The organism is Streptomyces sp. NPDC002825, from assembly GCF_040295385.1.
Lineage (GTDB): Bacteria > Actinomycetota > Actinomycetes > Streptomycetales > Streptomycetaceae > Streptomyces.
Window position 1 is genome coordinate 56,360 of sequence record NZ_JBEOVH010000007.1, and the last position, 57,671, is coordinate 114,030.

The window sequence follows — 57,671 nt, forward strand, 5'->3', positions numbered from 1 at the left end:
CGCCGCGCGCGGGACGCGCACGCTCACGTGGTAGTCGCGGGACTCGTCGCCCCAGGAGCCCGTCGGGTAGTCCCCGGCGCGCGGCCCGGCTTCGGTGCGCCGCCCGGTCAGGTCCTCGACGGCCGGCGCCACCTGCTTCACGAACATGATCTCGACCCCGACCGGGGTCCACAGCCGCAGGGCGACGTCCGCGACGCCCTTGCCCATCGCGTGCTCCATCATCGCCGTGAAGTCGGCGGCGAGTCCGGCCGGGTCGGCGACGATGTCGGCGGTGCCGAGGAGCGCCGAGGCGATCCCGGTGACCTCCTTGACCTCCCAGTCGGTGCCGACCCCGCGCGCGTCGCAGGTGAACCGGCCCGCGCAGGCGTCGAGCGCGTCCCGCAGCTCCGCCGGCGACTCGTGCTCGTTGCGGCCGTCGGTGAGCAGGATGCCGTGCCGGATGGTGAGGTCGGCGGAGGAGAGGAGCCGGTCCGCGAGCCGCAGCCAGGTGCCGATCGCCGTTCCGCCGCTCGCGGAGAGCCGGCGCAGCGCCTCCTTGGCCTCGGCGCGGGTCCGGGCGTCGGCGACGGCGAGGCCGCCGTTCGCCGGGTAGACCTCCTTCGCCACGTGCGTCCCGGCGACGACGGCGAAGCGGGTGCCGTCGCGCAGGGTGTCGACGGCGGCGGCGGTCGCCTCGCGCGCGCCGCGCATCTTGGTGGCGGGGTAGTCCATCGAACCGGAGCAGTCGAGCATGATCACGACACCGGTCGCGGCCGGGTCTCCGCCCGTGAACCCGCCGCCGGTGCCGCCGCCGGTCGAGGTGACGGTGACGATCGCGCTGACGTCCCTGCCGCCCTCCGGCAGGAACTCGTTCTGGTAGACGTCCACCGAGAACTGGGGCGCGGTCGGCTTGGAGAAGTTCGCCATGTGTTTCGGCTCCTCGGGCAACAGCGGTGAAGGGGACGGGGATCGGCGACCGCTCTCAGGCGGACCCTGCCCCTTGTGGTCCGACGGTGAACGGGACGAGGGCGACCGTGATGTTGTCGTGGCCTCCGCCGTCCAGGGCGTGGCCGACGAGGACCTGGGCGCTGTGCAGCGGGCGGTCCGCGGCGTCGGCCGGGACGACCCGGGCCATGTCCTCGGCGGCCTCCGCGTAGTTCCACAGGCCGTCCGTGCAGACCACCACCACGCCGGAACGGTCCGGTTTGAACGCGGCCGTGTGCGGGTCGAGTTCGTACGAGTCGGCGCCGAGCCAGCCGGTGATCGCGTGGGCGCGCTCGTCCGCGTACGCCTCGGCCTCGCTCATCAGGCCCGCCGCGACCATCTGCGCGGCCCACGAGTCGTCCTCGGTGAGCCGGGCGGGCGGGGCGCTGCGGTCGTCCGGCACCCAGTAGGCGCGGCTGTCGCCGACCCAGCCCACGACGAGCAGACCCGCCGCGACGACCGAGCCGACGATCGTGCAGGCCGGGGCGTTGCGGTGGCGGTGCGGATCGTGCTCCGAGCCGCCCTGACCGGGCTCCTCCGCAAGGGAGTTGACGGCCTCGGCAGCGGCCACGATCGCCTCGTGCATCGCCTGCTGCGGGTGCGTGCCCCGGGGGAGCGCGGCGAGCAGCGAGGCGCCGGCCGCCTCCGCGGCGGCGGCGGAGGCCTCGTCGGGGCGGGTCGCGGAGGAGACGCCGTCGCAGACGATCGCGAGGGTGGCGGGGGAGCCGTCGGGCAGGGTGGTCGCCGAGACGGCGAAGGCGTCCTCGTTGCGGTGGTGGCGCAGCCCTCGGTCGCTGACGGCGGCGACGCCGGCCAGCTCCCGCTCCATGTGGTCGCGCTCGCGCGGCTGGGCGTGCCCGCAGTTCTCGCAGTACCCGTCGGTGTCCACCCGCCCGGCGCGGCAGGCCACGCAGAGGGCGGCGGCGGGAGCGGCGGGCGCGGCGGCCGGAGTCGCGGCGGCGGCGACCGCCGGGGCCGGGTCCGCTCGTACGGCGGCACGGGGGTCGGGCGCGGCCAGCTCGAAGTCTCCGTCGGGCGTGGGGGATCCGAGGGAGGGGGAGACGGGCTGGGGCGCGGGCGCCGGGGTCCCCGAGGGTGCCGGAGCTCCACCGGGCGCGGCGGTACCGGGCGCGGGAGAGCCCGTCACGGGAGTGCCCGTCACGGGCCCGTCCGTGCGGACCTCCATCGTCGGCAGGTCGTGGCCGCCGGAGTCGGTGCCCGGCAGGTCACCCGGGTGCTGGGTCATGGTCGAGAGCGAACCGGGCTCGCGGGGAGGGGCGTCCGGCCAGGTCACGGGGGTGACGATCGCCACGGTCGGGCGGTCCGGTTCGGCCTCGGCGGCCGGCGCGGCCGACAGGTCGTAGCCGCACGCCCCGCAGAACCGGTCACCCGAGTCCAGCGGCTCCGCGCAGCCCGGGCAGGCGGCGAGTCCGTGCGACGGCTTCGGCTTCTGGGACATCTTCACACCCACGTCCGGGGGCGGAAGCGGTTGGCCCGCTCCACCAGTTCGATCCTCTCCTCGCCCTGCTGGGCGAGCCGGGCCAGCACCCGGTACGAGCGTTCGAGGCCGAAGCGCAGTCCGCGCTCGTCCAGTTCACTGCCGAGCAGCAGCGTGCCGCCGCCCGGTGCCGCACCGGGACTCCCGGAGAGTACCCAGTCGAGGGCCGTGCCGAGGACCTCCGTCGACAGGCGCTCGCGGCGCACCGCGTCCAGACCGAAGCCCTGGAGCGCGGAGACCTGCGCCGCGGCCGCCGTCAGATCGGCGCCGAGCGGCTCGTGCGCCGGGCGCCGCCGCAGCCGGGCCCGCACGGCCGCGACCCGCGCCGCCGTGTAGTGGATCGACGCCTCCGGTACGGACTCCAGGGCCTGTACGGCTCCGGTGCGGTCGCCCGCCGCGAGCCGCACCCTGGCGAGCCCGAAGGCGGCGCTGACGAAGCTGGGGTCCGTCGCCCACACCAGGCGGTAGTACTCGGCGGCGTTGTCCAGCTGGCCGAGGACCTCGGCGCAGATCCCGAGGGCCAGCTTGGGCGCGGGCTCGCCGGGGAAGGCGTCGTACACCGCGTCGAAGGAGAGGGCCGCGTGCTCGTGGTCGCCGGTCACCAGGGAGGCGACGCCCCGGTACCAGACGACCCGCCAGTCGTCCGGGTCCCGCTCCTCCAGACCGGCGAGGGTCCGCGCGGCGGCGGGCAGGTCGCCCAGCTCCAGCTGGGCCCGCAGGGTGCGCAGGCGCAGTTCGGCGGAGGGCGCGGGCGCGCCCTGGAGCGCCCCGAGGAGCTCGGCGGGGGCGGCGGCCGCGAGACCGGCGAGGAAACCGGCGTTCGGGTCGCCCGTGTCGACGCGCGGCACGGGCAGCGCGAGCGCGGTGGCGGGCGCGTCGAGCGGCGCGAGCAGCTCCGCGAGCCCGGCGCCGGGGAGCACGGACGCCCCGACGGCCGGCCCGGACGGCGCGGGCACCCCGGCGGGCAGCACCTGCTGCGGCACCGTCCCGGCCGGGACCTGCCCCGGCACCGCACCCGCCGGCAGTGCGCCCGCTGCCGGCGCTCCTCGCTGCTTGCGGCCCCGGCGGGCCCCCAACAGGGAGACGTCCTCCGTCAGTTCGGCGAACAGCGCGGTGTCCGTGACCCGCACCTCCGTGCCGAACAGCGTCGACAGCGCCGGTCGCGGCCGGCCCGACTGGAGCGCCACGACCTCCCGCAGCACGCCCGTCAGCTGCTCCGCCATCTCCTGGGCGGAGGCGAACCGGCGGGCCGGGTCCGGGTCGGTGGCGCGGACGAGGAAGCGGTAGTACGACTCGTACGTCCGGAAGACCTCGATGTGCTCCGGGTCGGGCAGCGAGTCCACGAAGACGTTCGTGTAGCCCTGGAAGTCGAAGGTCATCACGGCGAGCGTGCGCGCCACCGTGTACAGGTCGCTGGCCACCGAGGGGCCGACCTCGGCCACCTCCGGCGCCTGGTAGCCGACCGTGCCGTAGATCGCGGACTCGTCGTCGTCCATCCGCCGGACCGCGCCCATGTCGATGAGCTTCAGCTGGTCCTCGGTCTGGATGGCGTTGTCGACCTTGAAGTCGCAGTACAGCAGGTTGCGGCTGTGGAGGTGGCCGAGCGCCTCCAGGGCCTCGATGCCGTACGCGCAGGCCTGCTCGACGGGCAGCGGATCGCGCCGGCCGTCGGGGGTGCGCCGGTCGTTGGCGATCTCCTTGAGCGACTTGCCGCCGACGTACTCCATGACGATGTAGCCGTCCATGGAGCCGGTGCGCGGGTCGAGGTGCTCGACGAAGTTGTAGATGCGGACGATGTTGGAGTGCTCGATCTCGGCGAGGAAGCGCCGCTCGGAGATCGCGGCGGCCATGGCGTCCTGGTCGCCGGTGTCGAGGAGGCCCTTGAGGACCACCCACCGGTCGGAGACCGCCCGGTCGACGGCGAGGTAGATCCAGCCGAGCCCGCCGTGCGCGAGACAGCCCGCGACCTCGTACTGGCCGTGGACGATGTCCCCGGCGCGCAGCTTCGGCACGAAGGAGTACGGGTGCCCGCACTTGGTGCAGAAGCCCTCCGTACGGCCCGGCCGGTCGCCGCGCGCGCGGCCCACCGGGGCCCCGCAGTCCGAACGCGAGCAGAAACGCTTCCGCTCCGGGACCTCGGCGTTCTCCATCACCGCCGCCCGCGGGTCCGGGCGCGGCACCTCGGGGATCGTCACCAGACCCGCGCCCAGCCGGTTCCGGGCGGACTGCCCGGTCGACGAGCCCGAGCTGCGCACCGACACCGAACGGCCCGTCGAGCCACCGGAGAGCGAACGCGACAGCCGCCCGGAGACCGACCGGCGCGAGGTGGAGGACCGGGACGAGGTGCGGGAAGAGGTGCTGCTCCGCGAGGAGGCGGAGTCGCGGCCCCCGACGCCCGTCCCCTTCCCCGGCACGGCCATCCCGGTCGGCGTCGACCCGATCAGGCCCCCGGGCGCGACGACCGGCGCGAGCCCGCAGGTGTCGCAGTACAGCTCGCCGCCTCCCATGTCCTCGTACGAGCCCTCGCACGAAGGACGCTGACAGCTCCCCACGCCCGTCTCCCCGTTCACCACTGTCGTCCTTCCGTGTCTCCCGTGTATCTCGCGTCCCTCGTGTCCCGCGGACCGGACAGGACGTCCGCCACCGCCTGCTGATAGCGCAGCACCGCCTGCTCCGCGACCCGCAGATCGCAGGGCGCGCTCCACAGCATCCGGCGCGCCGCGTCGTACCGCTCGACCAGCAGCGGATCCTCCGCGCCGCCGAGCCGCGCCACCTTCGCCTTGTACGCGTCGAGCCGGCCGCGCAGCTCCGCCCGGACCGCGAGCGGCGCGGTGACCGCAGTCAAGGACTCGCGGGCCCGCAGCAGTTCGTCCTCCGCCTCCCGCTCCAGGGACTCCAGGAGCGGGGAGAGCCGGTGCCACTGGGCGTGCCTGCGGTACTCGGCGGCCGCCGCGAGCCGCTCCTGCAGCACGATCGGCGGCCCGCTGACCGCCGGCACCTCGGAGGCGGCGATCTTCGCGAGGACCTCACCGCGCGCCGACCGCGCCTCGGCGAGGGTCCGGTCCGCCCGCGAGAGCACGTCCCGCAGTCGCAGCAGCCGGTCCTCGGAGTCCTGCCGGACCGCGAGGACCGCCTCGATCTCCCGCCGGATGTCCTCCAGGGCCAGGGCCGCCCGGTCGTACCGCTCGGTGTCGGGACGGCCGCCGCCCGGTGCCGAACTCCCCGCCGCCGGCCGCCAGAACGCCAGCGGATCGGTCACCACCTGGGAGCGCAGCGCGGTCAGCTCGGCCGTGATCGCCTCCAGCTCGTCGCCCGCCGGGTGCTCCCCGGGCCGCACGCCGACCGAGTGCGCCAGCGAACGCGTCCGGCCCAGCTCGGCGGCGAGCAGGTCTATCCGGGCCGGCAGCGCCGACCAGACCGCGTCGGCGGTGACGACCAGGTCGAGCGAGGAGGCGTACAGCTCGTTCATCCGCCGGACGAGCCCCTCCAGGCTGAACCGCTCGGTGAGCAGCGCGCCCTCGGCGGCCCCGCCCGGCACCAGCACCGTGTCGCCGCGCAGCCGGCCGGTCAGCTCCACGAGCTCCTCACGGCCGGGCCAGCGCCGCCGCGCGCGCAGCTCACGGGCCTCCCGCAGGGCGCCGGTGTACACGTCGAAGCAGGTCCAGAGCAGGGTGATGGTCCGCTCGGCCGCCGCCCACCGCTCCCGGGTCGTGCCGGTCAGCTCGGCCCCTTCGAGCAGCCTGCGGCCCGCGTGGTCCTGGAGCGCGAGGAGCGAGTCCTCGATCGCCTTGTGCTCGGCGCCGAGCCGCGCCAGCGCACGGTCCACCTCGTCCCGGTCCATCACCGGCCCGGGGGGTCCCGTGACGCCCATCGGTCACCTCTTCCGCTTCGTGTACAGGGTTGGTCCTTCGGGGGCGCGCACCGGGCTACTTGTACAGCGGGGCGGGCGGCCCCGATATCCCGGGCAGGTCCTTCGCCAGCCACTCCTGGTACGCCTGCTGCCAGGGGCCCTGCCGGTAGCCCACCAGGACCTGGTTGACCCGGCGCACCAGGTCGTCGTTGCCGAGCTTGGCCGCCACCCCGTAGTACTCCTTCGTGAACGGCTTGCCCTTGAGCTCGACCGCCGGGTCCTGCGCGGCCTGGCCGGCCGCGAGGGCGTTGTCGGTGACGACGGCGTCGACCTCGCCCATCTGGAGCCTGGCCAGGCAGTCCAGCTGGTTGGGGACGGTCAGCAGGTCCTTGTCGTCCTTGGTGCCGTCGGCCTCGTCCTTGAAGACGGCGCCGAAGGAGTTCTCCTCCAGGGCGTCGTAGGCCGTGGAGCCCTCGGCGGTGCAGACCCGCTTGCCGCGCAGCGAGGAGTCGTAGCCGGTGATGCCCTTGTCGAGCTTGGGCGCCAGGACCTGCTGTCCGGCCTGGAAGTAGGCGGTGGAGAAGGCGACCTGGCCGATGCGCTTGCAGTTGATCGTCATGGTGCGCACGACGAGGTCGACCTTGCCGCTGTTCAGCGCGGCGATCCGCTGGTTGGTGGGGATCGTCCGGAAGATGATCGCCTGCGGGTCGCCGAGGACGTCCTTGGCGATGGCCCGGGCCAGGTCGATGTCGAAGCCCTCCAGGACGCCCTTCTCCGGGTTCCGGTAGCCCCAGCGGTAGCTGGACTGGTCGACGCCGACGATCAGCTTGCCGCGCTCCTTGATCGCCCGGATCGAAGGGCCGTCCGCCGAGGAGGGCGTGAGGGAGGCCTCGGGGTGCTCGCAGGTGTCGGCCTTGACCTGGACGCCGGTGCCCACGCCGGGGCCCGTCGTCCGGGGCGCGGCCGCCGCGTCGCTCCCGTCGTGGGCGAGGGGCAGCAGGGTGAGCGAGGCGGTCAGCCCGCAGGCCACGGCCATCGCCGCGACCCCGCCCCAGCCCCGCAGCCGCCCGGCGGCCCGCCGCGCGCGTGATCCGGGCCCGCCGGCCGCGGCCCGCCGCGTCCTCGGGTCCACGCCGCCGGCCGTCGCCCGCGTCGTCAGCGGGTCCGTGCCGTTCGTCGTCCGCCGCGTGAGCGGGTTCCGCCGCGCCAGCGGGTCCGTGCCGTTCGGCATCCCGCCCCCTCTCACCGGTACTCCGACAGTCTGCGGTTGATGCCGAGCACGGCGCCCGCCGCACCCAGGATCCCGAGGGCCGCCGCGCCGAGGGGCAGCGCCGTCAGCGCGTCCCTGGCGTCCCCGGCGGAGCGGGTGAACTCGGTCTGCTCGTGCGCGAGGGCCCGCTCCAGGGCCGCGTCGACCTGGTCGAAGGACTGCCCGGTGGAGTCCTTCGACCCGACGACGCGGACGAGGGCGCCCTCGTAGTCGCCGGCCTCGTCCTTCGCGCGGGCGTCCTTGTGGCGCTCCCGCCAGTCGGCCGCGCGCGCGGCCGAGTCGTCGACCGGGCCGCGCCCCGCGTCGTCGTCGGCGAGCTCCCGCGCCTCGGCGAGCGCCGTCGTCAGGGCGCTCATGCTCGCCGTGTAGTCCGCCTCGTACTTGTCGTTCTTCCCGTCCTCGGTGAGGACGGCGCCCCGGGCGACCAGCGTCAGGTTCTCGTTGGCGCGGGCCGTGAGCGAGCTGATCCGGGCGGTGTTGAGGACCTGGAGGGACTCCTGCCCGTGCGCCCGCGCGCTGTTCAGCTCGGTCCGCGTCACGGTGTGCGCGGCGAGCAGCCAGAGCAGGACGGCCACGGTGGCGGCGCTGGCGGCGAGCAGCCCGTGGTTGAAGACCCGGTTGGTCCGCACGTAGTTGCGGCGCTGGGCCCACAGGAGGACCCCGAGCGCGAGCAGGCCGATCGCGAGCGACAGGAACGGCCAGGCGCGGGCCGAGTCGTCGTCCCGGTGCAGGCGCGCCGTCTCCGCGGCGTACAGCCGCTCGGCGGCCGGCAGCAGCGCGCTGGACATCTGCTGGTTGGCGTACCGCAGATAGGCCCCGCCGAGCGGCAGGCCCTGCCGGTTGGCGGCCCGGGCGCGCTCGATCAGACCGGTGTAGCGCGGGAGCTGTTCGTTGAGGGTGGCTATCTCGCGGGCCGACGCGGACGAGCCGTCCGTGTTCGCCGCGGCCTTGACGAGCAGCCGGGACGCGGTGGTGATGTCCCGGGTGTACCGCGCGCGGGACTCCGCCGGCTCCAGGGTGCCCGCCAGGAATCCGCTGGCGGCGGTGGTGTCGGCGTCCGCGAGGGAGCGGTAGATGGCGGCCGCGTCGGCGCTCAGCGGCTGGCTGCGGCTGACGACGTCGTCGGCGGCGGAGGACCGGTCGGTGACCTCGAGGGCGGTGACGGCCCCGAACGCGACGACGAGCAGCGCCAGTACGGCCCCGAGGATCTGGAGCCGGCCGGGCTCGGTCGTCGCGGCCTCGCGCAGCCGCTCCCGGCCCACGGCCCAGGCGCCGCGCCCCGCGGGCGGGCCTGCGGGCACGGGCGACGGCTGCGCGGGCACGGTGCCCGGGCGCGCGGGCGCCTGAGCCGTGGCCCGCGCCGCCGAGGCGGCGGGCGCGTTCGGCGGGTGTGTCACTTGACCTCCCCCTCGGTCGCTGACGTCGGCCCGTCCGGCCGGGTCCCGGTGGGACCGGTTCCGGTGGAGGACCACCCGGCCAGCAGTATGGCCTCAGGGGGCCGTCCGCACACCGGGATTGACTGGATCTTGTCGCCTATGGTGCCGCATGCCTCCCACGCATCAGCGGGCGAACCCCTCACTCTGAATACGTCCCCCGGCCGGAATCGGTTCCGAATCGGCCATCGCTCGAACAGGTGAACATGCGTGCGGGGCGTCCCGTCGCACGCGACGGGACGCCCCGCATACCGGATCCCGGGCCCTCAGCCCTCGTACCGCTCCCGCAGCCGGGCCGCGGCCTCCGCACCCGCCGCCACCGCGTCCAGGGCGAGCAGCCCCGCCCCGAGGACCGGCGGCGCGGTCACGAAGCCGATCACCGCCTTCGGCGCCCGCGCCGCCAGGAGTTCGCGGATCCGTGCCTCCAGCCGCGGGTGGCGGGCGGCGAGCACGCTGCCGCCCAGCAGCACCGGGGCCTCCTCGCGGTCGAGCCCGAGCCGCCGGAGGGCGACCGCCGCCATGGCGACGACCTCGTCGGCGAGCCGGTCCACGAGCGACTCCGCCATCGGATCGCCCTGGGAGGCGACACGGAACAGCACCGGCGTCAGTTCGAGCCGCCGCCCCATCGGGATCCGGCCCAGGTGCAGGGCCTCGATCAGCGCGGACATCGAGTCCAGACCGAAGTGCGCGGGCAGTGCGTGGGCGAGGGCGGTGGGCAGGCCCCGCCCGTCCTCCGCGCGCGCCGCGCACCACAGCGCCTCGTCGGCGAGTCCGCCGCCCCCGCCCCAGTCCCCGGAGATCTTCCCGATCGCCGGGAAGCGCGCGGTCCGCCCGTCCGGGGTCATCCCGACGCAGTTGATCCCCGCCCCGCACACCACGGCCACGCCCCGCGGCTCGTCGACCCCGGCCCGCAGGATGGCGAAGGTGTCGTTGTGCACCCGGACGGAGCGGCTCAGGTTCCGCGCGTACAAAGCCTTTTCGAGATTCAGCTCCTCCACGGGCAGGTCGGCGTTGGCGAGACAGGCCGCGACATGGGCGAACCCGGGGGAGAGCCCGGCACCGCCGGCCTCCTCCCACGCCCTCCCGACGATCTCCATGAGTCCGTCGACCGCCGTCTCCACCCCCACCACCGGCGGCTGGAACCCGCCGCCGCGCGCCGACCCCAGGACGTTCCCGCCCTGGGAGAGCACCGCGACGTCGGTCTTGCTGTTCCCCGCGTCGATCGCGAGGAGCACCCCGTTCAATCCCCCGTTCATGCCCACGCGAGGTGCTCCCGGTTGTGCGCGATCAGCCGGTCGGTGAGCCCGTCGGCGTACGCGTACTGCCCGACCAGCGGGTGGGCGAGCAGCGCCTTGAACACCCGGTCGCGGCCCCCGCGCAGCGCCGCCTCCAGGGCCAGGTCCTCGTAGGCCGTGACGTTCGCGATCAGCCCGGCGTACAGCGGGTCCACCGGGGCGACCGGCAGCGGCGTGGCGCCGTGCGCGCCGACCGCCGCCTGCGTCTCGATGACGGCGTCGTCCGGCAGGAACGGCAGCGTGCCGTTGTTGTACGTGTTCACCACCTGGTACGGCGAGCCGCCACCGCCCAGCAGCGAGGCCGCCAGGTCCACGGCCGCCTCCGAGTAGAAGGCGCCGCCGCGCTTGGCGAGCAGGTCCGGCTTCTCGTCGAGCGCCGGGTCCCCGTACATCTCCAGGAGCTCCCGCTCCATCGCCGCGACCTCCGCGGCCCGCGAGGGCTTCGTGCCGAGCTCCCGCACCACCTCGTCGTGCGCGTAGAAGTACCGCAGGTAGTACGAGGGGACGACCCCGAGCCGGTCCAGGACCGGGCGCGGCAGGCGCAGGTCCCCGGCGATCGCGTCGCCGTGCCCGGCGAGCAGCCGGGGCAGCACGTCCTCGCCCTCGGGGCCCCCGATCCGTACCGCCCGCTCCCAGGTCAGGTGGTTGAGGCCGACGTGGTCGAGGTGGACCTCGGACGGGGTGACGTCGAGGAGCTTCGCGAACTTCCGCTGGAAGCCGATGGCGACGTTGCACAGGCCGACGGCCTTGTGCCCGGCCTGGAGCAGCGCGCGCGTGACGATGCCGACGGGGTTGGTGAAGTCGATGATCCAGGCGTCCGGGTTGGTGCGCCGGACGCGCTCGGCGATGTCCAGGACGACCGGGACCGTGCGCAGCGCCTTGGCGAGGCCGCCGGCGCCGGTGGTCTCCTGGCCGACGCAGCCGCACTCCAGCGGCCAGGTCTCGTCCTGCTCGCGGGCGGCCTGCCCGCCGACCCGCAGCTGGAGCAGGACGGCGTCGGCGCCCTCGACCCCGGCGTCGAGGTCGGTGGTGGTGACGACCTTCCCGTCGTGGTCCTGCTTGGCGAAGATGCGCCGGGCCAGCCCGCCGACGAGCTCCAGGCGCTCGGCGGCCGGGTCGACGAGGACGAGTTCGGTGATGGGCAGGGTGTCGCGCAGCCGCGCGAATCCGTCGATCAGTTCGGGGGTGTAGGTGGACCCGCCCCCCACGACAGTGAGCTTCATGACTCAGCCCTTCACTCCGGTCAGGGTGACTCCCTCGACGAACGCCTTCTGCGCGAAGAAGAACACGAGGATCACGGGGGCCATGACCAGCACGGTCGCGGCCATGGTCAGATTCCAGTCGGTGTGGTGCGCGCCCTTGAAGGACTCCAGGCCGTAACTGAGCGTCCAGGCGGCCGGGTTCTCGGAGGCGTAGATCTGCGGCCCGAAGTAGTCGTTCCAGCAGTAGAAGAACTGGAAGAGGGCCACGGCGGCGATGCCGGGCTTCGCCATCGGGAGCACGACCCGTATCAGGGTGCGGAATTCGCCGCAGCCGTCGATCCGCGCGGCCTCGACGTACTCGTTCGGGATGGTCAGCAGGAACTGGCGCAGCAGGAAGACGGCGAAGGCGTCGCCGAAGGCCATCGGGATGATCAGCGGCCACAGCGTGCCGGAGAGGTCCATCTGCTTGGCCCAGAACAGGTACATCGGGATGATCACGACCTGCGGCGGCAGCATCATCATCGAGATGACGAGCAGCAGCGACAGGTGCCGGCCGCGGAAGCGGAACTTCGCGAGCGCGTACGCCACGGGGATCGAGGACACCACGACGAGGACGGTGCCGAGCCCCGCGTACAGCAGGGAGTTCTTCCACCAGGTGAGGAAGCCGTCCGTCTGCAGGACCCTGAGGTAGTTGTCCCAGTGCCAGGAGTTCGGCGTCAGGTCCCGGGTGAGCGCCTGCTCGTCGCTCATCAGCGAGGTCAGGAGGACGAAGACGAAGGGGAGGACGAAGAACAGGGCGGCGGCGACGCCGAGCGCGTGCACGGCGATCCAGTGCAGCAGCGCCTTGCGGCGGGCCCGCCGGGCGGCGGGGCTCGCCACGGTCGGGCCGGGGGCGGTTGCGGTCGTCATGGTTCAGTCACCCGAGCCGATCAGGCCGCCGCGCCTGCGCATGAGCAGGGCGGTGAAGGCCATGGAGAGTGCGAAGAGCACCAGCGCCACGACGCAGGCGGCGCCGTAGTTGAACTGGCTGAAGCCGAGGCTGTAGACGAGCTGCGGCAGGGTGAGCGTGGAGTCGTCCGGGTAGCCGGGGACGAAGGTCACGCCGGAGCCGCCCATCACGCCCGACGCGACCTTGGAGGCCACGATCGGCTGCGTGTAGTACTGCATCGCGCCGATGATCCCGGTGACGACCGCGAAGAGCACGATCGGCGAGATGTTCGGCAGGGTGATGTAGCGGAAGCGCTGCCACGGGGACGCGCCGTCGAGTTCGGCGGCCTCGTACTGCTCCTTCGGTACGTCGAGCAGGGCGGCCATGAAGATGACCATGAGGTCGCCGACGCTCCAGACGGCGAGGACCGTGAGGGCCGGCTTGGACCAGTCCGCGTCGTTGAACCAGGAGGGGCCGGGGATCCCGACCGCCTCCAGGAGCGAGTTGACGGGCCCGGTGCCGGGGTTGAGCAGGAAGACGAAGGCGAGCGTGGCCGCGACCGGCGGGGCCAGGTACGGCAGGTAGAAGAGGGTGCGGAAGAGGCCCGCGCCCGTCTTGATCCTGGTGATGAGCAGGCCGATGCCGAGGCCGAAGAGCACCCGGCAGGAGACCATCACGACGGCCAGCCAGAGGGTGTTCTGCAGGGCCGGCCAGAACTGCGGGAACTCCGAGAAGACGTACGACCAGTTGTCCAGGCCCCGCCAGGCCGGCGGGTTGAGGCCGTCGTAGCGCATGAAGGAGAAGTACAGGGTGGAGACCAGCGGGTAGGCGAAGAAGACGCCGAAGCCGATCAGCCAGGGCGACATGAACGCCAGGGTGCGCAGCGCGTTGCGCCGGCGCTTGTGCCGCAGCGTGTTGCGTCCTCCGGGAGAGGAGGCGGCCGGGGCGGCCGCCTCCTTCGCGGGCAGGGTGTCCGTGCTCATGGGTGGGTTCCGGCCGTCACTTCGCCGCTGCGATGTCGCGGTCGATCTGGGCCGCGGTGTCCGCGAGGCCCTTCTTCAGGTCCGTGACCTGGCCCTTCTCGTACTGCTGGGCGAACTTCTGGAGGGTGTCCTGGTAGGCGGAGCCGTTGACCGCGCCGTCCGAGGTGGTGGAGGCGGGGTGCCGGGCGATGTCCAGGAAGGTCTTGAAGCGGTCGTCGAACTTCAGGTCCGGGGACTCCAGGGCCTCGAAGGTGGAGGGGACGTTGCCGATGGCGTTGGCGAAGTCCACCACCGCCGCGGTGTCCGTGGTCATGTACTTGACCAGCTCCCAGGCCGCGTTCTGCTTCTTGCTCTGCGGGGCGATGCCCATGATCGTGCCGGAGAGGTAGCCCTTGCCGTACTCGCCGATCTCGTCGTCGGCGACGGGCAGCGGGGCGACGCCGACCTCGAAGCCGACCTTGGCGTCCTTGATGAAGTTCAGCCGCCACTCGCCGTCCAGCTGCATGGCGACCTGACCGGTCTGGAAGGGGTGCTTGGCGCCCCACTCGTCGCCGAACGCGGTGCGGTACTTGTCGAGCTTCTCGAAGCCGCCCAGGGCGTCCACCAGGGACTTCTGGTACGTCATCATCTCGGCGAACGCCGGGTCCTTCGCGACCGTCGACTTGCCGTCCGCGTCGAAGTAACCGCCGTGCTTCCACTGCGACATGTAGTGGGAGACGACGGTCTCGTAGCCGAGGTAGTTCGGCATGAAGCCGACCTGCTCGTACGAGTCGCCCTTGGCCTTCGTCAGCTTCTTGGCGGCCTCGGTGAACTGGGACCAGGTCTTCGGCGGCGCCTCGGGGTCGAGGCCGGCCTTCCTGAACGCGTCCTTGTTGTAGTAGAGCCCGTACGCGTCGGAGAGCAGCGGCAGGGAGCAGCGCTTGCCCTCGAACTGGGTGTAGTCCTGGAGGACCTTCGGGAAGGTCTTGTCCAGGTCCAGCTTGTCCTTCTCGATGAAGGGCTTGAGGTCCGCGAGGGCGCCCGAGGCGCAGAACTTGCCGACGTTGGACGTGGTGAACGAGGAGACGACGTCGGGGCCGTTCGACCCGCCCGCGCGCAGTGCCTGGCCCAGCTTGTCGTCGTTGATGTTGCCGACGACCTTCACCTTGATGTTCGGGTGGGCCTTCTCGAAGCGGGCGACGTTGTCCTCGATCGCCTTGACCTCGGAGGGCGCCGACCAGCCGTGCCAGAAGGTGATGGTGGTCTCGGCCTTGGGGTCGTCGGTGGCCGTGTTGTTCGCGGAGCCCGTACAGGCGGAGGCGAACAGGGCTATGGAGGCGGTGGCGGCGAGCGCGGCGGCGGCTCTGCGGGGACGTACGGGCATGACGGGGTCTCCCTGGGCGGGTCGAGGGGTTCGGCGAGGGGCGGGGACGGTCAGCGCGAGGTGTCGAAGACCTCGTCGCGCGTGGTGGAGAGGGCGCTTTCGAGGGCCCCGCGCAGGACGGGGCTGCGGCGCACGGCGGAGAGGACGAGCCGTGGCCGGGAGGGGGCGAGGTCGGCGAGTTCGGACTGCACGCGCGCGCGGAGGGGTTCGCCGCCGGTGACGAGGGCGTCTCCGGAGAGCACGATCAGTTCGGGGTCGAGGACGGTCACGAGGGAGGCGAGTCCGACGGCGAGGCGCTCGGCGTACCGGTCGAGCAGCTCTGCGTACCGGGGGTCCTCGGCGTGCGCCTCGGCGGCGTGCGCGAGGAGTCCGGCGACCACCGGGACGTACGGGTGGTCGGGGGTCTCGATGCCGGCCTCGCGGGCGAGTCGCGGCACGGCCTGGATGCCCGCGAGCTCCTGGAAGCCGCCGGAGTTGGCCTTGGTGACCTGCCGCACGAGCGGGGTGCCGGGCACGGGCAGGAAGCCGAGCTCGCCGGCGCCGCCGGTGAAGCCGCGGTGCAGCCGCCCGCCGAGGACGAGGGCGGCGCCGAGGCCCCCCTCGTTCCACAGCACGGCGAAGTCGGAGTGGCCCCGGGCGGCGCCCAGGCGCTGTTCGGCGACGGCGACGAGGTTGACGTCGTTCTCGTACTCGAACGGCATCGGGAGGGCGGCGGCCAGCTCCTCCAGGAGGGTGGGGGAGTGCCAGCCCGGCAGGTGGGAGGCGTACCGCAGGCGTCCGGTGGCCGGGTCGAAGGCACCGGGGGTGCCGATGACCAGGCGCCGTACGTCCTCGCGGGTGACCCCGGCCGCCTCGACCGCCCCGTCGAGGGCGTCGGTGACCTGGCGGACGACGCCGGAGGCGGAGCGGCCGGGGGTGCGGAGCTCGAACTCGCCGATGATCTCGCCGGTGATGTCGGCGACGGCGGCGTGGATGCGGTGCTGGTCGACGTCGAGCCCGGCGGCGTAGGCGGCCCGGGCGTTGACCGCGTACAGCTGGGCGTTGGGCCCGGGCAGGCCCTCGGTGGTGCCGGTGGCGACGACGAGCCCGGCCGCTTCGAGCCGGGCCAGCAGCTGGGAGGCGGTCGGCTTGGACAGTCCGGTGAGCTTGCCGATCCGGGTCCGCGAGAGCGGGCCGTGCTCCAGGAGGAGGTCCAGGGCGGCGCGGTCGTTCATGGCCCGCAGGACACGCGGGGTACCGGGGGTTCCCGGAGTCGTACCGGCCATGGAACTCGCACCTGCCCTGGTTCGGTGGCTGCAGTACCCGTGAGAGGCACTGTTAGGAAAGTTTCCTATTGGGTTGGGAGGAAGGTAAGGCGGCCGTCACGAGGGCGTCAATACCCGGGAACACGACACGCCCCCGAAGGCAACCAAAGCGTTACCCGCGGGGGCGTGAGGAGGAACGGCGCGCCTACTTCGAGAGGTCGGGCCTCGGCAGGGGGGTGGCCGCCGCCGACTGCGGCGAGGTCGTCGAGGCGAACGCGGAGGGGGCCGCCATGCCGGCCGTCGGGTCGGGCGACGCCTCCTCGGCCTGCGGGGGAATCCCGCCCACGATCCGGATGCCGGCCTCGTCCAGACCCCGCTTGATGCGCCAGCGCAGCTCGCGCTCCACGCCCAGCTTCTTGCCCGGCATCGTCTTCACCGAGACCCGGACCGTCATCGAGTCGAGGAGCACCTCGCTCAGGCCGAGCACCTCGACCGGGCCCCAGAGGCGCTCGTTCCAGGGCTCCTCCTTCGCCATGGCGTCGCCCGCCTCGGCGATCACGGCCCGCACCTTCTCCAGGTCCTCCGTCGGCCGGACGGTGACGTCCACACCGGCCGTCGCCCAGCCCTGGCTGAGGTTCCCTATCCGCTTGATCTCGCCGTTGCGCACGTACCAGATCTCGCCGTCCACCCCGCGCAGCTTGGTCACCCGCAGACCCACCTCGACGACCTCGCCGGAGGCCACGCCCGCGTCGACCGAGTCACCGACGCCGTACTGGTCCTCCAGGATCATGAAGACCCCGGACAGGAAGTCCGTCACCAGGTTCCGCGCGCCGAAACCGATCGCCACACCGGCCACACCGGCCGAGGCGAGCAGCGGCGCCAGGTCGATCTTGAAGGCGCCCAGGATCATCAGCCCGGCCGTGCCCAGGATCAGGAAGGACGTCACGGAGCGGAGCACCGAGCCGATGGCCTCGGAGCGCTGCCGCCGCCGCTCGGCGTTGACCAGCAGACCCCCGAGGGCGGTCCCCTCCACCGCCTGGGCGGAGCGGTTCATCCGGTCGATCAGCTTGGTCAGCGCCCGGCGGACGGCCCAGCGCAGCACCAGCGCCACGACCAGGATCAGCAGGATGCGCAGACCCGTGTTCAGCCAGGTGGACCAGTTCTCCTCGACCCAGCTCGCGGCGTTCGTCGCCTTCTCCGCGGCCTCGTCCAGAGTCACCGGCATCGGTTCGGGTTCGGTGGCAGCCGCAAGGGCGGACCAGGACACGGGACAACCTCCAGGCATCGCGTACGCAGGCCATCCACACTAACGGGGCGTCGGATGTGCTCCCGTTGCGCTGTTCGAGGGAGAGACGGAGCTCACCTGGGCACATACCGGGGAGAGATGCCGATGTGGTCGAGAACACCCCGGGGCCGTCACCCCGATCCCGATACGTGGTGGCGCCGCGACCAGGCATAAGGAGAGACTGAGAGCAGTTCGTCCCGGCGCGAGCCACGCGCCGCCGGCGTCATAGGAGGCATCCGTGCCGCATGTCCTGGTCCTCAACGCGTCGTACGAGCCGCTCGGCGTCGTACCGCTCCGCCGCGCACTCGTCCTCGTACTGGAGAACAAGGCTCTCTGTCTCGAGGAGTCCGGCGCCTTCCTGCACAGCGAGACCCAAGTCCTCCCCGCCCCCAGTGTGGTGCGACTGAAGCGCTTCGTGCGGGTCCCCTACCGGGGGCCCGTTCCCTTGACCCGCAGAGCGCTCTTCGCGCGCGACGGCGGGCGCTGCGCGTACTGCGGGGCCGTCGCGACCAGCGTCGACCACGTCATCCCGCGCAGCCGCGGGGGCACCCACGCCTGGGAGAACGTGGTGGCGGCCTGCCGCCGCTGCAACCACGTCAAGGCAGACCGGCACCTGCGCGAGCTGGGCTGGCGGCTGCGGCACCAACCCGCCCCGCCGACCGGCCTGGCCTGGCGGATCATCGGGACCGGACACCGGGACCCCCGCTGGCTGCCCTACCTGGAGCCGTACGGCGCCCAGGACGTCATGGCCCGGATCGACTCCGTCGCAGACACCCCCGTGAGGGCGCTGACGACGGGTTGAGCCGGGCCTTTCGCGTACGCGGGGGCTTCCGGTACGGAGAGCGGTTCATCCCTCAGGGGGTGGGCCGCTCCTCCGGCGTGCCCGCCTCCGGCTCCGTCCGTGCCGGGGCGGCCACCGCATAGGTCTCCAGCGACCAGAGCGAGTAGCCGAAGCGGGTCGCCCGCGTCTCCCCCTGGACCCGCAGGAAACGGGTGTCCGCCGCGTCCATCCGGACCGACTCCCGGCCGCCCCTGCCGTCCGCGACCGTCGCCGCCGTCCGCCAGATCCGCCCGTCGGCGGAGACCTGCACCCGGTAGCGGGAGGCGTACGCGTCCTGCCAGTGCAGCACCACCTGCCCTATCCGGGCCGGCTCGGGCAGCTCCACCTGCAACCAGGCGCCGTCCTCCGCCGGCGACGACCAGCGGGTCGCCGGATCGCCGTCCACCGCCGAGGCGGCCGGGAAGTCCGGGGTCTCGTCGCCCGAGGAGGAGGCCGTAGCCGTCCGCGCCAGGTCCGGGCCCGCCGTCCGGGGGAACGCCCGCACCGTCAGGACCCGCTCCTCGCCCGCGAAGGACACCGGCACCCGGTACGAACCGGCCGGCACGCCCGCCGCCACCGAGACCTCGAGGGGCACGCTGGTGCGGGCCCCGCGCTCCACCACGGCCTGCTTCGGCAGCCGCACCGCGATGCCCTTCGGGGCCTTCGCCGTCAGCTCCCCGCGCACCTCGGCCGCGCGCCGCCCCGTCAACTCCACGTCCACCCGCTGCGCCGGGCCGCCGATCTCCGCGTCCGTCTCGGTCCGTGCGAGTTCGAGACCGGCGCGCGGCCCGTCCGCGAACCACGGCACGAGCGAGCGCACCTCGGGCGCCGGACCGTCGCCGCTCCACACGACCCGCAGCGCGTCCGCCCTCAGCCCCTTCAGCTCGGTCTGCGTCCACCCGGACGCCGACAGCGGGCCGAGCGGCCGCCAGCCCTCGCCGGGGACGTACGCCTCCACGCGCGCGTCCCCCTCGCCACCGGCCTCACCCGGCTCGGTCATGACCGTGAGGGCCTCCACGGGCCGCGCCCGGTCGAGCCGCACGGTGTACGAGCCGGGGGCGCGGTCCGCCCGTGCCGCGGGGGTCCGGTCGGCACCCGTCCAGGCCGCCGACTCCTTCACCGCGCGCGTGAGGAACGGGTCGAGGACGCCCGGGCCGACCGTCACCCGGCTCGCCTCCAGGGTCTTCCGCTGCCGCTCCAGGTCCAGCTGCGCCCGCCAGGCCGCCGCGCCGTCGCCGCGCGTCTGGGCGAGCAGCATGTCGACGGCCGTCTCGCCCGCCCGCCCGTACCGGGAGAGCTGCTCCAGCCAGGGGCCCGTCTCGTCGTCGAGGGTGCCGTCGGCGGCGGCCGTGAGCCGCTCGGGGGCCCGGCGCATCACGGTGAACGCGGCCCGCAGCTCCTGCGCCGCCTTCTCCCTGGCGGCGGCGCCGCCCGGGCCGGTGCTCGTGCGGGAGGCCCAGAAGGCCGTCAGGAGCGGCTTCAGATAGGCCGATTCGCCCGCCGGGGCGAGGATCGACGAGGAGCCGTTCCCGGCGAGCGCGCGCAGTGCCTCGCGGGCGGCAGGGTCCGGGCCCGCGAGGTCGTCCACGGCCGCCTGCCAGGACTCCTCGGGCCGGTAGCCGCGGGGGTTCCAGGCGTAGTCGGCGGTCGTGAAGAGCGGGACGCGGGAGGCCGCGGCCTGCTCCATGGCGTGCGCGAGGAACGCGGCGGAACCGGCGGCCACGGCCGGCTCCCGCCCGGTGGCGGGCCCGAGGAACAGCCGGTCCTGCGCGTAGTCGTTGACCGGGTAGTTGTCCATGGTGACCAGCGGGTGGTCGCCCAGCGCCTCGCGCACGCCCGCCAGTTCGCCGCCGGTGATGGTGCGCGGCACGACGCCGACGCCCGTCCACGCCACCCGCACGTCCGTGTCGAGCTCCGCGGCGAGCTTCGTGCGGTACGCGGTCGCGCCGTCCTGGTAGTACTCCGTCGGCATCACCGTCAGCGGCTCGGCGTCCGGATGCCGCTCGGCCAGCCGCGCGGCGACGGCGTTCGCCACGCGCGCGTGGGCGGTGGCCGCCGCCTCCGGTCCGCGCCCGAAGGCGTCGGCGTCCTTGTCGCAGTGCCACTCGTCGTAGGACGAGTCCTGGAACTGGAGCTGGAAGGAGCGCACCCCCAGCTCCCACATCGCGTCCAGCTTCCGCGTCAGGGCCGTCACGTCGCCGGCCGAGGCCAGGCACATGGACTGGGCGGGCGCCACCGCCCAGCCGAGCGTCACGTGGTTGCGGCGGGCCCGCTCGGCGAGCGCCCGGAACTCCTCCTGCTGCGCGGCCGGGTAGGGCTCCCGCCACTGCGCCTGGCGGTACGGGTCGTCCCCGGGCGCGTACAGATAGCGGTTCTGTTTGGTCCGGCCCAGGAAGTCCAGCTGGGAGAGCCGCTGCTCCAGGGTCCAGGGACGGCCGTAGAAGCCCTCGGTGATGCCGCGCTCGACGGTGCCGGGCCAGTCGCGGACGACGACGCCGGGGACCTCCCGGCCGGTGCCGACGAGCTGACGCAGCGTCTGGACCGCGTGGAACAGGCCGTCCTCGCCGACCCCGTCCAGGACGACGGTGTCCCGCCCCTGGAAGCGGCCCGTCGCGAGCCGGTAGCCGCCGCGCGGCAGATCGAGGCGCTCGGGCACCCGCAGGGCGGCCAGTGCCTCCTCCGCGCCCTCGCCGGAGGGCCCGGCGACCCGCAGGACGGGGCCCCGGCCCGGCAGGCCGCTGTGCACGGTCCGCACCCCGGCGGCCCGCAGCAGCTCGCGCAGGGCGGCGAGGGCGTACGGATCGGCGTCCGCGTCCGCGAGCAGCGTCACCTCGTCCCCGAGGCGTACGGCGGACCCGGCGGCGGCCAGGGACTGGGGACGCGGCCAGACGGCGGGCACGCGCGCGGGGGAGGGGTTCGAGGTGTTCGCCGACGGCGCGGCGGGGGCGGTGGGGGACGGGGCGGGCGGTCCCGCGGGAAGCGTCGGCGCGAAGGTCCTCGGGGTCGTGGGAGCCGCCGGCGTCGCCTGTGCCGAGCCCGGCACCGCGCCGCCGAGGAGACCTCCGATGACGGCGGCGGCGACGGCCGTCGCGGTGCGCTTCCTGCGCCCGAGGTGCACGCGGGTCTCCCTTCGGCAGGCCCTGAGCCGATCTGCCGGTTGGTCACGAGTGGGTCACGAGCCCACCACCCGTCGCACGGAGGTGTCAATGCGCGTGGCCGATGTGTCGGGTTTGCCCGGCGAGCCGTCGGCGAGGTGACGTCACTTCGCCACGATCCGCCGGTAAAACGAGGTGCGCTGGGTAGGGCTCTGTCGGTACCCAGGTTCACCTGTCGAGACGAATCGGGAGATCCCCGTGACCACGACCGCCCGTCAGCCCGGACGGATACACGTCCCCCAGCAGTCGGCGCCGGCCGGCGAGCCGCTGACCAGCGAGCCGCCGCTGCCCGACGCGTCGCCCCTCACCAGTGAGCCGCCGCTGGCCGTCGCGGCCCCCCTGACCAGCGAACCCACCGCCCCCGGCAGCGCGGGCGGCCCGGAGTCCCCCGGAGTGTGAAGTGACCCTGGCCCGTCTCGCCGCCCGTCACGGCGTCGCCACCGCCCACAGCCCCTCGGAAGGCGTCACCGTGCCCGTGCCGGACGCCACCGTCGTGGCCGTCCTCGCCGCCCTGGGCGTCGACGCGGGCACCCCGGAGGCGGTCGCCGCCGCTCTGGACGCTGCCGAACGGGCCGACCGGGAGCGCCTGCTGCCCCCGACCCTGGTCCACCACCACGGCGACGGACCGGCCCGCCCGCCGGAGGACCTCCCGCCCGGCACCCGGCTGCGGGTCACCACCGAGGACGGTGCCGTCGTCACCGGCCGGGACTGGTCCGGGCTTCCGCTCGGCGTCCACACGGTCGAGGCGCAGGCACCCGACGGACGCGCGGCCACCGGCACCCTGATCGTGAGCCCCGCGCGCGTGCCCGGGCCCGGGCGGCGCGCCTACGGACTGCTCGTCCAGCTGTACTCGCTGCTCTCCACCCGCTCCTGGGGCATGGGTGACCTCGGCGACCTGCGGGAGCTCGCCGCCTGGGCCGGCCGCACGCACGCCGCCGGGTTCGTCCAGGTCAACCCGCTCCACGCGGGCGTGCCCGGGGCGCCCAGCGACCCCTCCCCGTACCGCCCGTCCTCGCGCCGCTTCCCGGACCCCGTCCATCTGCGGATCGAGGAGATCCCCGAGTACGCCCTGGTGGGCCCCGGTCGCCGCGAGGAGCTCGACCGGATCCTCGCCGACGCCGCCGAGCTGCGCGAACGGGTCCTCGGCAAGGGCGCCCTGATCGACCGGGACGCCGTGTGGGAGCTCAAGCGCCGGGCCCTGGAGCTGGTGCTCGGCACGGTGGAGCCCGGGCCGGGCCGCCGCGCCGACTTCCAGGACTTCCTCGCCGAGCGGGGCCGCGCCCTGGAGGACCACGCGACCTACCAGGCCCTCGCCGAGCGGCACGGCCACCACTGGCGGAGCTGGCCCGAGGAGCTGCGCACCCCCCGGGCGGCGGAGACCGCCGTACGTGCCGACCCCGCCCTGGCCGCCCGGGTCGACTTCCACTGCCGGCTCGCCTGGCTGACGGACCGGCAGCTCGCCGACGCCGCCCGCGCCGCCCGCGAGGCCGGCATGGAGATCGGGATCGTCCACGACCTGGCGGTCGGCGTCCACCCCGAGGGCTCGGACGCCTGGGCCCAGCAGGAGGCCTTCGCGGCCGGCATGTCGGTCGGCGCCCCGCCCGACGCCTTCAACTCCCGCGGCCAGGACTGGGGCCTGCCGCCCTGGCGGCCCGACGCCCTCGCCGCCGCCGGCTACGCCCCGTACCGCGGACTCCTGCGCGAACTCCTGCGCCACGCGGGCGCGCTGCGGATCGACCATGTGATGGGCCTGTTCCGGCTGTGGTGGGTGCCGGAGGGCCGCGAGCCCACCGAGGGCACCTACGTCCGGTACGACGCGGAGGCGATGCTCGCGGTCCTCGTCCTGGAGGCCCACCGCGCGGGCGCCCTCGTCATCGGCGAGGACCTCGGCACGGTCGAGCCGGGCGTACGGGAGGAGCTGGCCCGGCGCGGGGTGTTCGGCACCTCCGTGCTCTGGTTCGAGCGGGACTGGGCGGGCACCGGCCGCCCGCTGCCGGCCGGGCAGTGGCGTACGGACTGCGTGGCCACCGCCACCACCCACGACCTGCCCTCCACCGCAGCCCGGCTCTCCGGCGAGCACGTCGGCCTGCGGCACCGGCTCGGACTGCTCGCCGGCGACCTGGAGCGCGAGCGGGCGGCGGACACGGCGGAGACCGCCGAGTGGCTGGACGCGTTCGAACGGACGGGGCTGCTCCCGGAGGGGCCCGGCGACGAGGAGGCCGAGGTCAGGGCCGTCCACCGGTTCCTGCTCGCCACCCCGGCCCGGATGGTCGGCGTGTGGCTGCCGGACACGGTGGGGGACCGCAGACCGCAGAACCTGCCCGGCACCTGGGACGAGTACCCCAACTGGCGACTGCCGCTCGCCGGCCCGGACGGGCAGCCGCTCACCCTGGAGGAGCTCGCCGCCTCGCCCCGGGCGCACGCCCTGCTGCGCGAGCTGCACGCGCGTACGGCGGCGGAGAACGCCCGTACGGCACCCCCGGGCGCGCGGCCCGTTTAGGTGTTCGCTACTTTTGGGCTGTGGACAAGAAGAACGCTCTGCGCGCCGGCTCGCTCGCGGCCGGTACGACGCTGATGATGCTGCTCATGTCGTCCCCCGCGCTCGCGCTCACCCGCGACGACGGCGACGACCCGGCCCCCAAGCTGAGTGTCGTCGAGACCCTCGGCCTGTACGTGGCGGCGCCGCTGGTGCTGTTCCTGGTGATCGCCGGTCTGGTGATGGTGCTCGACAAGTCCAAGAAGGCGTAACCGCCTCAGAGGTCTTCGCCGAGGGCGCCGCACGGTACGAGGTACCGCGCGGCGCCCTCGCGCGCGTGGAGGCCTTTTACGCGGGGGCGCCCGGAGTGACCCCGAGGCCCTTTACGCGGGGGCGCCCGGAGTGACCCCGAGGCCCCTTGCGCCAGGGCGCCCTCGCGCGCGTGGCGGCTCTTCACCGATGGCGCCCTCGGCCGACCGAGGCCCTCATACAGTCGTCGCGAGCAGCTTCCTCAGCAGCCCGGCCAGCTGGTCCGCCTCCTCCGGGGTGAGCGCGGCCTCCAGGGCGGCCCGCTGCTCCCCGAGACCGGCCCCGACGGCCTGGTCCACCAGATCCCTGCCGCGCTCGGTGAGGGTGACCCGCAGCCCGCGCCGGTCGTTCGGGTCGGGGCTGCGGGTGAGCAGCCCGGCCTTCTCCAGCTTGTCCAGCCGGCCGGTCATGCCGCCGGTGGTGATCATCAGCGTGGCGGTCAGCTCGCGCGGCGAGAGCGTGTACGGCGCTCCTGACCTGCGCAGCGTCGCCAGGACGTCGAACTCCCCGAGCGCCATGCCGTAGGGCGCGTACGCCTTGTCCACCTTGCCGCGCATGGCGTTGGACAGCCGGTAGATACGGCCGAAGACGGCCATCGGCACCGTGTCCAGGTCGGGGCGGACGGCCGCCCACTGGTCGGTGATGTCGTCGACGGCGTCGTGGTCGGGGTTCTGCGTCTTCATGTCCTCAGTGTTCCCTTCTCCGCTCCTCGATCGCAAGCAAGTCACTTACGGGAGAGTCACTTACGAGAAAGTCTCTTACAGAAAAGCCTCTTGCAGAAAAGTAGCTTAGTGGTAAGTTACTCATCACGAAGTCAGTCCGGCGCCGCCGCTCCGGGCACTCCACCGCAGGGGGAACCGACATGTCCCGCAAGGCAGCAGTCACCGCGCTCACCGCCCTCGCCCCGATCTCCTGGGGCTCCACCTACTTCGTCACCACCGAGTTCCTGCCGCCCGACCGGCCGCTCCTCACCGGCCTCCTGCGGGCCCTGCCCGCCGGCCTCCTGCTCCTCGCGATCACCCGCAGGCTCCCGCAGGGCGCCTGGTGGTGGAAGTCCGCGGTCCTCGGAGCCCTCAACATCGGCGCCTTCTTCCCGCTGCTCTTCCTCGCCGCCTACCGGCTGCCCGGCGGAGTCGCCGCGGTCGTCGGCTCGGTCGGTCCGCTCTTCGTCGTCGGCCTCGCGGCCCTCTTCCTCGGCGAGAAGCCCACGGTGAAGACCCTGCTCACCGCGGTCGCCGCCGCCTTCGGCGTCAGTCTCGTGGTCCTCAAGGCGGGAGCCGCCTTCGACCTGATCGGCGTCCTCGCCGGACTGCTCTCCTCGCTCTCGATGTCCGCGGGCATCGTCTTCACCAAGCGCTGGGGCCGCCCCGAGGGTGTCGGCGCCCTCGCGCTCACCGGCTGGCAGCTCACCGCCGGCGGCCTGGTCATCGCGCCCCTCGCCTTCCTGATCGAGGGCGCCCCGCCGGCCCTGACCGGCACCAACCTGGCCGGCTACGCCTACCTCGCCTTCGGCAACACCGCCATCTCCTACTTCCTCTGGTTCCGCGGCATCGAGCGGCTGAGCGCCTCCTCGGCCACCCTCCTCGGCCCGCTCTCCCCGATCACCGCCGCCGTCATCGGCTGGGTGGCGCTCGGCCAGGCCCTCGGCGCGGTGCAGGTGCTCGGCATGGTGATCGCCTTCGGCGCCACCCTGGCCGGTCAGCTGAACCCCCGTACGGCCAAGAAGACCGCCCCCGAGGACGGATCGTTCAGCACAGCTGAAAGGAACGGTCAGGAAGTTTCGATGGACCTGGAGGTTTCCGGGGTGCGACGGTAAGGCGCATGAGCCTGATCGCCGCCCGCAACCCGACCGACACCGCCGACAGCACCACCCCCGCGACCGACAGCACCACCGCAGCCACCGAGAGGCCGGCGCCCGCCAGGGGCGCCGGCCTCGGCGTGCTCCTCGCCCTTCTCGCCACCGTCGTCTGGTCCGGCAGCTTCGTCGTCGCCCGCGCCCTCCACGACACCGTCCCCCCGGTGCAGGCCGCCTTCTGGCGCTGGATCGTCGCCCTCGTCGCCGTCGCCCCGCTCGCCGCCCGCGAGACCTGGCGGCAGCGGCACCTGATCCGCCGCCACCTCCGCTTCCTCGCGCTCGCCTCGCTGCTCGGCATCACCGTCTACAACACCCTGGTCAACCAGGCCGGCACCGCCACCTCCGCCGGCAACATGGGCATGATCATGGCCGCCTCCCCGGTCCTCATGGCCCTCTTCGCCCGGCTCGGCGGCAACCGTCTCGGCCCGCGCCGCACCACCGGCATGCTCATCGCCTGCGCCGGCGTCCTGCTCCTCGTCAGCAAGGGCTCGCTCACCCCCGACTTCGCCACCGGCGACCTGTGGGTCATGGCCGCGGCCGTCTGCTTCGCCTCCTACAGCGCCCTGCTCAAGCGCCGCCCCGCCGAACTCGGCGGCCTCGCCTTCCTCTTCACCACCTTCGCCCTCGGCGCCCTCATGCTGCTCCCGGCGTACGGGATCAGCCTCGCCGTCCAGGGCGGCTTCGAGCCCACCACCGGTACCGTCGGCCCCCTCGTCTACGTCGGCGTCCTCTCCTCCGCCGTCGCCTTCTTCGCCTGGAACAAGGCCGTCTCCCTGATCGGCGCCGCCCGCGCCGGGATCGTGTACTACCTCCAGCCCGTGTGCGTCGCGCTCCTCTCGTACGCCCTCCTCGGCGAACGGCTCGGCCTCCTCGGCGGCGCGAGCATGGTCCTCATCCTCGGCGGGGTCGCGCTGAGCTCGGCCCGGTGAGCCGGGGCCCGATAAGTTGCGCCCCATGACCGAGTGGGACATCAAGAAGCTCCAGATCCTCCGCACCCTCCGCGACCGCGGCACCGTCACCGCGACCGCGGAGGCGCTGCTCATGACCCCCTCGGCCGTCTCGCAGCAGCTCACCAACCTCGCCAAACAGCTCGGCGTGCGGCTCCTGGAGGCCCAGGGCCGCCGCGTCCGCCTCACCGATGCCGCCCATCTGGTGCTGCGCCACGCCGAGGTGGTCTTCGCCCAGCTGGAGCGCGCCGACGCCGAACTCGACGGCTATCTGCGGGGCGAGGCCGGCCAGGTGCGGGTGGCGGCCTTCTCGACCTCCGTGCCCGCGCTCGTCGTACCCGCCGTACGGCAGCTGCGGACCGCCCACCCCGGGCTCGACGTCCGGATCCGGGAGGCCGAGGCGGCGGAGGCGTACGAGCTGCTCACCGCCGGCGAGGTCGACCTCGCGCTCTCGCTCGCCGCGCACGCGCCCTCCGCGCGCGACCCCAAGTACAGCAGGGTGCCGCTGCTCGCCGACCCGCTCGACGTCGCCCTGCCCGCCGGCCATCCGCTCGCCGACGCGCCCGGTCTGCGGCTCGCCGACCTCGCCGCCGAGCCCTGGATCTACGGCGGCTCGGGGCCCTGGTCCGAGATCACCACCGCCGCCTGCGAGGCCGCCGGCTTCGTGCCCGAGCAGGCCCACAGCGCCTCGGGCTGGACCGCGATCCTCGCCATGGTCGAGGCCGGGATGGGAATCGCGCTGGTACCCCGGATGGCCTTCGCGGACCGCCGGGGCGGCACCGGCGTCGTCATGCGCGTCCTCTCCGCCGACCAGCCGCGCCGCCATGTCGTCGCGGCGGTACGGAGCGGGGCGGAGGAGGGCCCGGCGGTGGCCCGGGTGCTGGCCGCGCTGCGGCAGGCGGCGGCGGCCCGCGAAACGGTTCAGCAGAACTGACCCGCGGTCGGTCGTTCCGCAGGACCGGCCCCCGGTCGTTCCGTGGAACAGCCCCCACAACCATTCAGCAGAACTGAACAGCATCGTCGAAAACATTCGATGGACCGAGGCGGTCGGACGGGGAGAAGCTCCTTCCATGAGCAGCCTCGACGCGAACCAGGACCCGCACGCCAACGACGCCGCCCCCTACTCCGGCGGGGACCCGTACGCCGACTACCGCACCGGTGACTTCCCCTTCACCGAGCTCGTCGACCTCGCCGACCGCCGCCTGGGCGCCGGGGTCGTCGCCGCCAACGACGAGTTCTTCGCCGAGCGGGAGAACCTCCTCGTCCGTGAGCGCGCCGTCTTCGACCCGGAGCACTTCGGCCACAAGGGCAAGATCATGGACGGCTGGGAGACCCGCCGCCGCCGTGGCGCCGACGCCGAGAACGTCTTCCCCGCCCCCGAGGACCACGACTGGGCGATCGTCCGCCTCGGCGCACCCGGTGTGATCCGCGGGATCGTCGTCGACACCGCCCACTTCCGCGGCAACTACCCGCAGAAGGTCAGCATCCAGGCCACCGCCGTCGAGGGCACGCCCGGCCCCGCCGAGCTGCTGGACGCGAAGTGGGAGGAGCTCGTCCCGCCGACCCCGGTCCGCGGCCACGCCGCCAACGGCTTCGAGATCGCCGTCGAGCGCCGCTTCACCCACGTACGGATCTGCCAGCACCCCGACGGCGGCGTCGCCCGGCTCCGCGTCCACGGCGAGGTCGTGCCGGACCCCGAGTGGCTGGAGCTCCTCGGCACGCTCGACCTGATCGCCGTGCTCAACGGCGGCTCGTACGAGGACGCCTCGGACAAGTTCTACTCCTCGCCGACCCAGATCATCCTGCCCGGCACCTCCCGCAAGATGGACGACGGCTGGGAGAACCGCCGCCGCCGGGTCCGCGACACCAACGACTGGGTGCGCTTCAAGCTCGTCGCCCAGGGCGCCGTCCGCGCCGTCGAGATCGACACGGCCTACCTCAAGGGCAACTCGGCCGGCTGGATCGCGCTCCAGGGCCGCAACGGCGAGTCGGGCGAGTGGTTCGAGATCATCCCGCGCACCCGCCTCCAGCCCGACACCCTGCACCGCTTCAAGCTCCCCGCGCAGGCCGTCGTCACCCACGTCCGCCTCGACGCCTTCCCCGACGGCGGCGTCGCCCGGATGCGGCTCCACGGCACGCTGACGGAGCAGGGCGCGGCCGACCTGCGCGCCCGGTACGCCCGCCTGGGCGGCTGACACGCTTCCGCCCGGCGGCGCGGCCGCGCGCCGACGCCCGCCCGCCGGGCGGACTCCAAGCCCCGCCTCCGGCAGGGCTCCCAGCACCGCCGCCGCGCGGACTCCGAGCCCCGCCTCCGCGCGGACTCCGAGCCCCCGCCTCCGGCTGGGCTCCCAGCACCGCCTCCGCGCGGACTCCGAGCCCCGCCTCCGGCCGGGCTCCCAGCACGGCGGAGGGGCGCCCCCACGGGGGAGGGCGCCCCTTCGCCGGTTCAGGCGGGTACTACTTCGCGGCCGCCGCGTCCGCCGCCCGCGCCTTCAGCGCGCGCTCGACGCCCGCGCGGCACTCCGTCACCAGACGGCGCAGCGCCGGGACCGGGTCGTGCTCCGCGATCCACGCGTCCGTCGCGTCCAGGGTCTCCTGCGAGACCTGGAGCGTCGGGTAGAGACCGACCACGATCTGCTGGACGATCTCGTGGCTGCGGGTCTCCGAGATGCCCTTGATCGACGCGAAGTACTTCGCGGTGAACGGGGCGAGCAGCTCGCGCTGGTCGGCCTGGACGAAGCCGCCGATCACCGCCTCCTGCACGGCGTTCGCCAGCTTGTCGTCCTCGACGACCGAGGTCCAGGCCTCCGCCTTCGCCGCCTCCGTCGGACGGGCCGCGCGCGCGGTGGCCGCGTGACGCTCGCCCGCCGCCGTACGGTCGCGCTCCAGCTCGGCGGCGATCTCCGCCTCGTCGAAGCGGCCGGTGGCCGCGAGGCGCTGCACGAACGCCCAGCGCAGCTCGGTGTCGACGGCCAGGCCCTCGATGACCTCGGAACCGTCGAGCAGCCCGGCGAGCACGTCGAGCTCGGCGGACTCGCGGGCCGTCGCCGCGAACGCACGCGCCCACGCCAGCTGGTGGTCGCTGCCGCCCGCGGCCGCGCGCAGCTGCTCCTGGGCGAAGGCACCCCAGCGCGCCAGGCCCGTCGCGCGCCACTCCGGCGCCGCGTACAGGTCGAGAGCGGCCTTCACCTGGCCCTGCAGCGACTGCACCACACCGATGTCCGACTCCTTGGCGATGCCCGAGAGCACCAGGTCCAGGTAGTCGCGGGTGGCCAGCTCGCCGTCGCGGGTCATGTCCCAGGCGGAGGCCCAGCACAGGGCCCGCGGCAGGGACTCGGCGAAGTCGCCCAGGTGCGCCGTGACGTTCTTCAGGGACACCTCGTCGAGGCGGACCTTCGCGTACGACAGGTCGTCGTCGTTGAGGAGGACGACCGCCGGGCGGGCCTTGCCGGCCAGCTGCGGGACCGGCGTCAGCTCGGCCGCCGCGATGTCCAGCTCCAGGCGCTCGGTGCGGACCAGCTTGCCGGCCGCGTCCAGGTCGTAGAGGCCGATCGCGATGCGGTGCGGGCGCAGCACGGCCTCGCCCTTGGCGCCGGCGGGCAGCGCCGGGGCCTCCTGGCGGACGGCGAAGGCGGTGATGACGCCGTTCTCGTCGGTCTCGACCTCCGGGCGGAGGATGTTGATGCCGGCGGTCTCCAGCCACGCCTTCGACCAGGTCTTCAGGTCGCGGCCCGAGGTCTCCTCCAGCGCGCCGAGGAGGTCGGACAGACGGGTGTTGCCGAAGGCGTGCGCCTGGAAGTAGGCCTGCACGCCCTTGAAGAACTCGTCCTGGCCGACGTACGCCACGAGCTGCTTCAGGACCGAGGCGCCCTTGGCGTACGTGATGCCGTCGAAGTTGACGAGCACGTCCTCCAGGTCGTTGATGTCGGCCATGATCGGGTGCGTCGACGGCAGCTGGTCCTGGCGGTAGGCCCAGGTCTTCTCCGCGTTGGCGAAGGTGGTCCAGGCGTTCGGCCAGCGGGTGCCGGACACCGAGGCCTGGCAGGCGACCGAGGTGTAGGTGGCGAACGACTCGTTCAGCCACAGGTCGTTCCACCACTCCATGGTGACGAGGTCGCCGAACCACATGTGGGCGAGCTCGTGGAGGATGGTCTCGGCGCGCCGCTCGTACGCCGCGTCCGTCACCTTCGAGCGGAAGACGTACTGGTCGCGGATGGTGACCGCGCCCGCGTTCTCCATCGCGCCCGCGTTGAACTCCGGCACGAACAGCTGGTCGTACTTGGCGAACGGGTAGTCGTACGCGAACTTCTCCTGGAACCAGTCGAAGCCCTGGCGGGTCACGTCGAAGATGTGGTCCGCGTCGAGGAACTCGGCCAGCGAGGGACGGCAGTAGATGCCGAGCGGGACGACCTGCCCGTCCTTGCCCTCGTACGTCGAGTGCACCGAGTGGTACGGGCCGACGATGAGGGCCGTGATGTAGGTGGAGATGCGCGGGGTCGGCTCGAAGCGCCATACAGTCGAGTCGGGGCTCTCGGGCTTCGGCGTCGGCGAGTTCGAGATCACCGACCAGCCGCTCGGCGCCTTCACGGTGAACTGGAAGGTCGCCTTCAGGTCGGGCTGCTCGAACGAGGCGAAGACCCGCCGCGCGTCCGGCACCTCGAACTGGGTGTACAGGTAGGCCTGGTCGTCGACCGGGTCGACGAAGCGGTGCAGGCCCTCACCCGTGTTGGTGTACGCGCAGTCGGCGACGACCTTCAGCTCGTTGCGGCCCTCGGCCAGGCCGGCCAGCGCGATCCGCGAGTCGCGGAAGACGGCGGCGACGTCCAGCGCGCGGCCGTTGAGCACGACCTCGTGGACGGCGGGGGCGACGAGGTCGATGAAGGTCTCGGCGCCGGCCTCGGCGGAATCGAAGCGGACGGTGGTGACGGACCGGTAGGTACCGCCCTCCTGCGCACCCGTGAGGTCGAGTTCGATCTCGTACGCGTCCACGGTCAGCAGCGCCGCCCGCTGCTGAGCCTCTTCACGGGTCAGGTTTGTCCCAGGCACCCGGCAACTCCTCGGTTTCGTGACGTTTGGGCCATCCTTCCACGGGCCGGCTCAGCGACGCACGGAACATTTCCACGGTCCGTCACCGCTGATCCGCAGCAGCCCCGGCCCCGGCACCGGAGCGCTCACCCGGACCTCCCCGATCTCGTTGACCAGCAGCTCCTGCTCCTCGTCGTCGTAGAGCGGGTCGAGCGGCGGGGTGTGCTGGTGGACGGTGACGTTGGACTCCCCGTGGTGCGTGAAGTCGAGCACCCCGGCCGGCCCCTCGTAGACCACCAGATCGTGTGCCATCCCCTCCACGTGGCTGTCGAAGCGGCGCGCGTGGGACAGCGGAAGCACCCGCAGGGTCCACGGGGTGTCCGCCTCCACCCGCAGGGTCAGCGGGCGGGCGCGCGGGACGAGCGCGACGGTACGCGCGCGTACGTCGTCCTCGTACGCCGTGAGGAGGAAGGCCTCGGCCCGCCCGTACGCGTCGCAGGCCTCGATCGTCGTGGACAGCGAGTGGTACGACTCGATCTCCAGGAGCACCCAGCGCCCCGCCGGAAGACCCGGATCGCAGTGCACGGTCTCCTTGCCGCGCCCCTGGTACACGCAGGGCCGGAACGAGCCGCCGTACGGATCGGCCACCGGCACGGGCGGGGCGGCCGGCGCCGGGGGCGGCGGCGGGGGCACGTAGCCGGGGCCCGGGATCGGCGGCGGCGGGGACTCCACCACGATGCCGAAGTCCGTCGCGAGCCCGGCGAGCCCCGAGGCGTACCCCTGGCCGGCCGCCCGGAACCGCCAGCCGCCGTCCCGCCGGTAGAACTCCCCGAAGACGAAGGCCGTCTCCGTCGTCGCGTCCCCGACCGCGCGGTACGCCACCGGGTTCCCGGCCCCGTCAGTGACCCGCACGTCGAGCCCCGGCACCTGCCCGAAGACGCCCCCGTCGGCGGAGGCGGCGATCACCAGACGCCCGACATCGGGCTCCACGCGCGCGAGGTCCAGCCACAGCCAGTCCGCGGCCGGGCTCCCCGGCGCCCCCGGGGCCGACCTCCCCAGGTGCCGCACGGCCCCCGAGGGATGCTCGGCATGGTTGTAGAAGACCAGATCGGCGTCGCCCCGCACCCGCTGCCCGGCCCCGAGGAGCAGGGCGGAGACGTCCACGTCGGGCACCCCGTGCCCGGTGCGCCAGCTGACCGCGACATGAAGGGCCTGCGGGGGCACCGCGACGTCGGCCCCCTCGGGTATCTGGGTCATGGGGGAACTCTGGCACGGCCGGGCACGCCGGAGGGGCGGCTCCCCGCAACGGGAAGCCGCCCCTCTCGGATGTCCGCTAGCCCTTGAGCTCGGCGGCGACGAGCTCCGCGATCTGCACGGCGTTCAGCGCCGCGCCCTTGCGCAGGTTGTCGTTGGAGAGGAACAGCGCGAGGCCGTTCTCGACGGTCTCGTCCACGCGGATGCGGCCCACGTACGAGGCGTCCTTGCCGGCCGCCTGGAGCGGGGTCGGGATCTCGGAGAGCTCGACGCCCTCGGCGTCCTTGAGGAGCTCGTAGGCGCGCTCGACGCTGATCGGACGCTCGAAGCGGGCGTTGACCTGGAGGGAGTGGCCGGAGAAGACCGGGACGCGCACGCAGGTGCCGGAGACCTTGAGGCCGGGGATCTCCAGGATCTTGCGGGACTCGTTGCGGAGCTTCTGCTCCTCGTCGGTCTCGTGCGTGCCGTCGTCGACCAGGTTGCCGGCGAGCGGGATGACGTTGAAGGCGATGTTGCGCCGGTAGACGCCGGGCTCCGGGAAGGCCACGGCCTCGCCGTCGTGGGTCAGCTCGGTGGCGCGGTCGGCGACGGCCTTGACCTGGCCGTCCAGCTCGGCGACGCCGGCCACGCCCGAGCCGGAGACGGCCTGGTAGGTGGTGGCGATCAGCGCGGTGAGGCCGGCCTCCTGGTGGAGCGGCTTGAGGACCGGCATGGCGGCCATGGTGGTGCAGTTCGGGTTGGCGATGATGCCCTTGGGGCGGTCCTTGACCGCGTGCGGGTTGACCTCGGAGACGACGAGGGGGACCTCGGGGTCGCGGCGCCAGGCGGAGGAGTTGTCGATCACGACGGCGCCCTGGGAGGCGACCTTCTCGGCGAGGGCCTTGGAGGTGGCGCCGCCGGCGGAGAAGAGCACGATGTCGAGGCCGGTGTAGTCGGCGGTGGAGGCGTCCTCGACCGTGACGCCGTCGACGACGGTGCCGGCGGACCGGGCCGAGGCGAAGAGCCGCAGCTCGTCGACCGGGAAGTTGCGCTCCGCGAGGATCTTGCGCATGACCGTGCCGACCTGACCGGTGGCTCCGACGATTCCGACCTTCACGGGGACTCCTCCGTACGTATGTGCAGGGTGCTGCCGGTCCATGATGCGTATGTCCCCGGCCGCCTTGTCCAATCCATTGTCCAAGGGGCGGGACGCGTCGCGGACGACGATCTTCCGGACCCTTCCGGACTCTACGGACGCGAAAGGGGCGGACACCGGTTTCGGTGCCCGCCCCCTCAGTGCTGCGGTGTTACGGGGTGACCGCGCCGATCAGGACGCTGCCGGTGCCCGCGACGGTGCCGCGGGCGTTGAGGAGCTGGACCTCGCCGAAGAACTGACGTCCCTCGGGGGCCGCGCCGGCGACCAGGACCTCGGCCGCCACCGGGGCGGCGGCGCCGTTGGCCAGGGTGACCGGCTTCGACTCGTCGACCTTCACGGTGCCGAGCGCGGACGAGTAGTACACGTCCTTGTAGTCGTACGTGGTGCCGCCGGCGGCCTGGACCGAGTAGCCGTCGATGACGACGGTGTACGTGCCCGCGGCCGGCTTGACCAGGGAGACGGACTCCTCCGAGTCGCCGTCCGCCGACTGGCCGACCGTCGCGCCGTTCAGCGTGACGGTGAGGTCGAGGTCGGCGGCCTTGTCGGAGGTGTTGCCGATGGCGATGTCGAGCCGCTCGACGCCCTCACCGATGGTGATGGTCTTCGTCTGCTGCTCGTGGTGCTGGATGGTCGGCGTCTCGCTCTTCTGCGAGCCGAGCGAGCCGCCCTTGAGGGTGCCCGTGATGCCCGCGAAGCGGTTGGTGACCTGCCACTGGACGGCGGCCGGGGTGCCGATCTTCGCCTCGGCGACCGTCTGGACGGCCGGGTCGAAGTCGGCGCCGAGGGCGGTGACGTTCAGGGTGTACGGGTTGTCCAGGTCCGGCGACGTGCGGCGGGACTCGACCTCGATCTCCCAGACGCCCGGCGTCGGGTTCGCGTAGGACCGCAGGTCCGGGCGGCACTGGTTGGCCGGGTTGTAGTGCGGGTAGCACTGCGTCGAGGCGGTGTCCTCGATGGCGACGCCGTACGGGTGGATCGAGATGAACCGGGTCTGGCTCTTCTCCTTCAGACCGCTCAGCGCGACCTCCAGCGTCTTGGCGCCCTGGGGCACGGTGACGAAGTAGGACTTGTTGCTGTTGCGCTGCACCGAGCCGGTGGCGGAGAAGTTGTAGCCCGGGGCGACCAGGTCGTTCGAGACGACCGAGGTGGCCATGATCTGCTTGTCGACGCCCTCGGTGAACAGGTCGTCGGCCTGCAGGATGACGCTGTGCGCGCCCGCGGTGGTCGGGCGGGCCTGGAGCTTGACGGTGACCGGCTTGTTCAGCGGCAGCGCGACGAAGTCCTCGCCGAGGATGCGGAACGTGCCGTCGTTGTACTTCAGGCTCAGCTCGTGCCAGACCGGCCGGTCCGGGCCGTTCGTGCGCGTGATGGTGACGTCGTAGACGCGCTTCTGGCCGACCTTGAGGCCGCCCTCGCGGTCGTACACGCCGGTGCCGGTGTGCGGGGCCGGGAAGATCGCGGTGTCGACCGGGGCCTCGACCTTGTAGTCGTGGGCGGTGGCGCCGAACAGGATCGAGTCCCAGGCGTCCTCGATGTCGATGAGGCCCGAGCCCTGCTCGTGGGCCGCGACACCGGGGATGCGCTTCGCGGTCGAGGTGAGCGCGGTGCGCAGGGTGAGCGGGGAGAGCTTGATGCCCCTCTGCTTCGCGGCCGAGATCAGCAGCGCGCTCGCGCCCGCCGCCTGCGGCGAGGACATCGAGGTGCCGTTGAGCATGCCGTAGCCGGCGGGCAGCGTGTAGCCGGCCTCGGCGACGCCGGCGCCCGGCTGCCACGTCGGGATGGTGTTCACGGCCGAGCCGGGGGCGGTGATGGTCGGGGTGAAGCCGCCGTCCTCACGCGGGCCGCGCGAGGAGAAGTTGAACATGGCGTACTTCTTCTCGACGGCCGAGCCGTAGTTGGCGGCCCAGGTCGACTGGGAGATGGCCGCGCCGACCGAGAGGACCTTGTCGGCCAGGCCGGGGTCGCCGATCGTGTTGATGCCGGGGCCCTCGTTGCCGGCCGAGATGACCAGCTGGACGCCGTAGGTGTCGATGAGCCGCGTGTAGAGGCGCGAGCGGACGTTGTCGCCGTCGTTCTGCTGCGGCAGGCCGCCGATCGACATGTTGACGATGTCGACGCCGCGGTTGACGACGAGGTCGGTCATGCCCTCGGTGAGGGCGGTGTTGGTGCAGCCGCCGGACCAGGTGCACGCGCGCGAGGAGACGATCTTCGCGCCGGGGGCGGCGCCGTTCATCTTCCCGCCGAAGAGGCTGTTCGCGGCGGTGATGCCGGCGACGTGGGTGCCGTGCGAGGACTCGACGAGACCGATGTTGACGAAGTCGGCCTTCTTGCCGATGTAGTCGTCGCCCCAGGCGTCGAGCGCGACGTCCTTGCGGATCTCGACGACGAACGGGGTGCGCTCGGCGACCTCGGTGGCGGGGTTGTCGGTACCGAAGTAGCCGATCTGGTACCCGTCCTTGTACGGCTTCATCGGCGCGTTGTCCGTGAAGTCGTTGTTCTGGTCGGTGTCCACGCGGACGGTTCCGGCGGCCGGGTCGTACAGCATGCCGAAGATGTCGGTGGTGTCGCCGTCCCGGTTGATGTCGCCCTTGGGGTCGCCGCCGGCGGTGAAGCGCTCCTGGAAGCGGCTGAACTGGTACGAGCCCTCCGGGGCCTTCCAGCTCTGCGAGGAGGCGGTGAAGACCGGGCCGGCGACCGGGGTGATCTGGGCGCGCCAGGTGTTGTCGCCCTCGGTGATCGGGTCGGTGGCGGTGACCCAGTCGACGATCTTGCGCTCGCCGGTGCTGGTCTTCTGCAGGGCCGGGTGGCCGAGGTCGACGCCCGAGTCCAGGATGCCGATGGTCACGCCGCGGCCGTCGGCCTTCGGGTGCTCCTTGACGAAGTCGACCGCGCCCGTCTCGTACGAGGGGTTGTACGGGTTCTTCGCCGGGGTGTCCTTGCCCGGGGCCGGGTAGGTCGTCGTGACGGTGGTGCCGTCGACGGCACCCGTCGCGGTGTCCGCGGCCGGCGTCGGGTCGTCCAGCGCGATCTCCGCCTGGAGGTCGACGGACTGGACGGAGGAGAGGTTCGTGGCGGCCTTGATGGCGGCGGCGGCCTTGGCGGTCGGCAGGGTCGCGCGGACGTAGCCGAGGGCGTCCTGCTGCTTGCCGACGGAGGCGCCGGCGACGGCGTCCAGCTGCGCGGCGACCTGCTCGGTGGCGCCGGGGGCGGTGGCGACGAGGACGGTGACGTTCTTCTCGCCGCTCGCCTGGGCCTCGGTGAGCCGCTGGGCGTCGATGGCGCCGAGCTTGTCGGCCGGGTCCGAGGACTTGACCGGGGGAGTGGTCGCCGGGGCCTCGGTGGCGAGCACGGGCGCCGCACCGGCCGCGACGAGGGCCGCGACGAGTCCGGTGGCGGCCGCGATGCGGGCCGCGCGTCTGGGCCCGTGCGTCGAGCTTCCGGGTATGGAGCTCCGAGTTTCGGGGGTGGTCATTTACATCCCTGTTTGTGAAAGGAGGGTGTCCGGATTCTGATGCCGGATGACCGCTCAGCCTTTCGCAAGAGACAGGGGTTTGTGGAGAGTTGCCCGGGGCCGGATTGCCGCCGCGGCACAAACCCGCCAGCGCGGCGGACGCGCCACGCGGGACGAACGCGAGTGAACCGGGGCGAGTTGCCGCTCGGTGCGGCTCAACTCTCCTTGGTGCGCGCGTAGTGGCGGGAGGCCTTGGCGCGGTTGCCGCAGACCGCCATCGAGCACCAGCGGCGGGTGCCGTTCCGTGAGGTGTCGAAGAAGTGCAGGATGCAGGCGTCGTGGGCGCAGGCCCGGATCCGGTCGGGCGCGGTGCGCAGCAGGTCGAGGTAGTCGCGGGCGGCGGTCCAGCCGGGCCCCCAGGCGGGATCGGCGAACTCGGCCTCCTCGCCGGGGCCCTCGGTGGTCAGCGTGGCGCGGATGCGGCCGTGCCCGAGGACGGCGTCCACGCGCGCGGTGGCGTCGGGGTCGCCGGGGCGGTCGACGAGCGCGGCGAGCGCGTCCCGGGCGGCGAGGGTGTGCCGCAGGGTGGTCGCGTCGGCGGTGAAGCGCCGCTCCAGACCGTTGGCGGCGAGCCAGACCCCGAGCCCGTCGACGTCCGTGAGCAGGTCCTGGCGGACGCCTTCGTCGTTCCAGCGGGTGTTCAGCAGGTCCAGGGAGACGGGCTCGCCGGTGAGCGGCCGGGGGTCGGTGGCGGTCATGGGCGGGCACCCTCCTCGATGGACTAACCCCTCAAGAGTACGTGACCGGTTGACTCTGGCTTCCACTAACCCCTAAAGTCGAAGTAGAAGGTTAGTCCGAGGGGCTGTCCTGTCCTCCGAAGGGAACTGTCATGTCTGCGATCGGCACGCTCGCCACCCACCACGTCGGCCTCAACGTCACCGACCTGACGCGCTCGCTCGCCTTCTACGGCGACGTCCTCGGCTTCGAGGTCCTCGGCGAGGGCGCGGAGAAGGACAGCCGCTACGCCTTCCTCGGCCAGGACGGCCGCCTGGTCCTCACGCTCTGGCAGCAGGCCGAGGGCGCCTACGACTCCGGCCGGCCGGGCCTGCACCACCTGGCCTTCGAGGCGGAGTCCATCGAACACGTCCGCGCCGCGGAGGCCGCGCTCACGGCGCGCGGCGCCTCCTTCGCGTACGAGGGCGTCGTCGCCCACCGCGAGGGCGCGGCCTCGGGCGGCATCTTCTTCCACGACCCGGACGGCACCCGCCTGGAAATCTCGGTCCCGAAGGGCGCGGAAGAGTCCCCGGCCCCCTCGGACTCGGCCCCGACCTGCGGCTTCTTCTAGCCGCACCCCGGTTGTGGGCAATCGTTCCGCAGGGACGGGCGGGCACAACCACGAACGCGCCGGCCGCGCCGAGGCCCCGCACACGCACCCACCGACCCCGCACTCACGGAGGCCCCCGTGAACACCGCCTACAGCCCCGGCTCCCTGGCCATCCAGGCACGCGAGGGCGTGCAAGACCTCGCCGCCCACGTGGGCCGCTCCATCACCAACGGCATCCGCCCCGTCGCCGCCGCCTTCCTGGAAGCCCAGCCCATGCTGATGCTCGGCACCGCGGACGCCGAGGCCCGCGTCTGGGCGACCCTGCTCACCGGCGCACCCGGCTTCGTCCGGGCCACCGGACCCCACACGATCTCGGTGGCCGCGCCCCTCCCCGCCGGCACGCCCGACGACGCCAAGGTCGGCACCCTCGCCCTCGACCCCCGCACCCGCCGCCGGATGCGCCTCAACGGCACGGCGAGGACCAGTGGCCGCGGCTTCACGGTCGAGGCCGACCAGGTCTTCTCGAACTGCCCGAAGTACCTCCAGAAGCGCGAGTGGTACGGCTCCGAGCCCACCGGGCCGGAGGTCGCGGCCGCACGGCACGGGGAGGTGCTCACCCCCGACCAGGTGCGCCTGGTCCGCGCGGCCGACACCTTCTTCGTCGCCACGGCCGCCCCCGACGGCCTCGACACCAGCCACCGGGGCGGCAACCCCGGCTTCGTCCGGGTCGACACGCCCGGGGAACTGAGCTGGCGCGACTACCCGGGCAACTCGATGTTCCTGACGCTCGGCAACCTGGAGGAGGACGGCCGGGCGGGGCTGCTCTTCCTCGACTGGGAGACGGGCCTGACCCTCCAGCTCAGCGGCCTCGCGCACACCGAGTACGGCCCCGAGGGCCGCGTCACCCGCTTCCGCGTGGACCGCACGACCGAAACGCCGTCGGGCAGCCCCCTGCGCTGGTCGCCCCCGGAGTACTCCCCGGCCAACCCTCCCCTCTGGAGCCCTCGTTGACGACCACCGCGACCACCACCGCCACCGCGCCCACCGCCCCTGCCCGCCCCGCCGCGCCTCCCCGTCCGCGCCCCCGGATCGTGCTGGCCTCCACCGCGGCGAGCGTCACCGCCCTCCTGCTCCTGGTCGCGGTCGGCACCGTCCTCCACCAGCCCCTCCTCATCCCGCCCCTCGCCGCCAGCATGGCGCTCGTGGCCGGCGCCCCCGACCTGCCGCTCTCCCAGCCGCGCTCGGTCGTCGGCGGCCAGCTGCTCTCCGCCCTCACCGGCTTCGCGGTCCTGGCCCTGGCGGGACCGGGCCCGTGGGGCGCCGCCGTGGCGGGCGGACTCGCCCTCGGCGTGATGATGCTCGCCCGTACCCCGCACTCGCCCGCCGCGGCGACGGCCGTCATCGTCGCCCTCCAGGCCCCGCCCTTCTGGTCGTTTCTCGGCCTTCTCGCCCTCGCCTCCCTCCTCCTGGTCGCCGTCGGGCTCGGGGCGGCCCGTGCCATGGGGCGGACGTACCCCGCGTACTGGCTCTAACCTCGGCTCATGAAGCAGCAGTTGAGGGTGGCGGCCTACGCCGTGTGTGTCCGTGACGACGAGATACTCCTCGCCCGCTGGGTCGCGAAGGACGGTGCCAAGCGCTGGACGCTGCCGGGCGGAGGCATGGACCACGGCGAGGACCCCGTCCACACCGTGGTCCGTGAGGTCGAGGAGGAGACCGGGTACCTCACAGAACCCACCGCCCTCCTCGGAGTCGACTCCATCCGCCGTGCCTGGCGGCACAAGATCGGAGGGCACGGCGACTGGCACGGCCTGAGGATCATCTACGAGGCCCAGGTCACCGGCGGTGTCCTGCGCAACGAGACCGACGGGTCCACGGACCTGGCCGCCTGGCATCCGCTCGACGCCGTAGCCTCCCTCGCGCGCGTCGAACTCGTCGACATCGGCCTCGACCTGTGGAGGGAGCGGCCCCCGGTGGGCCGCTCCCGCCTCACCGGCCGGGCGAACCTCTAGAAGCGGCTGAAAAGGGCTCAACCTCAAGATCGCTCTCAACCCGTCCCCGGAACACGCAGTCACCTCCCCCGACCGCAGTTCGACGATCAGGGGAGCCCCGCATGTCAGCCGCACGCACCACCCGTACCGTCCTCGCCGCCGCCCTCGTGGCAGGCATCGCCGCCACCACCCTTGCCGCGCCGGCGCTCGCGGCTCCCGCGAAGCCGGACCACGCCGCCACCCGGCAGGCCCTCGACGCGGCCGTCGCCGACGGGGTCCCCGGCGCCGTGGCCCAGGCCCGCGACGGGCACGACCGCTGGACCGGGACCGCGGGGGAGCGGAAGGGCAACGACCGCTACCGCGTCGGCTCCATCACCAAGACCTTCACCGCCACCGTCCTCCTCCAGCTCCAGGCGGAGGGCCGCATCGATCTCGACGACCCGGTCGAGAAGTGGCTCCCCGGCGTCGTCCGGGGCAACGGCCACGACGGCAGCAGGATCACCGTCCGCCAGCTGCTCAACCACACCAGCGGCATCTACAGCTACACCGAGGACCCCGCCTTCCAGGAGAGGGTCTTCGGTCCCGGCTTCCTGGAGCACCGCTACGACACGTGGACCCCGCGGCAGCTCGTCGACGTCGCCATGGCCCACAAGCCCGACTTCGAGCCGGGCGCCTCCTGGAACTACTCCAACACCAACTTCGTCCTCGCCGGCATGGTGATCGAGAAGGTCACCGGCCGTCCGTACGGCAAGGCCGTCGAGAACCGGATCATCAAGCCGCTCAAGCTGCGCGCCACCACCGTCCCCGGGACCCGCTCGGTCATGCCGGAGCCCAGCAGCCCGGCGTACTCCAAGCTCTCCCGGGACGAGAACGCCCCCGTCCACGAGGTCTCCGACCTCAACCCGAGCATCGCGGGCGCGGCGGGCGAGATCATCTCCGACTCCCGCGACCTGCAGACCTTCTACTCGGCCCTGCTCAAGGGCCGCCTCCTCACGAAGGAGGGTCTGAACGAGATGACGACCACGGTGCAGATCTCCCCCGAGTACCCGAACCTGACCTACGGCCTCGGGCTCATGAAGCAGAAGCTGAGCTGCGGAGAGGAGGTCTGGGGCCACGGCGGCGGCATCCACGGCTCCACCTCGCTGGCCCAGGTGACCCGCGACGGCGAGCACTCCCTCGCCGGCAACTTCAACGCCGACTGGACCGGCGACACCGACAAGGTCGTCGAGGCCGAGTTCTGCGGCACCGTCCCGAAGAAGTAGCGCTCACCGCGGCAGGACGACGACGTACGCGGCGGGCTGCCGGTCCGGCGCGGCCATCAGGGCCGTACGGACCACGGTGGCCTGCTGGTCCATCGCCTCGCGCAGCTTGCGCGGCGTGAGGTGGACGACCGTGATGCCGAGCCGCTCCAGGTGCTCCCGCTTGCGGGTGTACTCGGTCCACAGCTCGTCGTCGTCCTGCCGGGGCGCCCGGGTGTCCAGCTCCACGGCGACCGCCTGGTCCGGCCAGTAGGCGTCCACCCCGCCCAGGTGCGGACCGCCCGGCAGCCGCAGGTCCACGTTCCACAGCGGGTCCGGCAGCGCGAACTCCCGCACCATCTCGTACAGCCGCTGCTCGGACAGTGCGCGCCCCTCGACGAGCAGCGCGTCCACGGCGTCCACCACGTGCGGCCGGGACAGCAGCCGGGCACGGCTCAACTCCCTGACCACGACGCTCGGTTCGCAGTGCCCGCCGCGCACGGCCTCGGTGAGCAGCCGGCGTACCGTCTCCGCGTCCGTGAGGCCCGCGACCGCGTCGGCGACGGCACGGGCGACGGGGGCGACGGGCAGGCCCGTGAGCTCCACCGGCTCCGGGGACTCGGGGGCGCGCACGACCCGCACCCAGCCGGTCGAGCGCAGCCGCCGGGTGCGCGGCACGAGCACGTCGATCCGGTCCAGGGCGGTGAGCGGGGGAGCGGCGGAGAAGCGGTGCAGGGTCAGCGCGGCGAGCCCGGTGATCATCGCGTCCGGGCCCTGCGCGGGGACGGCCCCGGTCCTGCGGGCGTAGAGGAGGGCGGCGCGCAGCCGGTCCTCGCTGGTGGGCGGCCCGGGCTGGAGCAGGAAGACACCGGGGAGGAGCTGCTGCCAGCCGCCGGGCCGGCACTGCGCGGCGACCTCGGCGGCGGGGATGCCCTGCGCCCTCAACTGGTCGGCGGACGCGAGGCGTTGTGCCCGACCGGTGCGGGAGGAGAGGGGGAGGGGGCGGGGGGTGATGGGGGTGTTGTGGTTCATGCCGGGGGTCTTCCGCTCCCGAAGGCTCCCCTAACCCCTGTTACACGCTCGTCGACATTTAGGGACAACCTCGCCCTAAAGTACGCACGTTCGAGTGCCGATGGGGGCGGCGCCAGGGGTGCGGCACCTGCGACGGACACCGCACCCCCAGGCGTCACCGCCTATGCCGTACGGCCATCGCACTCCTGCGCCCGCAGCGCCCGCGCCAGGTCGTCCCGCGCCTCGAGCACCAGGCGACGCAGCGCCGGTGCGGCGCCGGCGTGCTCCGAGAGCCAGGCGTCCGTCGCGGCCAGCGTCTCCGGGCGGTCCTGGAGCCCGGGGAACAGGCCCCGGACCACGTCGATGCCGATCTGGATCGACCGCTCGCCCCACAGCCGCTCGATCGCCGCGAAGTACTTCTCCGCGTACGGCGCGATCAGCTCGCGCTGCGAGGGCTGCACGAAGCCCGCGATGGTCGCCTCGACCAGGGCGTTCGACAGGGTGTCGGACTCGACGACCTGCGCCCACGCCTGCGCCTTGACCGCCTCCGAGGGCCGCGAGGCGAGCAGCCGGGTCTGGTGACGCTTGCCCGTCGCCGTGTCGTCCAGGGCCAGTTCCTCGCCGATCCGGGCCTCGTCCGCGCGGCCGTGCGAGGCCAGCGGGGAGAGCAGCGCCCAGCGCAGCTCCTGGTCGACGTCGAGGCCGTCGATCTTCGCCGTGCCGTCGAGCAGCCCCTCCAGGAGCTGGAAGTCGGCCTCGGCGGAGGCGGTCGCCGCGAAGAACCGCGCCCAGGTCAGCTGGTGCTCGCTGCCCGGCTCGGCCGCCCGCAGCTCGCGCAGGCCGCCCGAGGCGAGCAGCCGCCCGCCCTCCTCGCGCCACCCGGGCGCCGCGTAGAGGGTGACGGCCGACTTCGTCCAGCCGTGCACCATCTGCAGGACGCCGATGTCGGTCTCGCGGCCCGCGAAGGCGAGCGCGACGGCGACGAAGTCCCGGGCGGGCATGAGTCCGTCGCGGGTCAGGTTCCACAGCGCCGACCAGCACAGGGCGCGGGCCAGCGGGTCGGTGATGTCGCCGAGGTGCGCCCGCAGGGTCTCGAGCGAGCCCTCGTCGAAGCGGATCTTGCAGTAGGTGAGGTCGTCGTCGTTGACGAGGACCAGGTCGGGCCTCTCCTCGCCGGCGAGCTCGGCGACGACGCTCCGGGCGCCGGTGATGTCGGCCTCGGCCCGCGCGTACCGCACGAGCTCCCCGCCGGAGAGCCGGTAGAGACCGACGGCGGCGCGGTGGGGACGGAGCTCGTCGCCCTCCTGGAGGACGGCGAGCTCGGTGATCCGGCCCTCCGCGTCGTAGGTGACGGCCGGGGTCAGGCTGTTGACGCCGGAGGTCTGGAGCCAGGACTTCGCCCAGGCCTTCATGTCACGGCCGGAGGTCTCCTCCAGGATCGCGAGGAGGTCGGCCAGGCGCGTGTTCCCGTAGGCGTGGCGCTTGAAGTAGCGGCGCGCGCCCTCCAGGAACGCGTCCCGCCCGGCGTACGCGACGAGCTGCTTGAGGACCGAGGCGCCCTTGGCGTAGGTGATGCCGTCGAAGTTGAGCTTGGCGTCCTCCAGGTCACGGATGTCGGCCGTGATCGGGTGCGTGGACGGCAGCTGGTCGGCGCGGTACGCCCAGGCCTTGCGGTTGTTGGCGAAGGTCACCCAGCTGTTGGTGAAGCGGGTGGCCTCGGCGTTCGCGAAGGAGCCCATGAAGTCCGCGAAGGACTCCTTCAGCCACAGGTCGTCCCACCACACCATGGTCACCAGGTCGCCGAACCACATGTGCGCCATCTCGTGCAGGATGACGTTGGCCCGGCTCTCGTACGCGGCCTGGGTGACCTTGCCCCGGTAGATGTACTCCTCGCGGAAGGTCACCATGCCCGGGTTCTCCATCGCGCCGAGGTTGTACTCGGGGACGAAGGCCTGGTCGTACTTCCCGAAGGGGTACGGGTAGTCGAAGTTGTCGTGGAAGAAGTCGAAGCCCTGCTTGGTGATCAGGAAGACGTCGTCGGCGTCGAAGTGCTTCGCGAGCGACTTCCGGCACATCGCGCCGAGCGGGATCTCCAGCTCGCCGCGAGTGTAGCTGTCGGTCACGTAGTGGTACGGGCCGGCCACGACGCACGTGATGTACGTGGAGATCGGCGCCGTCTCCGCGAACCGCCAGACGCCCTCGGCGTCCTTGTCGCCCGCGCCGTTCGACCAGACCGTCCAGCCCTCCGGCGCGGTCACGGAGAAGCGGTACGGGGCCTTGAGGTCGGGCTGCTCGAAGTTGGCGTAGACCCGGCGGGCGTCGGCCGGCTCGTACTGCGTGTAGAGGTAGACCTCGCCGTCCTCCGGGTCGACGAAGCGGTGCATGCCCTCGCCGGTCCGGCTGTAGGCGCACTGGGCGTCCACGACGAGCGTGTTCTCGTCGGCCAGGTCGTCGAGCGTGATCCGCGCGCCGTCGAAGACCACCGCCGGGTCGAGCGAGCGGCCGTTGAGCGTGACCTCGTTCACCGAGGGGGCGATCAGGTCGACGAACGTGCTCGTGCCCTCACCGGTGCGGCGGAACCGGATCGTGGTCCGCGAGCGGAAGGTCCGCACCGGCTCGTCGGACTCGCCGACCGCCGACCGCAGGTCGAGCACGACCTCGTACCCGTCGACGGACAGCAGCGCGGCCCGCTCGTGGGCCTCGTCGCGGGACAGATTCTCACCGGGCACGGTCACTCCTTCGTGGCGCGTTCGAAACAGCACCGATCCTCCCACGAGAGGCCGGACCACGGACTTTCCCCCTCCAGCCGGAGTCCACCGGCGTTCCAGCCGGGGCGGCGAACCTCTTGTGACATGGCGATAGACGCGCAGGATTTCCGGAGGTTCTTCGGCTCGTTCCCGACCGCGGTCTCGGTCGTGACCACGGTGGACGGCCACGGTGCGCCGAGGGGCTTCACGTGCAGCGCCGTCACCGAGGTCTCCATGGAGCCGCCTCTGCTGCTGATCTGCGTGGGAAAGGGCTCGCAGACGCTCCCGGCGCTCCACTCGCACGGCGCCTTCGTGGTCCATGTCCTCGCGGAGGGCGGCGAGGAGCTGGCGACGACCTTCGCGAGCCGGTCGCGGGAGAAGTTCGCGGGCCGGGAGTGGCGGCCGTCCACGGCCGCGGCGGGCGCCCCCGTGCTGGCGGAAGGGGTGCTCGGGCACGCGGAGTGCACGGTGACCCGGGCGGTGGACGCGGGCGATCACTGGATCTTCCTCGGCCGGGTCGAGGCGGCGGAGCTGCGGCAGAACCGGGCACTGCTCTACCACCGCGGGTCGTTCGGCTTCTGGGAGCCCGCCGCCGAGTACGCCCGCTCGGCCGGCTGACGGCCCCCGTCGACGGCGAGAAGGCGGCCCTTCCGGGCCGCCTTCTCGCCTTTCCCGCCCGGCACCGTCAGGCGTGGCAGACGGGAAGCCCGCCGTGGAACTCGATCATCTCGGCGAACAGCGGACCGATGTCCATCGCCGCACCCGGCGCGGCCCCCTTCTCCTCCGCGTAGGCGCGGTGCAGGTTGGGGACGAGCCGCTCGCTGTCGAGGAGCTCCGCGTACGGCCCCAGGTCGGTCGACCTGGCCACGTCGAGCGGGGACACGCCGGCGGCGACGCCCTCCCGCGCGAGCCGCTGGAGCCGGCGCAGGTACCCCATGGTGAAGTCGAGGACCTCCGGCCCGCTCACCGGACCGTGTCCCGGGACCACGGTGTGCGCGCCGAGAGCGCGCAGCCGCTCCAGCACGTCCAGCGACCCGGCGACGGACCCCATGGGACAGAAGGGAGTGACTCCCGCCATGACCACGTCCCCGGTGAACAGCACACCGCGCTCGGGGACCCACACCACGACGTCGTTGCTGGTGTGAGCCGGGCCGAGGTGGAGCAGCTCGGCCCGCAGGCCGCCGACGTGGAGGGTGAGCGACCGGTCGAAGGTGAGCTGCGGCAGGGCCAGCTCCACATCGCCCCAGCACACGTCGGGCCACAGGCCGGTCAGGTGGAGACCGGTCTCCTGCATCTCGGAGCGGGTCCGCTCGTGGCCGATGACCACGGCCTCGGGGAAGAGGTAGTTGCCGAAGGTGTGGTCGCCGTGGAAGTGGGTGTTGACGAGCGTGCGCGGGGCCGTACCGCCGCCGGCGCCGAGGACCGCGTCGCGCAGCAGGCGGGTGCGGCTTTCGGTCGCGGCCGTGTCGACGAGGGCCGCGTCGCCGGAGTCGAGCAGCAGACCGGCGTTGTTCAGGCACCACCCGCCGTCCGGCTGGATGTAGGCGTGGACGCCGTCGGCGACCTCCTCGAGTCGAGCCAGCCTGGCCTGCGGTTCCGCTGTCATGGGCCCCTCCCGGATCGGTGCGCCCCCGGGGCGGGGGCTGCCCGGATTGTGGCGCCCGTTCCTCGAGCGGCGGTGGAACTCGCTGCATGCAAATGGACGCGGACGGGATTCATCAGGCCAGTAGCATCGTTGAAGACACGGCCGAGCAAGGGTCTTCACACGGGGGATGGGGGGCGGGCGATTTGATACGTGTCTTGATAGCCGAGGACATGCACATGGTCCGAGGGGCGCTGGTGGCACTGCTCCAACTGGAGTCGGACATCGTCGTGGTGGCCGAGGTGGAACGGGGCGACACCATCGTCGAGACTGCGGTCGAGCTGAAGCCGGACGTCGCGCTCATCGACATCGACCTTCCGGGCCTCGACGGCCTCAGCGCCGCGGCCCAGTTGAAGGAGCGGCTTCCGGAGTGCAGGACGTTGATCCTGACCAGCCTGCACCGGCCGGGAGTGCTCCGCAGGGCGCTGTCGGTGCAGGTCGCGGGCTATCTGCTGAAGGACGCGCCGCCCGCGGAGCTGGCCGCGGCGATCCGTACCGTGGCGGCCAACGGCCGGGTGATCGACCGCCAGCTGGCGCTGGACGTCTGGCAGTACGAGGAGAATCCGCTCACCGCCAGGGAGGCGGAGGTGTTGCGGCTGGCCGCCACCGGGGCCGGGCCCAAGGAGATCGCGACCCAGTTTCATCTGTCGGTCGGCACCATTCGCAACTATTTGACGTCCGCCGTCGCGAAGATCAATGCACGGAACCGGCATGACGCGATTCGGATCGCGTCGGAGTCGGGCTGGATTTGAGGGGTTCGAGGAGCGGTTGGATCGGACATCGGGCGTCCAGGCTGAACCAGCCCTCGGAATTCCGGCCCCAGTTCAGGGACCCGTTGATCCGGCTGAGCCGGAGGGTGAGGCTCTCCAGGCCGGCACCGTCCCGTGCCGCGGTTCCTCCCGCGGCCGCCGGGGGAGCTCCGTCGTTGTCCAGCCTGAGCCGGACCCAGCCGTTCTCCTCGGTGAGCGAGATCCGGCTGCGGCGCGCCTCGCTGTGCCGCAGCAGATTGGTCACGCCCTCCCGCAGCACGGTGGCGAGCACCGTCTCCGTGCGGGTGCTGAGCGGGCCGGAAGCCAGGTGGACGTAGGTGCTGATGCCGGCGGCTCTGAGGACGCGCTCGGCCGAGACCAGTTCGTCGGAGAGGGAGAGCTCCCGGTAGCCGTCGGCCACCGCCCGGACGTCCGCGAGGGCCTGCCGGGAGATGACCAGCACATCACGCAGCTCCTCCCGGGCCCGGTCGTCGTGCGTGCCGACGAGCCGGCTGATCAGCTCGCTCTTGAGGGTGATGGAGGAGAGGCTGTAGCCCAGCAGGTCGTGCAGGTCGCGGGCGAACCGCAGCCGCTCCCGGGCCACGGCGAACTCGGCCAGCGCGTGCCGCTGCGCGTAGGACTCGCCGAGGAGTTCGGTGAGCCGCGTGACGCTGTAGACGAACAGGCCGGTCATCATCGTCGCCAGCGCCAGGTAGGTGACGTCGAGGCCGGACAGGCCCATCCACGCGGCGATGCCCCCCATCGCGGCGACGGCGACGGCGAAGAGGGCCAGCGACAGCGGGGCGGGCGCCAGGAGCAGACAGGAGCCGGCCGTGAAACCGGCCATGCCGCCCCAGGCGATCCCGCAGACGAGGACCGGGACGACGGTGCACACCGCCTGGAGGCCCAGGGTCCACATGCCGTAGCGCGAGCGGAACCGTTTCGTCCGGGGCAGGGTGTGCGTCAGTTGTAAGACGAAAACGGCGAGAAAGGCGGCCGAGGAGCCGGTGAGCTCGGCGCGGTCCGGCTGCTTGGCGAGGAGGTTGAGGAACCCCATCACTCCGAACCCGCACTGGACCAGGGCGATCAGCGCGGTCGCGACCAGCGGGGAGAAACGTTCTGGCGCGCGCGCTCGATCGTCGGGCCAGAACAGATCTGTCGGCTTCTCGTCGGTCATTTTTCCCCCTCGTTACCACGTTGCTACGGGCGGACCGTCGACAGACACACGATCAGGAGGGGGCGAACACGCCCCCACTGTTGTCGCTGTCGGCGGGCCCCCGTCCGCCCGGCAGTGCGTCGAGCAGACCCGTGCCACCGATGTATCCGATGATCTCATGAGCCAGTCCCCAGGGGAGGGGAAGCTGGGCGAGCACCTGGTCGACGCTGACCGGATGCGTGAGGGCCATCGCTGTCCAGACGGCCTCTGCGCGATGCAGGACCAGCAGGAACGGCCCGTCCGGCGTGCGCAGTTTCAGCCCCTTGCCGCGGGTGCAGTTCTCCCAGGTGACCCCCGGGACCAGGGCGATCGGCGTTCCGGTCCTCACCTCGTACGGACGGAACACCGCGTCGGTGGAGACGGGCACGACCGAGAGGAACGGACCGTACTGGTCGTCGGTGCCCAGCGAGCGCACCAGAAGGTGCCGCAGCCGGTGGAGCGCGGGCCACAGCGCGGGGTGGTTCGCGTCAGGTCCGAGAAAGCCGGGCGGGACGTCGAAGACGTTCTCCAGGGAGATCGGTCCGAACGTCATCCGGTCCAGGGCGGTGCGGAGCAGCGGCTCGGGCCGCTGCAGCCGCACCTGCCCGTACAGGCTGTGGACGATCAGATCCTGCCCCGGGGCGCCCGATTCGATCGCGACGTCGTCGCGCAGCGACCACAGGGCGAAGGTGCTGGGCATGCCCTCGACGGTCGGCGAGGACTCTGAGGCGTCGGGCATGGAGCGTGCGGTTCCGGTCACCTGCGGTTCTCGTCAGACGAAGAGGGGGACGGGATTGAGACCGGCGTACGGCGTCGGCTCGGCCAGCCGCCCCAGTTCCACCGGTACGTCGTACAGCCGGCCCGGTCCGAACCGCGCCCAGAAGTGGCGCAGGCCGGGGACGATCACCTTGACCACGGGAAGTCCGATGTCCGGCCGGGTCTGGTCGAGCACCAGCAGCTCCATGCCCCGCTCCCGGACCAGCGCCTCGGCGGCCCGCAGGTCGTCGAGGAGATCGGGGCGCGGACGGTACGCGAACCCGGCGGGGGTACGCGGCGCCGTACCCGGAGCGGGGAGCAGGTACGGCTGGTCGGCCGTGGTCGCCCGCAGCCACCAGTCGAGCGGCTCGGGGTCCCGGACGGCGTAGCCGCCACCGTCGGGGCGGGCGCCGGCCACCGCCGGCAGGTGCTGGCTCATCTCGGCGAGCGCCCGGCGCAGCGCCGCCCGCGGATCGAAGTGGGCCCCGAAGCCGAACACGATGTCCTCGGCGTCCTTGTCGGTGCGCCGGGAGACCGCGGCGAAGACGGGGATGCCGAAGTCCGAGGTGAGGTCCAGCGCCCACAGCTCGCGGTTCAGGCCCGCGTAGACCCGGCGCAGCCCGGCCGTCCAGGAGTCCTCGAAGGCATCGAGGTCGACCCCCGGCTGCCGCGTGCGGTTGTACCACCACAGGGCGACCGCGTCCCGCTCCACCAGCTCCAGGAATCCCTGGACGATCGCGTCCTCGACACTGCTGCCCGCGGCACTCCCGTTGGAGTCGGCCCGCGCGAAGCGGCTCCCGGCCACCGGATCGGCGCCCCGGCCGAAGTACAGCATGGCCGTCGGCAGCAGGCGGTGCCGCTGATGGGTGAGCGACCACACCGGGGTCCAGTCGACCGGGGCGTCCGGGTCGAACTCCTCGCTCACCTGCTGGAAGAGCGAGCCCCGGGCGTTCCAGGACGCGCGGTCGCGGAACTGACGAGGGTGGAAGAGCTGGCAGTCGTTCGGGTGCACGGCGCTGTCGCCGAGCGCGCGGAAGGTGTCCCGGATCCGCGGTTCGTCGCCGTGCAGACTGCCCGAGTACCGCTCCAGGGCCTCGCACAGGGCGCTGACCCTGGCGTCCAGCTCGGTGGCTCCCTTGCCGCCGCTGAGACTCCTCAGGCCGGCCCGCAGCCCGTCCAGCGTGGCCTCGCCGCCGACGGCCAGGTTGCGGCCGGAGGTGAAGGCGTGGAGCGGTTCGGGGGCCCGCGGATCGCGCCGCAGCTCCTGGACCACACCGGTCAGCGGGTCGACGAGGGAGCCGTACCGCTCGATCATCTGCCGGGACGTCAGGGCGCGGTCGTTGACGCCCGAGCCCGTCGCCTTCAGACGTGAGACCGGCACGACGGGGCGCCCGACCCGCTCGGCCACCAGACCAGGGTCCCCGCAGGCGGGGCACTGGGGCCGTCGCCGCACCGGGTGGTGCCGGCCGGAGAAGGAGAGGCTGTCGAGGGTGAACAGCGCGGACTGGTTCTCGTGGCGGTGCCCCGCGAGCCACTTCACGGCTTCGAGCGCTGCCAGCCGGAGCGCCGCGGAGCGAGCGGCGTCCAGTGCGACGGCGGGCCGGGCGACCGGACCGGACAGGCCGCGGGCCCGGCGCACGGGCAGCTCGGAGGTGCGGTGCGCGTCCAGCCGGTGGGCCAGGCAGTGCCAGCAGGCCGCGCCCGGCCGGAAGACCGGACCGATCCAGGCGGTGACGCCGCCGGGTCTGACCGGCAGCCAGGGGCGCCCCGCGGCACGCAGGGAGTCGGCGGCCGCACGCAGCCCGGGGGAGAGGTAGTCGGCGCAGAGGACGAGGGTGAGGTCGGCGGACGCGGGGTCCTCGACCACGTCGAGTCCCGCCTCGCGGCAGGCCAGGGCGGCCGGTCCGGCCGGGAGCCCGTCGACCGCCAGCACGTGCACGCGGCCGGCTCCGAGACGCGCCCGAGCCGCCGGGCCGTCGAGGCCCGCGGCCTCCCAGTACGCCGTCTCCGCGTGGGCGGCCGGGTCGGCCGGCGGCGGGTCCGCGCGCCGGGCCAGGAGCCCGGCGGTGTCCAGCGCGCCCAGCAGCCCGTCGAGGCCGTCGGCCACGGCGGACGGGACCGCGCGGCCGATCTCCGCGCGGTCCCGTGTGCCGTCGAGCAGGGGGGCGACCGCTTCGATGCCCTGCCCCCGCAGCGCCGTCACTCCTTCTTCCGAGAAGAGGTAGGCGGCGTCGCCCGCCACGACCTCCACTCGCAGGTGGCCCTTGAATCCGATGCGGTCGTCCGCCCCGGGTCCGTCGGGCCCCGGGCCGAGCGGGGCCGGAGTCGCGCCGGTCCCCCCGGCCGTGGTCGTCACCGCTCGGCCGGGTTCTCCGCCGGGGCGCAGTTGTACGTGAGGGTGAACAGGGCGACGCCGTCCGAAGGCGCGTCGAGGTTCTCGATGAGCAGCGCGGACTGGGCGACGGCCGCGGTCCGGGCGTCGAGCTGGACGGTGGCGTTGGCTTCCATCGGTATCCGGTTCCTCGCATCGTGGGAGACGGTCGTTCGAACGAGGGAATCCTGCCGGGGCCTCATAGGTCCGGACCAGTGAGGCCGTCATGAATCGGCCGTGAGTTTCTCATGCAGGACTTCGTGAACGGCTCACTGGGGCTCGTCTCTTGACGCGTGTGATGCTCGGTGCGCAGAGCCTCATGCCGGGTCGATACGGGGGTCCGGCCTGCGTACGTCATAGGAGGATTCCGAGTGGACATCCAACTGCTGGGGCCGATCTCGATCCGAGTGAACGGCGAGTCGATCGTTCCCAGTGCTGGAAAGCCGCGTCAGATTCTCGCGCTCCTCGCGATCCGTGCGGGTCACGTGGTGCCCGTACCGACCCTGATGGAGGAGGTGTGGGGGGAGCGCCCGCCGCGCAGCGCGGCGACCACACTGCAGACCTACATCCTCCAGCTGCGGCGGAGGATCGCCTCGGCGCAGCCGGACGACGGGGAACGTTCGGCGAAGTCCGTCCTGTCCACCAGCTTCGGCGGCTACCGGCTCGACGTCCCCGCCGACACCAGTGACTGGAGCGAGTTCGGACGCCTCGCCGCCCGGGGGACGACCGCCCTCGACGCCGGCGACCCGCTCGCCGCGACGGCCGCGTTCGGCCGGGCGCTCGCGCTGTGGCGCGGTCCGGCGCTGGTCGACGTGCCGAAGGGGCACGTGCTCGCCGCGGAGGTCCTCGGACACGAGGAGGCCCACATGCGGGTCATGGAACAGCGCATCGAGGCCGAGCTCAGGCTGGGGCGGCACGCGGCGCTCGTGGCGGAACTGCGGGTGCTCTACGCCAAGAACCCCCTGCACGAGACCCTCGCCGGCTACCTGATGGTGGCCTGCTACCGCTCGGGCAGCACCTGGCGGGCCCTCGAGGTCTTCCAGCAGCTGCGCAAGACCCTCATCGAGGAGCTCGGCGTCGAGCCCTCGCCGCGCCTCCAGCGGCTGCACCAGGCGGTCCTGGCCTGCGACCCCGAGCTCGACCTGGCCGGCGATCCGTGGCGGGTCCCGATGTCCCAGGCCGGCTGAGGCACCCCGCCGGGGGGCCGGGTGCTCACCCGGCGCCCCCGGCCGTCCGGCACAAGGCCGTGCTCAGCACATGGCCGCCCGCCGGCCGGGCGGTGGTGAACTCCCAGGCGGGGTCCCGTGGCGCGGCGCCGCCGGCCTCCCGCCGCGGGACCCCGCCCGGGGCCATGGCGAACCCCGCCGTCGAGAACGGCAGCCGCATCCCGAGCCCCAGCGCCTTGCCGTAGGCCTCCTTCAAGGTCCACAGGGTCACGAGCCGCTCGTTGCGCCGCTCGCCCGGCAGCTCCGCCAGCGCCGCCCGCTCCGCGGAGGTGCACATCCGCCGCTCCAGGCCGGTCCCCTCGATGACGCGGGCCGCGCGCTCGGCGTCCGCGCCCACCGGGCCGACGCGGCTGAGCGCCACCGCGAGGAGTCCCCGGGTGTGCGTCAAACTGACGGACAGCCCCGGCACTCCGCACAGCAGCGGCCTGCCCCCGGGCTCCCGCCCCAGTTCGAGGGCGCGCGGCGGGACACCGAGGACGGCACCCGCGGCATGCTTGAGCAGGGCGCGCGAGGCAAGGTGACGGCGGCGCGCCACGGGGTGGCGGATGGCTCGGTACCGCTCCGCCTCGCGGGGCGAGAGGAGTCCGCCGGCCGCCGCGTCGGGCGTCTCCCAGCCCCCCTCGCCGCCGTGCACCAGGACCGCTCCGGCCAGCTCCAGAGCCTCCCGCACGGGACTCCAGGAGACGTCGGGGCGGTCCGTCCGCACCTCCGGGATCACCGGCGGGTCACCAGTCGAGGTGGTCGTACGTGATGACGCGCGAGCGCATCAGGATCCGGTCCCCGTCGATCTCCAGGACGTCGTTGACCTGGCAGCTCGGCCAGATCTCGGGCTGCGGCGTGCCCGGCTTGGTCCGCACCACCAGGCAGTACGCCGTGGAGCGGACGGAGCCGTCGGCCTGCGGGTCGAGCACGAGCTGGTTGAACCAGTGCCGGCGCTGTACCGGGTCGTCCCTGAACCGCTCGTGGAAACGCAGGAGTTCGGCCACGATCCCGGCGCGGGTCCGGGCCTCCGGGGTTCCGGGCGTGTGCTGGAAGGTGCCGTCCTCGGTGAACGTCGCCGCGTACTCCTCGAACCGGCCGTTGTCGAGTGCCTGCATCTGGCGTGCGTAGAACGCCTGCACGGCCACGTAGAGGCCGGTCTGCGACGGTGCGTACGTCTCGGTCATCGCGCTCCTCCGGAAGCTTCGAACGTGGACACCACGGTGCCCCCACCGGCTCGAACACGGCTGGAGCGGAACAGCTCCAGACGGCTTCCACCCGCGTTCGAGTCGCGGTGGCCACGCTCGGTCGGAATCATCGGCATGCGAAAAGCGGGAGAGCACATGGCGAAGGCGGCCAAGCCCGTCGCCCTGGTGACCGGGGCGACCAGCGGAATCGGTCTTGAGATCACGAAGCGGCTCGCCGGACTCGGCGCGAGCGTCTACATCTGCGCCCGTGACGAGGAGCGCCTGACGGAGACCCTGAAGGACCTCCAGGGCCAGGGGCTCGACGTCGACGGAAGCGTCTGCGACGTGTCGGACCACGAGCAGATCAAGCAGTTCGTGCGGGCCGCGGTCGAGCGCCACGGCGGCGTGGACATCCTGGTGAACAACGCCGGCCGCAGCGGCGGCGGCGCCACCGCCGAGATTCCGGACGAGCTCTGGCTCGACGTCATCAACACCAACCTCAACAGCGTCTTCCTCATGACCAAGGAAGTGCTCACCACCGGCGGAATGCTCGCCAAGGAGCGCGGCCGGATCATCAACATCGCCTCGACCGGCGGCAAGCAGGGCGTCGTGCACGCCGCCCCCTACTCGGCCTCCAAGCACGGCGTGGTGGGCTTCTCCAAGGCCCTCGGCCTGGAGCTCGCGCGCACCGGCATCACCGTCAACGCGGTGTGCCCCGGCTTCGTCGAGACCCCGATGGCGGAGCGGGTGCGGGAGCACTACGCGGCCATCTGGAACGTGAGCGAGCAGGAGACCCACGACCGGATCACCACCCGCGTCCCGCTGGGCCGCTACGTGGAGGTCCGCGAGGTCGCCGCCATGGTCGAGTACCTGGTCGGGGACGACGCGGGCGCGGTCACCGCGCAGGCGCTCAACGTCTGTGGCGGCCTCGGCAACTACTGAGCCGCTGACCCGAGGACACGGACGCCGGAGGGCCGGCGGCGCCACGGCGCCGCCGGCCCTCCGGCATGGTGACAAGCGGTTCACACCCCGGCGGCGGCCCCGCGCACCAGGTCGAGCAGACGGGCCTGCTCGAGCAGCCCGGGGTCCGGGGCCGGATCCTTCCGGCGCACCGCGTCGGCGAAGGCCCGCAGCGCGTTCGCGCACTGGTCGTCCGGGCTCAGCCGGATGAGCTCGACGCCGCCACGACGCTCCCAGCGGATCACCGGCTCGTGGTCCGGCAGCGGCGTGAAGGCCGGCTCGACGGTGATCCTGCCCTCGCTGCCGAGGATCTCGTAGCGCGAGGTGTAGTGGTGCTCGAAGCCGAAGGCGAGCTGGGCGGTCGCCCCGCCGGGTGCGGCCAGGAGCGCGCTGCCCGCCACGTCCACCCCGTACGCCGGGTCGTGACGCAGCCGGGCACCCGCCACGCGCAGCCCGTCGCCGAGGAAGTACAGCGCCGCCCGCACCGGGTAGGCCCCGACGTCCAGCAGCGCTCCGCCACCCAGCCGTGCGTCGTACCGGATGTCGGACGGATCGCGCGGCGGTACGGCGAACGCCGCGGAGAACAGCCGCGGCTCACCGACCGCGCCGTCCCGGACCAGCTGCCGCACCCGACGCTGCTGCCCGTGGTGGAGGAACATGAAGTTCTCGCGCAGCACGAGGCCGAGGCCCTCCGCGAGCCCGACGAGCTCCCGGGTCCTCCCGACGTCGTGGGTCAGCGGCTTCTCGGCGAAGACGTGCTTGCCCGCCCGCAGCGCCCGGGCGATCCACTCGGCGTGCATCCCCGTCGGCAGGGGTACGTAGACGGCGTCCACGTCCTCGCGTTCGAGCAGCCGGTCGTAGCCGGACACCGGCCGCCCGCCGAAACGGGCAGCCGTCGCCTCGGCCTTGGCCGCGTCCCGGCTGGCCACCGCGGTCAGGGCGAACTCCGGGAGGCGCGCCGCCGTGGGCAGCACCCTGCGCACGGCGATGTCCGCACACCCGAGCACGCCCCAGCGCAGGGGCTCGGTCACGCCGCGCCCTCCTGCGTCAGGTCGAGTTCGCCCTGCGGCCGCCAGAACCGGGGGTTGTCCCGGTACCAGTCGACGAGCGCCGGCAGTCCTTCCTCGAAGGTCCACCGCGGCCGGTAGCCGAGCTGCTCACGGATCTTGGTGTCGTCCACCGAGTAGCGCAGGTCGTGGCCCTTGCGGTCCTCGACGTGCCGGACCATGCTCCAGTCCGCCCCGCACAGCTCCAGGAGCCGGCCGGTGACCTCGCGGTTGGTGAGGTCGCTGCCGCCGCCGATGTTGTAGATCTCGCCGGCGGACCCGCGGGTCAGCACGGCGTGGATCGCCCGGCAGTGGTCGTCGACGTGCAGCCACTCGCGCGAGTTGCGCCCGTCGCCGTACAGGGGGACGGACTCCCCGCTGAGCAGCTGGGTGATGAACCGGGGCAGGAACTTCTCGGGGTGCTGCCGCGGCCCGTAGTTGTTGGAGCAGCGGGTGATGCGGACGTCGAGGCCGTGTGCGCGCCAGTAGGCGCGGGCGACGAGGTCGCTGC

48 protein-coding genes (2 of these 48 running past the window's edge) are annotated in these 57,671 nt (G+C 73.0%); 17 read left to right on the forward strand and 31 right to left on the reverse strand.

Features of this window, described 5'->3' with window-relative positions; genetic code table 11:
- The 13 genes from ABT041_RS11830 to ABT041_RS11890 all read right to left on the reverse strand — a co-directional run.
- Window positions 1–906 carry the 5' portion of a vWA domain-containing protein gene (locus ABT041_RS11830; protein WP_351182841.1) on the reverse strand. The gene continues 420 nt to the left of window position 1, outside the view, so the window shows 906 of its 1,326 coding nt (coding positions 1–906); its start codon is at window positions 904–906; the stop codon falls past the left edge of the window.
- 55 nt (window positions 907–961) lie between these two features.
- Entirely contained in the window at window positions 962–2,428 is a 1,467-nt protein-coding gene (locus ABT041_RS11835; protein ID WP_502976446.1) for a PP2C family protein-serine/threonine phosphatase, read from the reverse strand.
- Entirely contained in the window at window positions 2,425–4,968 is a 2,544-nt protein-coding gene (locus tag ABT041_RS11840; RefSeq protein WP_351183260.1) for a serine/threonine-protein kinase, read from the reverse strand. Before ABT041_RS11840 ends, ABT041_RS11835 begins: the two co-directional genes overlap by 4 nt.
- A 59-nt stretch (window positions 4,969–5,027) precedes the next feature.
- Complete coding sequence (locus ABT041_RS11845; RefSeq protein ID WP_351182845.1) at window positions 5,028–6,332, reverse strand: coiled-coil domain-containing protein; 1,305 nt, start codon at window positions 6,330–6,332, stop codon at window positions 5,028–5,030.
- Window positions 6,333–6,387: 55 nt separating this feature from the next.
- On the reverse strand, window positions 6,388–7,542 hold the full coding sequence (locus tag ABT041_RS11850; RefSeq protein WP_351182847.1) for a glutamate ABC transporter substrate-binding protein: 1,155 nt from the start codon (window positions 7,540–7,542) through the stop codon (window positions 6,388–6,390).
- 11 nt (window positions 7,543–7,553) lie between these two features.
- Entirely contained in the window at window positions 7,554–8,978 is a 1,425-nt protein-coding gene (locus ABT041_RS11855) for a GlnX family signal transduction membrane protein (RefSeq protein ID WP_502976447.1), read from the reverse strand.
- 302 nt (window positions 8,979–9,280) lie between these two features.
- The gene (locus ABT041_RS11860) at window positions 9,281–10,270 is read right to left on the reverse strand and encodes an N-acetylglucosamine kinase (RefSeq protein ID WP_351182849.1); all 990 of its coding nucleotides are present in this window, start codon (window positions 10,268–10,270) and stop codon (window positions 9,281–9,283) included.
- Window positions 10,267–11,532 (reverse strand): 6-phospho-beta-glucosidase, encoded by a 1,266-nt coding sequence (locus ABT041_RS11865; protein WP_351182851.1) that lies wholly within the window; start codon window positions 11,530–11,532, stop codon window positions 10,267–10,269. Before ABT041_RS11865 ends, ABT041_RS11860 begins: the two co-directional genes overlap by 4 nt.
- A gap of 3 nt (window positions 11,533–11,535) precedes the next feature.
- Window positions 11,536–12,420: a carbohydrate ABC transporter permease gene (locus ABT041_RS11870; RefSeq protein WP_351182853.1), complete on the reverse strand. Its 885-nt coding sequence runs from the start codon at window positions 12,418–12,420 to the stop codon at window positions 11,536–11,538.
- A 3-nt stretch (window positions 12,421–12,423) separates the two neighbouring features.
- The gene (locus tag ABT041_RS11875) at window positions 12,424–13,422 is read right to left on the reverse strand and encodes a carbohydrate ABC transporter permease (protein ID WP_351182855.1); all 999 of its coding nucleotides are present in this window, start codon (window positions 13,420–13,422) and stop codon (window positions 12,424–12,426) included.
- 16 nt (window positions 13,423–13,438) lie between these two features.
- Complete coding sequence (locus tag ABT041_RS11880; protein ID WP_351182857.1) at window positions 13,439–14,785, reverse strand: ABC transporter substrate-binding protein; 1,347 nt, start codon at window positions 14,783–14,785, stop codon at window positions 13,439–13,441.
- 50 nt (window positions 14,786–14,835) lie between these two features.
- Window positions 14,836–16,050 (reverse strand): ROK family transcriptional regulator, encoded by a 1,215-nt coding sequence (locus ABT041_RS11885; protein WP_351182859.1) that lies wholly within the window; start codon window positions 16,048–16,050, stop codon window positions 14,836–14,838.
- Window positions 16,051–16,234: 184 nt separating this feature from the next.
- Window positions 16,235–17,296 (reverse strand): mechanosensitive ion channel family protein, encoded by a 1,062-nt coding sequence (locus ABT041_RS11890; RefSeq protein ID WP_502976448.1) that lies wholly within the window; start codon window positions 17,294–17,296, stop codon window positions 16,235–16,237.
- A 256-nt stretch (window positions 17,297–17,552) separates the two neighbouring features.
- On the opposite strand from ABT041_RS11890, the gene ABT041_RS11895 reads away from it, so the two are divergent.
- The gene (locus ABT041_RS11895; RefSeq protein ID WP_351182861.1) at window positions 17,553–18,116 is read left to right on the forward strand and encodes an HNH endonuclease; all 564 of its coding nucleotides are present in this window, start codon (window positions 17,553–17,555) and stop codon (window positions 18,114–18,116) included.
- A 52-nt stretch (window positions 18,117–18,168) separates the two neighbouring features.
- Here the strand turns inward: ABT041_RS11895 and ABT041_RS11900 are convergent, their stop codons facing one another.
- Window positions 18,169–21,252: a glycoside hydrolase family 84 protein gene (locus ABT041_RS11900; protein WP_351182863.1), complete on the reverse strand. Its 3,084-nt coding sequence runs from the start codon at window positions 21,250–21,252 to the stop codon at window positions 18,169–18,171.
- 235 nt (window positions 21,253–21,487) lie between these two features.
- Here ABT041_RS11900 and ABT041_RS11905 point away from each other — a divergent pair, with 235 nt between their 5' ends.
- Genes ABT041_RS11905 through ABT041_RS11915 form a run of 3 tightly spaced genes read left to right on the forward strand, consistent with a single transcriptional unit; the run spans window position 21,488 to window position 24,037 of the window.
- Entirely contained in the window at window positions 21,488–21,688 is a 201-nt protein-coding gene (locus ABT041_RS11905) for a hypothetical protein (RefSeq protein WP_502976449.1), read from the forward strand.
- A 1-nt stretch (window position 21,689) separates the two neighbouring features.
- Window positions 21,690–23,789 (forward strand): 4-alpha-glucanotransferase, encoded by a 2,100-nt coding sequence (gene malQ / locus ABT041_RS11910; RefSeq protein WP_351182865.1) that lies wholly within the window; start codon window positions 21,690–21,692, stop codon window positions 23,787–23,789.
- A 20-nt stretch (window positions 23,790–23,809) separates the two neighbouring features.
- A complete protein-coding gene (locus ABT041_RS11915; RefSeq protein WP_351182867.1) occupies window positions 23,810–24,037 on the forward strand; it encodes a hypothetical protein in 228 nt (75 codons plus the stop codon).
- A 213-nt stretch (window positions 24,038–24,250) separates the two neighbouring features.
- Here ABT041_RS11915 and ABT041_RS11920 read toward each other — a convergent pair whose 3' ends face one another.
- On the reverse strand, window positions 24,251–24,757 hold the full coding sequence (locus ABT041_RS11920; RefSeq protein ID WP_351182869.1) for a MarR family winged helix-turn-helix transcriptional regulator: 507 nt from the start codon (window positions 24,755–24,757) through the stop codon (window positions 24,251–24,253).
- A 179-nt stretch (window positions 24,758–24,936) separates the two neighbouring features.
- Here ABT041_RS11920 and ABT041_RS11925 point away from each other — a divergent pair, with 179 nt between their 5' ends.
- The 4 genes from ABT041_RS11925 to alc all read left to right on the forward strand — a co-directional run bounded on the left by ABT041_RS11925 (window position 24,937) and on the right by alc (window position 29,071).
- Window positions 24,937–25,890, forward strand: coding sequence for an EamA family transporter (locus ABT041_RS11925; protein ID WP_351182871.1), 954 nt, complete (start codon window positions 24,937–24,939; stop codon window positions 25,888–25,890).
- Window positions 25,891–25,895: 5 nt separating this feature from the next.
- A complete protein-coding gene (locus ABT041_RS11930; RefSeq protein ID WP_351182873.1) occupies window positions 25,896–26,858 on the forward strand; it encodes a DMT family transporter in 963 nt (320 codons plus the stop codon).
- A 25-nt stretch (window positions 26,859–26,883) separates the two neighbouring features.
- Window positions 26,884–27,810 (forward strand): LysR family transcriptional regulator, encoded by a 927-nt coding sequence (locus tag ABT041_RS11935; protein ID WP_351182875.1) that lies wholly within the window; start codon window positions 26,884–26,886, stop codon window positions 27,808–27,810.
- Between the two features lie 136 nt (window positions 27,811–27,946).
- A complete protein-coding gene (gene alc / locus ABT041_RS11940) occupies window positions 27,947–29,071 on the forward strand; it encodes an allantoicase (protein ID WP_351182877.1) in 1,125 nt (374 codons plus the stop codon).
- Between the two features lie 262 nt (window positions 29,072–29,333).
- On the opposite strand, the gene pepN (ABT041_RS11945) is transcribed toward alc, so the two are convergent.
- From pepN (ABT041_RS11945) to ABT041_RS11965, 5 genes are all read right to left on the reverse strand, one after another.
- The gene (gene pepN, locus ABT041_RS11945) at window positions 29,334–31,922 is read right to left on the reverse strand and encodes an aminopeptidase N (RefSeq protein ID WP_351182879.1); all 2,589 of its coding nucleotides are present in this window, start codon (window positions 31,920–31,922) and stop codon (window positions 29,334–29,336) included.
- Window positions 31,923–31,973: 51 nt separating this feature from the next.
- Complete coding sequence (locus ABT041_RS11950; RefSeq protein WP_351182881.1) at window positions 31,974–33,158, reverse strand: TerD family protein; 1,185 nt, start codon at window positions 33,156–33,158, stop codon at window positions 31,974–31,976.
- 76 nt (window positions 33,159–33,234) lie between these two features.
- Window positions 33,235–34,251, reverse strand: a complete 1,017-nt coding sequence (locus ABT041_RS11955) for an aspartate-semialdehyde dehydrogenase (protein WP_351182883.1) — start codon at window positions 34,249–34,251, stop codon at window positions 33,235–33,237.
- 190 nt (window positions 34,252–34,441) lie between these two features.
- Window positions 34,442–37,762, reverse strand: coding sequence for a S8 family serine peptidase (locus ABT041_RS11960; RefSeq protein ID WP_351182885.1), 3,321 nt, complete (start codon window positions 37,760–37,762; stop codon window positions 34,442–34,444).
- A 194-nt stretch (window positions 37,763–37,956) separates the two neighbouring features.
- Window positions 37,957–38,499 (reverse strand): CGNR zinc finger domain-containing protein, encoded by a 543-nt coding sequence (locus ABT041_RS11965; RefSeq protein WP_351182887.1) that lies wholly within the window; start codon window positions 38,497–38,499, stop codon window positions 37,957–37,959.
- A gap of 131 nt (window positions 38,500–38,630) precedes the next feature.
- On the opposite strand from ABT041_RS11965, the gene ABT041_RS11970 reads away from it, so the two are divergent.
- From ABT041_RS11970 to ABT041_RS11990, 5 genes are all read left to right on the forward strand, one after another.
- Window positions 38,631–39,086, forward strand: coding sequence for a VOC family protein (locus ABT041_RS11970; protein WP_351182888.1), 456 nt, complete (start codon window positions 38,631–38,633; stop codon window positions 39,084–39,086).
- Between the two features lie 117 nt (window positions 39,087–39,203).
- Window positions 39,204–40,076 (forward strand): pyridoxamine 5'-phosphate oxidase family protein, encoded by an 873-nt coding sequence (locus tag ABT041_RS11975; protein ID WP_351182889.1) that lies wholly within the window; start codon window positions 39,204–39,206, stop codon window positions 40,074–40,076.
- Entirely contained in the window at window positions 40,073–40,597 is a 525-nt protein-coding gene (locus tag ABT041_RS11980; protein ID WP_351182890.1) for an HPP family protein, read from the forward strand. Before ABT041_RS11975 ends, ABT041_RS11980 begins: the two co-directional genes overlap by 4 nt.
- A 9-nt stretch (window positions 40,598–40,606) precedes the next feature.
- Window positions 40,607–41,074 carry an NUDIX hydrolase gene (locus ABT041_RS11985; protein ID WP_351182892.1) on the forward strand — a complete coding sequence of 156 codons (468 nt, stop codon included), beginning with the start codon at window positions 40,607–40,609 and terminating at the stop codon, window positions 41,072–41,074.
- Between the two features lie 101 nt (window positions 41,075–41,175).
- On the forward strand, window positions 41,176–42,315 hold the full coding sequence (locus ABT041_RS11990) for a serine hydrolase domain-containing protein (protein WP_351182894.1): 1,140 nt from the start codon (window positions 41,176–41,178) through the stop codon (window positions 42,313–42,315).
- Window positions 42,316–42,318: 3 nt separating this feature from the next.
- Here ABT041_RS11990 and ABT041_RS11995 read toward each other — a convergent pair whose 3' ends face one another.
- The gene (locus tag ABT041_RS11995) at window positions 42,319–43,323 is read right to left on the reverse strand and encodes a hypothetical protein (RefSeq protein ID WP_351182896.1); all 1,005 of its coding nucleotides are present in this window, start codon (window positions 43,321–43,323) and stop codon (window positions 42,319–42,321) included.
- A gap of 161 nt (window positions 43,324–43,484) precedes the next feature.
- A complete protein-coding gene (pepN, locus tag ABT041_RS12000; protein ID WP_351182898.1) occupies window positions 43,485–46,031 on the reverse strand; it encodes an aminopeptidase N in 2,547 nt (848 codons plus the stop codon).
- Window positions 46,032–46,154: 123 nt separating this feature from the next.
- Between pepN (ABT041_RS12000) and ABT041_RS12005 the strand changes: the two genes are divergently transcribed.
- The gene (locus tag ABT041_RS12005; RefSeq protein WP_351182900.1) at window positions 46,155–46,667 is read left to right on the forward strand and encodes a flavin reductase family protein; all 513 of its coding nucleotides are present in this window, start codon (window positions 46,155–46,157) and stop codon (window positions 46,665–46,667) included.
- A gap of 67 nt (window positions 46,668–46,734) precedes the next feature.
- Here ABT041_RS12005 and ABT041_RS12010 read toward each other — a convergent pair whose 3' ends face one another.
- Complete coding sequence (locus tag ABT041_RS12010; RefSeq protein ID WP_351182902.1) at window positions 46,735–47,655, reverse strand: MBL fold metallo-hydrolase; 921 nt, start codon at window positions 47,653–47,655, stop codon at window positions 46,735–46,737.
- A 182-nt stretch (window positions 47,656–47,837) separates the two neighbouring features.
- Here ABT041_RS12010 and ABT041_RS12015 point away from each other — a divergent pair, with 182 nt between their 5' ends.
- Entirely contained in the window at window positions 47,838–48,443 is a 606-nt protein-coding gene (locus tag ABT041_RS12015) for a response regulator transcription factor (RefSeq protein ID WP_351183268.1), read from the forward strand.
- On the opposite strand, the gene ABT041_RS12020 is transcribed toward ABT041_RS12015, so the two are convergent.
- The 4 genes from ABT041_RS12020 to ABT041_RS12035 are packed head-to-tail and all read right to left on the reverse strand — an operon-like array spanning window position 48,385 to window position 52,899.
- Entirely contained in the window at window positions 48,385–49,617 is a 1,233-nt protein-coding gene (locus ABT041_RS12020; RefSeq protein ID WP_351182904.1) for a sensor histidine kinase, read from the reverse strand. The genes ABT041_RS12015 and ABT041_RS12020 overlap by 59 nt on opposite strands.
- 52 nt (window positions 49,618–49,669) lie before the next feature.
- Window positions 49,670–50,374 (reverse strand): hypothetical protein, encoded by a 705-nt coding sequence (locus tag ABT041_RS12025; protein WP_351182906.1) that lies wholly within the window; start codon window positions 50,372–50,374, stop codon window positions 49,670–49,672.
- A gap of 33 nt (window positions 50,375–50,407) precedes the next feature.
- Window positions 50,408–52,747: a TOMM precursor leader peptide-binding protein gene (locus ABT041_RS12030; RefSeq protein ID WP_502976451.1), complete on the reverse strand. Its 2,340-nt coding sequence runs from the start codon at window positions 52,745–52,747 to the stop codon at window positions 50,408–50,410.
- Window positions 52,744–52,899 (reverse strand): hypothetical protein, encoded by a 156-nt coding sequence (locus tag ABT041_RS12035; RefSeq protein WP_351182908.1) that lies wholly within the window; start codon window positions 52,897–52,899, stop codon window positions 52,744–52,746. The genes ABT041_RS12030 and ABT041_RS12035 overlap by 4 nt, the downstream gene beginning before the upstream one ends.
- A gap of 234 nt (window positions 52,900–53,133) precedes the next feature.
- Here ABT041_RS12035 and ABT041_RS12040 point away from each other — a divergent pair, with 234 nt between their 5' ends.
- Window positions 53,134–53,949 (forward strand): AfsR/SARP family transcriptional regulator, encoded by an 816-nt coding sequence (locus tag ABT041_RS12040; protein ID WP_351182910.1) that lies wholly within the window; start codon window positions 53,134–53,136, stop codon window positions 53,947–53,949.
- Window positions 53,950–53,974: 25 nt separating this feature from the next.
- Here ABT041_RS12040 and ABT041_RS12045 read toward each other — a convergent pair whose 3' ends face one another.
- Complete coding sequence (locus tag ABT041_RS12045; RefSeq protein WP_351182912.1) at window positions 53,975–54,706, reverse strand: 4'-phosphopantetheinyl transferase family protein; 732 nt, start codon at window positions 54,704–54,706, stop codon at window positions 53,975–53,977.
- Between the two features lie 7 nt (window positions 54,707–54,713).
- The gene (locus tag ABT041_RS12050; protein ID WP_351182914.1) at window positions 54,714–55,154 is read right to left on the reverse strand and encodes a nuclear transport factor 2 family protein; all 441 of its coding nucleotides are present in this window, start codon (window positions 55,152–55,154) and stop codon (window positions 54,714–54,716) included.
- Between the two features lie 156 nt (window positions 55,155–55,310).
- On the opposite strand from ABT041_RS12050, the gene fabG reads away from it, so the two are divergent.
- Window positions 55,311–56,096 (forward strand): 3-oxoacyl-ACP reductase FabG, encoded by a 786-nt coding sequence (gene fabG, locus ABT041_RS12055; protein ID WP_351183272.1) that lies wholly within the window; start codon window positions 55,311–55,313, stop codon window positions 56,094–56,096.
- 80 nt (window positions 56,097–56,176) lie between these two features.
- Here fabG and ABT041_RS12060 read toward each other — a convergent pair whose 3' ends face one another.
- Together ABT041_RS12060 and rfbB are read right to left on the reverse strand one after the other, a co-directional pair.
- A complete protein-coding gene (locus tag ABT041_RS12060) occupies window positions 56,177–57,145 on the reverse strand; it encodes a Gfo/Idh/MocA family protein (RefSeq protein ID WP_351182916.1) in 969 nt (322 codons plus the stop codon).
- Window positions 57,142–57,671, reverse strand: the 3' portion of a protein-coding gene (rfbB, locus tag ABT041_RS12065) for a dTDP-glucose 4,6-dehydratase (RefSeq protein WP_351182918.1). The gene runs 463 nt beyond the window's last position; the window shows 530 of its 993 coding nt (coding positions 464–993); the start codon falls outside the window, past its right edge; it ends in the stop codon at window positions 57,142–57,144. Before rfbB ends, ABT041_RS12060 begins: the two co-directional genes overlap by 4 nt.

Bases quoted from the DNA above. Each gene is read 5' to 3' on its own strand.
- ABT041_RS11875 (WP_351182855.1), bottom strand. From the start codon at position 13,422: ATGAGCACGGACACCCTGCCCGCGAAGGAGGCGGCCGCCCCGGCCGCC.
- ABT041_RS11960 (WP_351182885.1), bottom strand. From the start codon at position 37,762: ATGACCACCCCCGAAACTCGGAGCTCCATACCCGGAAGCTCGACGCAC.
- ABT041_RS11990 (WP_351182894.1), top strand. From the start codon at position 41,176: ATGTCAGCCGCACGCACCACCCGTACCGTCCTCGCCGCCGCCCTCGTG.
- ABT041_RS12020 (WP_351182904.1), bottom strand. From the start codon at position 49,617: ATGACCGACGAGAAGCCGACAGATCTGTTCTGGCCCGACGATCGAGCG.
- ABT041_RS11925 (WP_351182871.1), top strand. From the start codon at position 24,937: ATGTCCCGCAAGGCAGCAGTCACCGCGCTCACCGCCCTCGCCCCGATC.
- ABT041_RS11985 (WP_351182892.1), top strand. From the start codon at position 40,607: ATGAAGCAGCAGTTGAGGGTGGCGGCCTACGCCGTGTGTGTCCGTGAC.
- ABT041_RS11885 (WP_351182859.1), bottom strand. From the start codon at position 16,050: ATGGCCGGTACGACTCCGGGAACCCCCGGTACCCCGCGTGTCCTGCGG.
- ABT041_RS12010 (WP_351182902.1), bottom strand. From the start codon at position 47,655: ATGACAGCGGAACCGCAGGCCAGGCTGGCTCGACTCGAGGAGGTCGCC.
- ABT041_RS11850 (WP_351182847.1), bottom strand. From the start codon at position 7,542: ATGCCGAACGGCACGGACCCGCTGGCGCGGCGGAACCCGCTCACGCGG.
- ABT041_RS11840 (WP_351183260.1), bottom strand. From the start codon at position 4,968: ATGGGAGGCGGCGAGCTGTACTGCGACACCTGCGGGCTCGCGCCGGTC.
- ABT041_RS11995 (WP_351182896.1), bottom strand. From the start codon at position 43,323: ATGAACCACAACACCCCCATCACCCCCCGCCCCCTCCCCCTCTCCTCC.
- ABT041_RS11920 (WP_351182869.1), bottom strand. From the start codon at position 24,757: ATGAAGACGCAGAACCCCGACCACGACGCCGTCGACGACATCACCGAC.
- ABT041_RS11860 (WP_351182849.1), bottom strand. From the start codon at position 10,270: ATGAACGGGGGATTGAACGGGGTGCTCCTCGCGATCGACGCGGGGAAC.
- ABT041_RS11930 (WP_351182873.1), top strand. From the start codon at position 25,896: ATGAGCCTGATCGCCGCCCGCAACCCGACCGACACCGCCGACAGCACC.
- ABT041_RS11935 (WP_351182875.1), top strand. From the start codon at position 26,884: ATGACCGAGTGGGACATCAAGAAGCTCCAGATCCTCCGCACCCTCCGC.
- ABT041_RS12050 (WP_351182914.1), bottom strand. From the start codon at position 55,154: ATGACCGAGACGTACGCACCGTCGCAGACCGGCCTCTACGTGGCCGTG.
- ABT041_RS12005 (WP_351182900.1), top strand. From the start codon at position 46,155: ATGGCGATAGACGCGCAGGATTTCCGGAGGTTCTTCGGCTCGTTCCCG.
- ABT041_RS11845 (WP_351182845.1), bottom strand. From the start codon at position 6,332: ATGGGCGTCACGGGACCCCCCGGGCCGGTGATGGACCGGGACGAGGTG.
- ABT041_RS11880 (WP_351182857.1), bottom strand. From the start codon at position 14,785: ATGCCCGTACGTCCCCGCAGAGCCGCCGCCGCGCTCGCCGCCACCGCC.
- ABT041_RS11950 (WP_351182881.1), bottom strand. From the start codon at position 33,158: ATGACCCAGATACCCGAGGGGGCCGACGTCGCGGTGCCCCCGCAGGCC.
- fabG (WP_351183272.1), top strand. From the start codon at position 55,311: ATGGCGAAGGCGGCCAAGCCCGTCGCCCTGGTGACCGGGGCGACCAGC.
- ABT041_RS11970 (WP_351182888.1), top strand. From the start codon at position 38,631: ATGTCTGCGATCGGCACGCTCGCCACCCACCACGTCGGCCTCAACGTC.
- ABT041_RS11870 (WP_351182853.1), bottom strand. From the start codon at position 12,420: ATGACGACCGCAACCGCCCCCGGCCCGACCGTGGCGAGCCCCGCCGCC.
- ABT041_RS11865 (WP_351182851.1), bottom strand. From the start codon at position 11,532: ATGAAGCTCACTGTCGTGGGGGGCGGGTCCACCTACACCCCCGAACTG.
- alc (WP_351182877.1), top strand. From the start codon at position 27,947: ATGAGCAGCCTCGACGCGAACCAGGACCCGCACGCCAACGACGCCGCC.
- ABT041_RS12035 (WP_351182908.1), bottom strand. From the start codon at position 52,899: ATGGAAGCCAACGCCACCGTCCAGCTCGACGCCCGGACCGCGGCCGTC.
- ABT041_RS11965 (WP_351182887.1), bottom strand. From the start codon at position 38,499: ATGACCGCCACCGACCCCCGGCCGCTCACCGGCGAGCCCGTCTCCCTG.
- ABT041_RS12025 (WP_351182906.1), bottom strand. From the start codon at position 50,374: ATGCCCGACGCCTCAGAGTCCTCGCCGACCGTCGAGGGCATGCCCAGC.